This window comes from Chitinophaga hostae, from assembly GCF_018224885.1.
GTDB lineage: Bacteria > Bacteroidota > Bacteroidia > Chitinophagales > Chitinophagaceae > Chitinophaga > Chitinophaga hostae.
In genome coordinates, this window is record NZ_JAGTXB010000021.1 from 57,672 (window position 1) to 115,342 (window position 57,671).

A 57,671-nucleotide genomic window follows, 5' to 3' on the forward strand; every position below is an offset into this window, starting at 1 on the left:
TCATGGTACTGGATGCCTCCCTGCAACCCGGCACCCCCGCCAGTGAAGTGTTTAAACCGGCCAACGATTATATCTTCGAGATAGGACTTACGCCCAACCGCATGGACGCCATGAGCCATATCGGCGTGGCAAAGGATGTATGCGCCTTCCTCAACAACCTGGAACAAACACACAAATACCAGGTACAACTGCCGGAAATAAAGGCACTGCCCACCGCAGCCAGCCCTTTATCCATCAGCATTACCATCGAAAATACGGATGCCTGTCCCCGTTATTCCGGTATATCCATTACCGGTATACAGGTGGCGCCTTCTCCCGAATGGCTGAAAAGTAAGCTGACGGCCATCGGTGTTCGTCCTATTAATAATATTGTGGATATCACCAATTTCATCCTGCATGAAACCGGTCAGCCCCTGCATGCTTTCGACGCCAACGCGATCAAAGGCAACGCTGTGGTGGTAAAAAATCTGCCGCAGGGTACTCCTTTCGTAACGCTCGATGAAAAAGAAAGAAAACTGGACGCCACAGATCTCATGATCTGTAACGGCGCCGGTGAAGGCATGTGTATTGCCGGCGTATTCGGCGGTTTACATTCGGGCGTATCTGATACCACACAAAGCATTTTCCTGGAAAGTGCATTTTTCAGCGCCGGTGGTATCCGGACCACCTCCTTCCGCCACGGCCTGCGCACAGACGCGGCCTCCCGCTTTGAAAAAGGAGTGGATATCTCCAACGTAGTATTTGCCCTGCAACGTGCAGCGGATCTTATTTGTACCCTCTGCGGCGGTAAAGCCGCTTCTGGTATTATAGATGTATATCCGTCTGTAAAAGTAAAAACACAGGTAGAAACGACGTATAGCTATATCCGTAAGCTCAGCGGCAGTAACTACCCTGCCGATAAGATCAAAAATATCCTGCGCAGCCTGGGCTTTGATATCTTGTCCGAATCGGCAGAAGGTCTTCGTGTATCCGTACCATTCAGCAAACCGGATATCAGCCTGCCGGCCGACCTGGTGGAAGAAGTGATGCGGATCGATGGACTTGACAACATTGAGATTCCATCTAAAATATCCATTTCACCCGCCCTTTCCGTGCAGCCGGATGCCGAAAGCATCAAGGAAAAAATAGCCAACTACCTGGCCGGCAACGGGTTTAATGAAATTTTTACCAACTCTATCACTAACAGCAAATACTATACGCCGGAAGTACTGGAAACAGCCGTGAAAATGATGAACAGTCTCACCGTAGAACTGGATATCATGCGCCCATCGATGCTGGAAACCGGTCTGGAAAGCATTGCCCACAACCTGAACCGTAAAAACGAAGACCTGCTGTTCTTCGAATTCGGTAAAACCTACCAGGTACTGGAAAAGGGTTATGGTGAAAATAATCACCTGGTACTGTATTTGACAGGCAGACAAACGACTGAAACGTGGATGCATAAAACCAGCCCGGTAGACTTTTACTTCCTGAAAGGTTTTGTGATCAATATCCTCCGGCAGCTGGGCTATAAACAGCTTAGCTGGGCAGAAAGCACCGGAACCGGCTTAACACCATCCTGGGAAATCAAAGTAAAAAACCAGGTGGTAGTTACCCTCGGAGGCGTTGCTGCTGCGAAGCTGAAGCAGTTTGATATCAGGCAGCCGGTTTGGTTCGCCACCTTTAACTGGGATAAAATACTGGGACTATTGCAAAAAAGTGATAACTTTTACAAAGAAATCCCACGTTTCCCGGCAGTTCGCAGGGACCTGGCACTGGTACTCGACAAACAGGTGAAGTTTGCGGCAGTAGAAACAGCCGCCAGGGGTGTGAAATCCGGTCTGTTACAACAGGTAAATCTGTTTGATGTATTCGAGAGCGAAAAACTGGGTGTTAATAAGAAGTCTTACGCCGTAAGCTTTACTTTCCTGGATCCTCAGAAAACACTTACCGACAAAGAGATTGACGGGGTAATGGACAAACTCATCAAAACATTTGAAACACAGTTACAGGCAGAAATTAGAAAATAAGATACTGAAAGATGGTTCTGGAGCAATACATTCAACGCGTTGAAGAAAGATTGCAACTGCTGGTAAAAAAACTCCAGCAGCTGCAGGCGGAGAATGTATTGCTGAAAGATGAAGTCAAAATACAACAACAGGAGCTGCAACAGCAGCAACAGTCGTTACAAAGCCTGGAGGAAAGGCTGCAACTGATGAAAATTGCATCCACCGCCCAGGGAGGTACCACCATAGCAGCAGAAGATGAGGCTTTCAAAAAGGAGATCCGCGGCAAAATCAATGACTATATCAAGGAAATTGACCGCTGCATCGCCTTGCTGAACAGCTGACCTAAAATCATAGATCATGGAACAACTCATTCCTATCAACATAATAGTGGCAGACCGCTCTTACCGGATCAAGATAAAACCGGAAGAAGAAGCGGAAGTTCGTCGTATTATGAAAGAAGTGAATGAGAAGATTGTCGATTTTAAGACTTCCTATGCAGGGAAAGACCTGCAGGACTATATCGCTATGGCCCTTATTATGTACGCCACACACCCTGTAACCAGCGGCGGTAAAGCCCAGGCGAGCACTGCACCCTTTTTGCAGGAGAAGCTGGAAAAGCTGGAAGAAATTATCAACCAGGCATTGGGTTGATCACCTTACCCATTGCTAAACAATGAATTAGCTAATTGGCTAATTATCACGTATCAAAGACGCTTTAACTGCTATTTTTTTGTATTTTCGCGGGTCAGTTCTCGCCCCTGTTGTGTTTTAGCAGCAACATGGGTATGAGGATACTACATAAATCAAGTATAAATAATTCATATGGATGTTACACTTATCACGACAATAGCTGCAGTAGTGGCATTGATCATTGGGATTGTGCTAGGTAAGGTGATTTTTGCCAAAAATACGCAGCATAAAATAGATGAAGCTGAGGCACAGGCGAAGAAAATCATTGCAGATGCACAGATCAGTGCGGAAAATCTCAAGAAGGACAGGCTGCTGGAAGCAAAAGAAAAATACCTGCAACTAAAGAGCGAGTACGAGAAAGATGTACTGCAGCGTAATCAGAAACTGGGAGAGTCCGAAAATCGTATCAAACAGAAGGAGCAGGCCCTTAACCAGAAAAACGAGCAAATCCAGAAGCAATTAAATGAAAACGACGCGATCAAGGAAACCCTGAACCGTCAGATGGAACTGGTCACCATCAAGCGTACTGAACTGGAAAAACACCAGGAAGAACATATCCGCCGCCTTGAAAAAGTAGCCGGCCTCACAGCAGAAGAAGCCAAACACCAGCTGGTGGAAAGCCTGAAAGAAGAAGCCCGCTCACAGGCCCTCTCTCATATACAGGAAATCATTGAAGACGCTAAATTAAAAGCGAACAAGGAAGCCAAAAAAATCATCATACAGTCTATTCAGCGTACTGCTGCAGAGCAAACCATTGAAAACACCATTACGGTATTTACCCTGGAAAGCGATGAAATAAAAGGTCAGATCATCGGTCGTGAAGGCCGTAACATCCGTGCCATTGAAGCGGCTACCGGTGTGGATCTGATTGTAGATGATACCCCTGAGGCCATTGTACTCTCTTCCTTCGACCCGTTGCGCCGTGAAATAGCACGTTTATCCTTACAGCGCCTGGTACAGGATGGTCGTATTCACCCTGCCCGTATTGAAGAAGTAGTGGAAAAAACAAAGAAACAACTGGAAGAACAGGTAATGGATATTGGTGAAAGAACCGTGATCGAACTTGGTATCCATGGCCTGCATAAAGAACTGGTGCGTCTTGTAGGTAAAATGCGTTTCCGCTCTTCCTACGGACAAAACCTGCTCATGCACTCCAAAGAAACCGCCAATTTGTGTGCGGTAATGGCTGCTGAGCTGGGCTTAAACCCCAAACTCGCCAAACGTGCCGGTTTACTGCACGACATTGGTAAAGTACCTGATGAAGAAACTGAGCTGAGCCACGCCCTGCTGGGCGCCAAGCTCGCCGAAAAATATGGTGAACACGCTGCAGTAGTTAATGCTATCGGCGCTCACCACGATGAAATGGAAATGCAGTATGTTATTTCCCCGATCGTACAGGCCTGTGATGCTATCAGCGGCGCCCGTCCCGGCGCCCGCCGCGAAATTATGCAGAGCTACCTGCAACGTATCAAAGATCTCGAGAACCTGGCCCTGGCTCACGACGGCGTGGAAAAAGCCTATGCTATACAGGCAGGTAGAGAACTGCGTATCATCGTGGAAAGTGATAAAGTGTCTGATGGCGACGCAGATCGCTTATCATTCGAAATAGCCAATAAGATACAAACAGAAATGCAGTATCCTGGCCAGATTAAAGTAACGGTTATCCGTGAAAAGAGAGCGGTGAATATCGCCAGATAATTTTCTGATTCAAAATCCAGGAAATTGACCTTATATTGGAGTCCTCCGGTTTTACCGGGGGACTTTTTTTTCTGTAAGCTAAACTTCATTCAATAAACCGATAATCGCTAAATGCAGTGTTATGAAAAAAACCTTTGTTAAATTCCTGCTGGGATCCGCCTTGCTACTCGGCACCGGCAGCGCGTTTGCCCAAAAATCACAGTCGTTGTTCAACGGCAAGAACCTGGACGGCTGGAAAATCTACGGTACAGAAAAATGGTATGTGGAAAATGGTGAGTTAATCTGCGAAAGCGGTCCGGATAAGGAATACGGTTATCTCGGCACTGATGGTCAATACAAAGATTTTGAACTGACCGTACAATTCAAACAGGAAGCCAATGGCAACAGCGGTGTATTTTTCCATTCATCCCTGGAGGGTACCAAAATTACCGGCTGGCAGGCGGAAGTAGCGCCTCCGAACATGCATACCGGTGGTATCTACGAATCTTATGGCCGCGGATGGCTGATACAACCTGATAAGGAAAAAGAAAAATACCTGAAAATGGGTGAATGGAATACCATGAAAGTAAGGGTACAGGGAGATAACGTTACCACCTGGCTCAATGGACAGGAAATGATTACCCTGAAAGATGCTAAAATCGGCGCCGCCAATGGCCAGATTGCATTACAGATCCACTCCGGCGGTGGTATCAAGGTAAGATGGAAAAACATTAAGCTGAAACCCCTGAAATCCTAAATCAATTCAGGGAATGTACTTTACTGATAAAGTCATATTCATTACCGGCGCCAGCTCAGGGATAGGCCATGAGCTGGCGCTTTTGCTGGCAAAAGAAAAGGCCCGGCTCATACTGGCTGCCCGTAACCGGCCCGCCCTGGAAGCCGTGCGCAATGAATGCCTGCTGTACACGCCCTTTTGTGAAATATTGTTGATGGATGTTACAGATGAAACCCAGGTCAATGAAGGCGCCAAAAGCGCTTTAGAATTCTTTGGGAAGATAGATGTACTCGTGAATAATGCCGGCGTAACCCAGCGGTCCAAACTTATCGATACCTCTGTGGCCGCCGTACGGCAATTGATGGAGGTGAACTTTTTTGGCGCCGTTATGCTCACCCAGGCCCTGCTGCCTCATTTCAGGGCACAGGGAGGCGGACAAATCATCGTTATCAGCAGTATGGCTGGATTAATGGGATACCCATGGCGTTCCGGTTATAATGCGGCCAAGCATGCCCTGCAGGGCTATTTTGAAACCCTGCAAACCGAACAGCCTATTCCCCGCTTATATACCACCATCGTGTGCCCGGGCCGGGTACATACTCCCATCACCTTCGCAGCCATTACGGCCAACGGCGAGCCCTATGGAAAAATGGACCCCAAACAAACAAAAGGATTGTCTGTTACCTACTGTGCCCAACATATTCTAAAGGCAATGCGTAAACGAAAAAAACTGGTACTGATTGCCAGGGAAGAAAGAATACTGTTGTGGTTTAAAAGATATTTTCCCCCACTGTTTTATGTGATTGCGCGCAAAGGGAATTAATTTGCAGCAAATTCAACAACTATGGATCTGTTACTTCAACAAATAGCAGCAGCTACCAGCTACCTGCAATCCTTTCCCTTTGAGCAACCCCGCGTAGGTGTAGTTCTGGGAACAGGCCTGGGCGAACTCGTGAATCATATCAGGATCGCGCATACCATTCCTTATCAACAGATCCCTCATTTCCCGGAATCGACGGTAGAATCGCATAAAGGACACCTGATACTGGGACATATCGGTATCACACCGGTGGTAGCGATGCAGGGCCGCTTTCATTACTATGAGGGCTATACGATGCAACAGATCACCTTTCCTGTTCGTGTGATGAAAGCCATGGGTATTCAACAACTATTGCTCAGTAATGCCGCCGGTGGTATGAACCCTTCCTTTAAAAAAGGGGATCTCATTCTGCTGGAAGATCATATTAATATGCAACCGGAAAATCCGTTGCGTGGTCTTAATGCACCTGCCTATGGTCCCCGCTTCCCTGATATGAGCCGGCCCTATCATCCTGCGCTGGGCGAACAATTAAAAGCTACTGCGATCTCCCTGGGTACTACATTAAAAAGCGGTGTATACGTGTCCGTTATGGGACCTAACCTGGAAACAAGGGCTGAGTACCGCTTCCTCCGTATGATAGGCGCCGATCTCGTAGGCATGAGTACCGTACCCGAAGTAATTGTAGCCAACCAGCTGCAACTCCCCTGCGCGGCGGTTTCCGTGGTTACTGACGAATGTGATCCCGACAACCTGCATCCCGTTTCTATTGAAGAAATTATTGCAGTAGCGGGTAAAGCGGATAAGCTGCTGAGCAGTCTTTTTGCCGGTGTAATTGCAACGCTGTAGTATAAAAAGCAACGGCTGCACCCTCAGGGCACAGCCGTTGCTTTCTATAACCGGTATGGTACTATGTTATTTCCAGAAGCCCTCGTCTTCGTCATCCTCTTCCTTGTCATCCTCTTTATCATCCTCCTTTTTCTTATCTTCTTCTTTCTCTTCTTCGTCCTCCTCTTCATCATCATCCGCTTCCCCTCCGCCAATTACCAGTAGCTTTTCTCCCATGATGTCATCTTCCATCATATCGTCCGGATCTTCATCGCTTTGATCCTCTTCCTCCTCCTCATCATCATCATCTTCTTCATCTTCTTCTTCATCATCTTCCTCCTCATCTTCATTTTCTTCTTCTTCTTCAACGTCGGCTGTTTCAGCTTCCGTTACGCCTGTTTCTTCCGTTTTTATATCATTTCCGGAGATGCTATCTTCTACAATGCCATCCGGATCTTCATCCGTTTCTTCTTCGTTTTCATCTTTCCCATCCTCTTCTTCCTCTTCATTTTCTTCTCCCTGTTCTTCCTCCTCTTCGGTCGCGAGTTCTTCGTTTGCTTCCTCTATAATATCATCAAACCGAACAATTTCGTCATCCGGCTCCACTTCTTCGTCTTCTGATGCGGGTTGTTCTTCTTCCGGTGAGGCAAGGGTATCCAGTTGATGATCGGGATCCAGCAATTCGCCATCTTCAGACACCATGAGGGAATGTGCAGTTTCGGTTTCAGGCTCAGAGGTATGGCTGCTATGTTCACCACGGCCCAGGGTGGCTGTTTCATCGTTGATAAGGGTGGGTTGCACCATTTCTTCATCAAACAGCTCCTTAAGCTTTGGCAGGTCGGCCACAGAGCTGATCCCGAAATAGTCCATAAAGGAACGGGACACGGCATAAAGCAGTGGTTTACCGGGCAGGTCCTCACTACGGCCGGTAATAACAATCAGTTCTTTTTCCAGGAGTTTTTGTATAGAATAATCGGTGCTTACACCGCGGATATATTCTATTTCTCCTTTGGAAATAGGCTGCCGGTAAGCGATGATGGCCAGTGTTTCGAGAGCGGCTGTTGACAGGCGCTTCAGGAATTTATCACCATTGAGTTGCGCTACGGTCTGATAATAATCTTTTTTGGTAAGGAATTGATAGCCACCGCCGCTGCTACGTACTTCAAACGCATAAAACTCAGAGCTGTATTTTTCCCTGATGGCCTCCATGGCGGCTTCTACCTGATCCAGGTTGGTACGGTCTTCCAGGAAAGCCAATGCATTGTTGAGCAGATCCACTATTTCCAGCAAAGGCAATGGCCTGTCGGCCGCAAAAATTAATGCTTCCACGTGCGGGATGATCTGTGATATTTCCATACGTTAACAGGAGGTGTCGATTTACAAAAAAGGTCAAAGACCGAAAATACAGTCTTTGACCCTAATCTGAAAATATTAATTCAATTGTTGACTTCGTGCTAAAAAATTGCCTTACAGTACTTATCCGGCCAATGCTGCAGCACCGCTCACGATTTCTGTAAGCTCAGTGGTAATGGCCGCCTGGCGTGCACGGTTGTAAGAGATTTTCAGGGTACGCAGCATTTCGCTGGCGTTTTCTGTTGCCTTATCCATCGCAGTCATACGGGCGCCATGCTCAGAAGCATGAGAATCCAGGATGGCCTTGAAGAACTGTGTGTTCAGGATCTTAGGCATCAGCTCAGCAATCAGGGTTTCTTTTTCAGGCTCAAAAATGAAGTCTGCTTTCAGACCGCTTTTATCCTGGTTTTCAACCTTTGAAATTGGCAGGAACTGCTCAGAAACAAATACCTGGGTGGCTGCGTTCTTAAATTCGCTGTACACAATTTCAACGGCATCGTAGGTACCATCAATAAACCCGTTCAATGCTACGGCAGCTGCCTCTTTCACATGATCGAAGGTCAGATTTGCAAAGATCTGCCAGAATTTATCGTTTACTTTATAACCGTTCTGTACAAAATGGTCGTAACCTTTCTTACCGATCGGCAGGATTTCTACATTGCCCTGCTCAAACTGTTCAGCATACTTTTCGCGGATAACGCGTTTGGCAGTTTTAATCAGGTTAGAGTTGAAGGCGCCGCACAAACCTCTGTCTGAAGTAATTACCACAATCAGTACTTTTTCAACGGAACGTTGCGCCGCCAGCGGCGTATCAATATTGCCTTCGCTGTTGGAAACAATATTCTGCAACATTTCCTGGAGCTTTACAGCATAAGGGCGCATCAGCATGATAGCATCCTGTGCACGTCTTAATTTAGCAGCACTTACCATTTTCATGGCTTTGGTGATCTGCTGACCAGATTGAATAGACTTGATTCGGTTACGAACTTCTTTAAGCTGTCCGGACATATATAAAAATCAATTACGAATTACGAATTATCAATAGCCAATGCAGGGATAGCCTCCTGAATTTGGCTGCAAAGGTAAGCAATGACAGTTTAATTTGAAAATCCACAGAAAGATAATTTAAACTTTCTTTATATAATTCGTAATCAATTTTTTATAGATAATAAATTTCTAAAGCGTGATACTGGTTCCCAGTACCTGCAGAAAGGCTGCTATCCATTGCGGATGAGCCGGCCATGCGGGAGCTGTTACCAGCTTACCATCTACTACCGCCTCATAAACGTTTACCGAAACGTAAGTACCTCCGGCAGCTGTTACTTCCGGCGCCACAGCCGGGTAAGCTGTCAATTTTTTACCCCGTACCACATCAGCGGCAGTGAGGATCTGGATACCATGACAAACAGCGGCCACCGGCTTATCTTCCACGAAGAAATGCTTTACCAGCTCCAGCACATTCCTGTTTAAACGCAGGTATTCCGGCGCACGGCCGCCTGCAATCACCAGTGCATCGTAATCCGCACCGGCTACATCATTAAAGGTGGCGTTGAGCACAAACCCATGTCCGGGCTTTTCACTGTAAGTCTGATCGCCTTCAAAATCATGAATCGCTGTTTTGATCTTGTCGCCGGCGGCCTTATCAGGACAAACGGCATGTACTTCGTGACCAATCATTTGCAGCATCTGGAAAGGAACCATTGTTTCATAGTCTTCTGCGTAGTCACCGGTTAGTAATAATATCTTCTTCTGGGCCATAAATGCGAGGGTTATTTCCAGATAAATATAGTGCTTTTTAGCTGTTAGCCATTAGCTTTTAGCTTTTAGTAAATGCAGCGAAGACCATCAATGATCTTCGCTGCATTTACTAAAAGCTAACAGCTAAAAGCTAAGAGCTGGTTCGCTGCATTAGCTAAAAGCTAACAGCTAAAAGCTAAGAGCTGGTTCGCTGCATTAGCTAAAAGCTAAGAGCTGGTTCGCTGCATTTACTAAAAGCTAAAAGCTGGTTCGCTGCATTAGCTAAAAGCTAACAGCTAATACCTAAAAGCTGGTTTGCTGCATTAGCTAAAAGCTAACGGCTAAAAGCTAAAAGCTGGTTCGCTGCATTTACTAAAAGCTAACGGCTAAAAGCTAAAAGCTGGTTCGCTGCATTAGCTAAAAGCTAACAGCTAATGCCTAAAAGCTAAATCAGTATCCCGGGTTCTGCGGGAAGTTATTCGTACTTCTGTCGATCTGATCCTGTGGGATAGGTCGTAATACATGGGTTGGCTTGATATTATTCCGGGCGTCCTCATTATGCAGTTTAACCCTTTCCAGGAGTTTGTGGGTGCGGGTGAGGTCAAACCAGCGCATTTGTTCTCCTACCAGCTCCCTGGCTCTTTCGTCGAGGATAAAATCAATATTCATATCTGCAGCAGATACCGTCATCGCGTCGTGGTTAGCCTGCGTTTCGGCCGGGGTAGTACCAATACGGGCAGACCTCCAGCGGATCACGTTTACAAGATCGGCAGCTTCCTGTTTTTTGCCTTGCATCATCAGCGCTTCAGCTTCTATCAGGTAGGTTTCTGCCAGGCGCATGGCGATAAAAGGCCTTACACCGGAAGCCTGGTTATCAGGACGCAGCGCATCCGCAAATTTATTCAGAGAAGGATACAGCTTTTCTGTATACAGTCTTGGTGGTACCAGCATATAAGGTTTGCTGGCGATCACGGCATCTGAAACATCATATCCGGGCAGGAAAACAGCGGTATCACCGGCTTTCAGGTTGTCGATAGGCGCATTCGTTTTCCACACGACGGTATAGAATTTTTCGTAACGCACATCGTGTACCCTGTCTTTATACAATGTATCTATCAGGAATTTTGTAGGTCTGAAACGCTTCCAGGGCGTACCATTGGGCAGATCGCGCTTCATGCCTTTCAACACGTCATATTGCATCAGGAAAAAGCGGCAGGCGTTGTTGTCCGGATAACCATAAATCGCATCGGTAGTATACTGCGCAGCGAAAATGGTTTCGTCATTGTTTTCCTTACCCTGTGCCCATACCTGTCCAACATCCGTGAGTAATTTAAATCCATAGTTTTTGATCACCATGTCTGCATATTTGGCGGCATTTGCATAATCGTCCGGTTTGGCCTGGGGAGAGGAGGCACGGGTCAGGTATACTCTTGCCAGCAGGTGTTCTGCTGCAGGCTTGGTAGCGCGTCCCCATTCTGCTTGTGTGGCGGGTAATTCGGCTTCTGCGGCCAGCAGGTCGCTGATCACTGCATCGTAAATAGCGGGCACCGGATCACGATTGGCTTCTCTTACAATTTCCGTGTTTTCGTGCAGGCGTAAGGGTATAGCGCCAAATAACTGCATCAGCACAAAGTGGTAATGCGCCCTGCAAAACAGCGCCTCTGCTACTCCTTTTTTCCTGGTGGCTTCGTCCAGGTCAGCAATCTTGCCGGCCCTGTCTATCGCTACATTACAAGCGTTGATGGTTTGATAGAAGCTGTTCCACACCTCGCGGACATGGTCATAGCGGGAGTCCAGCTGTGAAGTATACTGACTCGTATATTTATAGTTTCCGTCGGAACCATTTGTAACAATATCGGTACCGGTTTCGGTAAGCGTCATGCCTCTTTCCGTGCTGTAGAAATTGCGCATAGACACATAGGAACCGTTTACGGCCGTTTGAAAACCAGCTTTAGTATTATAGAAATCATCTGTTACGTTGGTAACTATTTTTTCATCCAGCATTTTATTGCAGGAGGATGCAGCAGCAACGGTGAACAGCATGATGGCAGGAATTATATATCTCATAACGTTTTCTTTTAAAGATGTTTAATCAGGACCGGTTGATTTTAAAATTTGGCATTTATTCCGAATTGCAACATCCAGGTAGCCGGGGCGTCGATACCGATCACGTTTACGTCTTCAGGATCCACTCCTTTCCATGTTTGGCGATAAGGCGCCAGGATCATCGGGTTTTTAACGCCTACATTGACCCGCAGATCCTGCATACGCATGCGTTTCACCATTGCATCGGGGAACGAGTAGTTGAGTGTTACGCTCCTGATTTTAAAGAATGAGCCATCAAAATAGCTGAGCGACTGGTAGTTGCTGGGCCTTTCCTGGTTGGCATTGGGCCTTGGAAAATCGTTGGTAGGATTTGCCGGTGTGTTATAGTCGATGTTGAGGTTGTTATAACGTCCAAACAGGGTGTTATAGTTCTGGTAGAAATCACTTTTGATCATGCTTCCTACGCGTGCAAAGGCAACGATCGACAATTCAAATCCTTTATAAGAAAAACGCTGAGTGGTACCTGCCGACCATTTAGGCTCCGGAGATCCCAGGATCTGGCGGTCGTTTTTAGCATCGATCAGCGTATCTTTATTAACATCTTCCAGCCTGATTTCACCAGGTTTCACGTTGTAGAGCTTCGCCAGCTGGGCGTCTTTGTCCTGCCATACTCCTACCTTCTTAAAGTCGTAGTATACATAGGTAGGCTGACCAACAAACCAGGCATTTCCCACATCAGCAGTTCTACCATCACCCAGCGACAGGATTTTTGACCGGTTGAAGAACAGGTTGGCGTCCATTTTCCAGCTAAATCCATTTGGATTATCGATGATGGCGGCGCTTAATCCGAATTCAAAGCCACGGTTCTGAGAGGAGCCCAGGTTCATCAGCACTTCGTTAAATCCATTGCTGAATGGCAGTGTTTGTGGCATGAGCAGGTCGGTGGTATGTTGGTTATACCATTCCATCACACCGGTGATTCGTCCGTTCAGGAATCCGAAATCAATACCGATGTCGGTAGAGGTGGTAGATTCCCAGGTGAGGTTGGGATTACGCAGATCAAGCGGTACAAAGCCCAGCACGCCTTTATTGCCGAAGGAATAAGGAATCCTGCTGAGGTTACCTTGTGTAGCGTATGGATTGATACCGGTATTACCGATACGGCCATAGCTCGCACGCAGTTTCAGGTTATCCAGGATATGCTGACCTTTCAGCCAGTTTTCGTTGATCATGTTCCAGGCTACTGCTACAGAAGGGAAATAGCCCCATTTTTTACCCGGTGCAAAACGGGAGGATCCGTCGGCGCGCAAGGTGAGGGTAGCCAGAAACCGGTCATCATAACCATAGTTCAGGCGGCCCATGTAGGAGAGGATAGTCCAGGAACTCAGACCGCTGGTTACTCCTGTAACATTGAGTGATTGGCCCAGGTTATAATACAGCTGTGTTTCCACCGGTATACCTCTTACGTTGGTAGTAGAAAAATCGAGATTCTGGCGTTGAACGCTGTACAGGCCTGTAAAACCGATTGAATGTTTTTTGATCTGTTTATTGTACGTCAGGATGTTTTCGATGGTATACGCCATGGTCGACGCATTTCCTTTGTTAGCCGTTGCATCGCCGCCGCCGATGAGCAGGTTCGTATTGTTTTTCCCCTGGAAGAGGCCATAGTTGTAGTGCTGAATATCCGGGCCCACATTGAGGCGGTATTTCAAACCATCAATGATCTCTACTTCTGCAAACAGGCTGGTGAAAATACGGAAGCGTTTCATCAGTTCCACACGGTTGCCTGGTACATAATCCAGCAATGGATTGGGTTGCTGACTATCGCCGGTTGGGTAAGTGATCAATTTTCCATTATCGTCGTAAGGGGCGGCAATTGGCAGCATTTTCAGGGCATTGTCTATCCCGTTGTATGTTTCGCCATTGCGTTCGCTGTAAGCCCCTAAAAGGGTAGCTCCTACGTGAACCCGGTTGCCGATCAGCTGGTCGATACCGAAATTGAAATTATAGCGTTCATAACTTTGCAGTTTCAGTACGCCCTGATCTTTGAAGTAGCCCAGCCCCACGGTGTATTTTGTTTTTTCTGTACCGCCGGCTACGCTGAGGGCATGATTGGTTTGATATCCCGGGGAAATCATCAGCTTCTGCCAGTCTACATTTGTTCCTTTCTGGATATTGGCGTATTCAACGGCATTGAAGATTTTTTTATCGGATGCATCCGGGTTGGCATCATCGTATTTGCCGAGGGTGCGATTAGCTTCCCGGCGCATTTCTATGAAGCGTTTGGCGTCCATCATGTCTGATTCGCCGAGCTGTTGTACATATCCGTAGGAGCCGCTGTAGGACACCACGGGTTTTCCTTCCTTACCTCTCTGGGTGGTAATGAGCACCACACCATTGGCGCCCCTGGAGCCATAGATGGCTGTTGCGGACGCATCTTTCAAAATATCCATCGATTGTATTACTCCTGTACCGATATCGCTGAGGCTCCCTGCGTAAGGAATACCGTCTACCACATAGAGCGGGTCGTTACCGGCCCTGAGAGAGCGGCTACCACGTATACGCACAGTGGGCTCATCGCCGGGTTTGCTGCTGTTATTGAGTACTTCCACCCCTGGAGCACGGCCTTGTAAAGCCTGTTGGGGATTGGTTACCGGCACGTCCTGGATCGATTTCGTACCTACCGATGAAATGGCGCCGGTTACATCTTTTTTCTTCTGTTGGCCATATCCGACCACTACAATTTCTTCCAGTTTTTTACGGTCTTCGTCCAATACAATGGATACAACTTTGCGTCCGTTCAGTGATTCTTCATGTGTGGCAAATCCGATAAAAGTGAATACCAATACGGCATTGGATGGCTCTTTTACCTGCATGCGGTAATGCCCTTTTACATCGGTTTGGGTACCCATGTTTTTTCCTTTGATGGAAACGGTAACTCCTACAAGCGGCACTTTCTGTGCATCCAGCACATTACCTTCAACTGTAATCGGGTTACTCTGTGCCATGATAAGTTGGTGAAATAGCAAGAACGCTACCATACAGACCATACGTGAAAAAAGCATTTTCATAACGTTGTTTAATGAAATTGTGGAATAAAGGATACTTAAGTTAGATTTTTGGCTGTCTCTTCTGGTTCTTTCGGAACCAAAATAAGATAATTTTAGATTACTGCAATCGTTTGCATATTTTATTTTATTCGAAATTTACCCGGAACATAATAGTGGCCGGATTATCACAGATTTAAAAAATAAAATCTTTTGCAATCGGTTGTAAAAATGAAATTCATTGTTTATTTTGCTCGTCTTATTACGTTTCAGTTATGAAAAAGACGATCCTTTTATGTGGCACCTTTCTTTGCATGTATGGTGGCCTTTTTGCGCAGAAAGCCCAATGGCAGCAGCTTTTCAATGGTAAAGACCTGAAAGGCTGGAAACAGCTGGGCGGGGAAGCGAAATATCATGCGGAGAATGGTGAAATAGTGGGTACCACCGTGATGAACACGCCTAACTCTTTCCTGGCAACAGATAAAGACTATGGTGATTTTATCCTGGAGCTGGAATTCAAGCTGGGAAAAGAGTTTAACTCGGGCATCCAGTTCCGCAGCCAGAGCAGATCTGACTACCAGAACGGTCGTGTATTCGGCTACCAGATGGAAATAGATCCTTCCGACCGCAAATGGAGCGGTGGTGTATATGAAGAAGGCCGCAGAGGCTGGCAGTACCCGATGGAACTGAATCCTGCCGGTCAGCATGCCTTCAAAAAAGACGGCTGGAACAAATACCGTATCGAATGCCGTGGTAATGAAATGCGGACCTGGGTAAACGGTGTGCCAACCGCCCACCTTGTAGATACCGCACTGCCAAAGGGTTTTATTGCCTTGCAGGTACATGGTATCGGTAAAAATGCAGCGGATGACAACAAAAACATCTATTGGAAAAACATCCGGCTGATCGAAAACCCCGCTGCTTCCCAATATTCTCCATATGATAACATCTATGTGGTTAACAATGTGGATAACACTATTTCCGGCCAGGAAAAGAAAAATGGCTTCCAGTTACTATGGGATGGTAAAACCAGCAAAGGCTGGAGGGGCGTTTACAAGAAAAACTTCCCTGCCACCGGCTGGTCCATGCAGGACGGAGTATTGACCATTGGTCATTCTACCGGAGATGAAGAAGGCAGCGGCGGCGATATTGTCACCGAAAAACAATACGGCGCCTTTGAACTGGAATTTATGTTCAAACTCACGCCAGGCGCGAACAGTGGGGTGAAGTACTTTGTAAGCGAAACCTATGAAACAGGTGGTAAATCTGCTATCGGTCTCGAATACCAGGTATTGGACGACGAAAAGCACCCGGATGCGAAATTGGGACGCGACGGAAACCGCACGTTAGCAAGTCTTTACGACCTCATGACAAGAAAACAGGAAAAACGTGCCATCAACCCTATTGGAGAATGGAACAAAGGTCGTATTATTGTGTATCCAAATAACCACGTAGAGCACTGGTTAAATGGATTTAAAGTATTGGAATATGAGCGTGGTTCCCAGGCTTTCAAAGACCTGGTAGCCATCAGCAAGTATAAAAGCTGGAAGAATTTTGGTTTGTGGCCTGAGGGGCACATCCTGTTACAGGATCACGGAAATGAGGTTTCTTTCAAGAGTATTCGCATAAAAGTTCTTAAATAATATTTTTTATCTTTTTTTTCATTGTTCACTGTTCTAAATAAGCATTCCGATTCTTCGGAATGCTTTTTTTTTGGAGAAAACGGTAAATTACTTCTTATTCACAACCCTTCATTATGTTCAGGTTACAACAAAAAGGCTACCTCTTCCTGCTGGGAACCCTGCTTGCCGGCGCATGCCAGCAACCGGTTCAGCATAGTACGCCCCAGGCCACGCAGGACTCCCTGCATCACCTGGCGGCCCGTTACTACGACGAAAACATGGCCCTCAATCCTTTGCAGGCGACCCAAAACGGCGAGAACCAGTACAACGATCAGTTGCCAATAGATATCAGCGAAGCTTTCCGGGCAAAAGCAGACTCCTTCTATGCCAGCTACCAGCAGGCCATTAAGGGAATTGATACAGCCGCATTATCCGGTAACGACCGTATTACCTACGATATGCTGCAACGGGAATTTGATGTAAACCGGGAAGCACTCTCATTTCATGACCACCTGATGCCGGTACAGCAGTTTACCTGCCTGCCCTTAACACTGGCCCAGCTGGGATCAGGCTCCTCTGCCCAACCCTTTAAAACAGAAAAGGACTACCATAATTTCATGCACCGTATGGAACGGTTTGCTATATGGACTGATACGGCCATCGCCAATATGCGCCGGGGTATTGCCACTGGCTATGTGCTGCCTAAAAGCCTGGTGGTGAAAGTCATTCCCCAGGTAGCAGACCTGGCCAAAAAGGATACTGCCAACAACGTTTTTTACGCGCCTGTTAAAGCGATCCCCGATTCGCTGGGAGCTGCCGTAAAAGCGGCGCTGACAACCGATTACGCCGCTGCCGTTGAAAAATACATTCTTCCGTCTTACGCCAAATTGCGCGATTTCATGCAACAGGAGTACCTGCCCAAGGCCCGCAGCAGCAGCGGTATTGGCGATATTCCCGATGGGAAGGCCTATTATGCTTTCCTGATCAAAAGCTGGACGACCGCTAATCTCACCCCGGAAGAAATTTTTGCCCTGGGAGAAAAAGAAGTGGCCCGTATCCGCGGTGAAATGGAAACAGTGAAAAACAGTACCGGCTTCAAAGGTGACCTGCCTGCGTTTTTTGCCGCTGTAAGGGCCGATAAAAAGCTCCGCATCTTTAAAACACCCGCTGCCATCCTGGATTCTTTCAAGGCGATTGAAAGCAAGATCATGCCGGGCGTTAAAAAAATGTACGGTCATCTCCCGAAAACAAAATTCGAAATCCGTCAAACAGAAGCCTACCGCGCCGCCTCCGCTTCTGCCGAATATATACAGGGCAGCGCCGATGGCACCCGTCCAGGCGTATTTTACGTGCCCATCCTCGATGCCACTACGTTTCCCTACACTGGTATGGAATGCCTGTTTTTACATGAAGCCATTCCCGGTCACCACTTCCAGATATCCCTTCAACAGGAAAACGATTCACTGCCTAAATTCCGGCGCTTTTCATGGATTGGCGCCTACGGCGAAGGATATGCCCTTTACTGTGAAAGTCTTGGGAAAGAACTGGGGCTCTACACCGATCCCTATATGTACTTTGGCCGTCTCACTGACGAAATACACCGCGCTATTCGTTTAGTAGTGGATGTTGGTTTACACACCAAAGGCTGGACCCGCGAACAGGCTATCAAATACATGATGGACAATGAACCACTGTCTACACAGGAGGCGACCGCCGAAATAGAACGTTATATGGCTATTCCCGGGCAGGCACTTTCCTACAAGATCGGGGAACTTAAAATCCATGAGCTTCGAAACAAGTATACAAAGGAGCTAGGCTCCAAATTCAGCCTCTCCTCTTTTCATGATGAGCTGCTGAAAGACGGCTGTGTACCGCTTTCCGTACTGGAACAAAAGATGGCACGCTGGGCAAAAACACATTAAAGTTTAAGATAAAAGGCAAAAAGCCATTGAAGCGATACCAGTCCCCATCCGCTTCAATGGCTTTTTGCTTTAAGCTTTAAGCTTCCTACCAATGATTAAATTTTGATTAATAAAAAATATTACATTTCAACCAGAGACCGTCTGGTTGCGAAAAAGATCATTTCCTCTTACACCCGCTATCACTTTTTAACATTCAGTATTGCGTTTTATTTCCTATTTTTATAATGCAGTTTCATTCACTATTTACAGCCTAGATTTACAGTAGACACGCATACTTCATATTTTAATATGTTAGTCTGTGCATGTAAATTATTCAACGAATTGTCGTCCTAAAAAAACGGCGTTATATAATATTCTTTAAAACCTGCTGTTATGTTTGATCATACCCTCGATTTATGCCGGTCACTCCCGGCTGTCATCACTGAAGAAAAGTGGGACAATGAGCTGCGCTTCTATGTAGGCGAAAAGTTGTTTTGCATGATTTCCCTGGAGCCGCCCCATCGGGTTTCATTCAAATGCAGTCAATCGCAATTCCATCAATTGATATCAAGACCGGGGATCGTGCCTGCACCGCATCTGGCCAGGTATCACTGGGTACAATTGAAACAGGAGGACATGCTGCCGGAACCGGAACTGGAAACGTTTCTGCAAAATGCCTACGAGCTGATAGTAAGTTCGCTGCCGCCATTTGAGCAGGAAGCCATCCATAAAATGAGGGCGCACGCCTGATTACTTCCAGATAGTAAAGAAGATGTCGTATACCCCAAATACGATAAGGGTAAGTGCAAATAATTTTTCGAGGGCCGGTGTTTTCATTTTAACAGCAGTTTTAGCCCCCAGGTAAGAAGCAGGAAATGCAGTGAGCGACAGCAATAAAGCAATGTTCCAGTCTATATGCCCCAGCCACCAGTGTGTTAATGCACCGGGTACCGACAGCACCGCCGATAATATTACTGCACAGGCCAGCGCCTGTTTGATAGGCATTTTTAATTTCCTGATAAAGAAAGAGCTGAATAACACGCCCCCTGCATTTGCCAGCAGGCCCGACAAAAAGCCAATGAAAAGAGCGGCTGCCACTAGCTTACCAGCAGGCACATCTGCACTTTCCAGTCTCACTTCGCCCACCGGTTTTCCCCGCATAAATGAATACATCAGGGACAGACCTGTGGCCATAATAAACAGGGCCGTCATAATCATCAGCGACTTACCCGGCAAATAGCTACTCAGCCAGGAGCCGATAACGGTAGCGGGCACACCAAATGCCGCGCCCAGCAGGATCACCCGTTTATTGAAAAGCTTCTCTTTGCTGTATACCGCCGTAGCCGATAAAGTACTGGTTATCGATGCCGGTAAAGGCGATGCCAGGGCAAAGAAAGGATTAACACCGGCAAATATCTGCAGGGCCGGTGTGCTGATAGCACTGCCTCCTTTACCGAGTAAACCGGATAAATAGCCTACTACTAAGCCTATCAGTAATACTGACAGGTATTGAGATTGTTGTAAAAACTCCATCAATTCATCCCTCCGGGGAACGCGCAACTTCGTGGTTGGTATGGTTGGTTATAAAAAATTACAGGTAAGTCAAAAGTAGGTTAACCACATTCCTTAAACAAATAATATCAATAACAAAAAGTTATGGGAGATAACAAGATATTATATTTATTGCTAGTCTATAAACGTAATAGGAGAAAGGGTTTCAAGACAATGCGAAGATAAGGAATTTTGAGATCCGGTTATCAAAAGATGAGCGTATTTTTTTAAAAAACAGGTTCCGGTTGCCGATCACCATCACTCAAAATTCCTTTATAAAAAGATTAAAATCAGGCTTTAGGTGTCCAGCCTTTTTCATATTCCCTGTTCCACATGTTCATAGCCTCGTTATCGTTGAGGATATGCCCATTGGAAGGGTCGGTATGTAAAATACGGCCGGTGCGTTGAGCAATATTACCCAGCAAACAAAGCAGGGTGCTGCGGTAGCCAATATTGATCTCAGCATTCAGTTTAGCATTACCGCGAATGCTTTCCAGGAAATTGTTGAGATGCACAGCATCGTAAAATTCACCGGCAGGACTAACGGTATTGGTTACACTCTGATTAGGGTTTGCGGCCTGTTTCACTTCCTTGATCACTTTTCCTTTGGGATCAATGAGTTTGTAGCTATCGCCTCCGGAGTTATACAGACTGCCATTTTCGCCAAACAAGGCGAATCCGCGCCCGCTGCCTTCCAGGTTGAAAGGACTGCAGCTGCGGCCTTCCCAGGCAATCGCTTTACCGCCCTCAAATTCGAAATTGAGGGTTTGGGTATCGGGTGTTTCCCAGTCATCTTTCGGATAGGCATAACGGCCCCCGGCAGAAGTTACCCTGGTAGGAAACTCCACATCCATAAACCAGCGTAAACAATCCAGCTCATGGGTAGCATTGTTGCAGGTTTCGGAGGTACCCCAGTTCCAGCGCCAGTGCCAGTTATAGTGAACGATGTTATCGAGATAATCGCGGCGGGGTGCGGGGCCCTGCCATAAGTCCCAATCCAGTGTAGCCGGTACCGGTATCTTTTTGCCGATACCGATGGGTTCGCGGTTATTTACATACCATCCCCTTCCATAGTACACGTTACCCAATACCTTTTGCTCTTTCACTTCTTTTACTGCCTGCTGCAGGTTAGGCCAGGAACGGCGCTGGTTGCCCATTTGCACAAGGCGATTGTATTTCTTTGCAGCCTCCAGCAATATTTCTCCCTCTCCCGGTTCATGTGCGCAGGGCTTCTCTACATACACGTGTTTACCGGCTGCAGTAGCCATAATAGCCGCCGGTGCATGCCAATGATCCGGTGCAGCTACTATCAGCGCATCGAAATCCTTGCGTTCCAGTAATTTGCGGATGTCTTTAATAACCGTTGGTTTCTTTTCCTGTGCGCCTGCAACGGCTTTCAGTCCCTTGGCGATGGCGCCGTCTTCCACGTCGCATATATAGCCTATTTCGGCTCCGGGCAATTTGGCAGCACATTGCGCCAGCCAGTTACCCCTTGAATTTACCCCCATCACACCCAGCACAAGTTTATTGCTGGGGGCGTTTTTCCCGAAAACGGGGAAATTGAGGATGGTTAAACCTGCTCCCAAACCGGCCATGCTACCGGTTTTAAGAAAGTCTCTTCTCTTCATAGTGTACTGTTGTTTATGCTTGATTTTATTGGCCGATCGAGAAAAACAATCGGTTGCATAAATGTAAAAAATAAAATCAGGGAATGCCTGACTTTTTGATGAACGCGGATGTTGTTTTTGCCCAGGATTTTTCTTGCCCAGGATTAACGGTGATTATGATGATTCCAAGGATTTTTCTTTTTTGATTTTAAAAGATTCGGGAAGATCTGAGCGGATAAATTCGCTCAGATCTTCCCGAATCTTTTAAAAATCAAATTATAATCACAAGAAAAAATCCTTGGAATCATCATAATCACCGTTAATCCTGGGCAAGAAAAATCCTGGGTAACACAACATCCTAGAAGTTAAGCGCCGCCACTACCCGACCTGGTGCAAACGTAATCTGCATGGCATCAAATTTTTTATAGAGTGTTTTTCCATGGCGGTGATGGATTGTGAGATTTACGGCATCATAGAGTAACAGGAAGCCGCCCTGTAATATAATAGAAGCACCATAGCCTTTCCAACGGTCCTGTTCTTTGCCGGTTTGGTTTTTCCCGTACTCCCGGGCATAAAGTCCACCCAGGATATAGGCAACATCTAATGCACCGTTGACCAGGTAGATCTTTTCAATTTTGTTTTGTTCTTTGATACTGCCCTGCATATTATAACTGCCGGGATTGAGTTTGCGGTTACCGAAGTAGCCGGCGGTGGCGATACCCAGGTTTACCACGTTCCAGATGGCATTCATCTGGTGAAAATACTTTGCTTCCCCGCTGGTTTGTCCCATGCCTATCAGTCCTGTGGCGATGTTAGCGACCGACCAGCCACCCAGCACCACCATGGCTGTTTTGGTAGTCCCGATACGCTCCCGGTTAAATTTTTCCAGGGACAGGCTGTCCTGTGCTATCAGCCGCAGCGCTAATAACAGCAACATTGTAAGGGTAACCGCATATTTATGCATGAAGGAGTTATTTACCTGTCAACTGGTTCCATATCACCTCATATACGTCGATTGCCTGTAAACGGGTTTTACCAGCGGGATCAGGGCTGATCACTACGGGATGAAACGCCGGGTTTTCTTCCAGCCGCCCGTGGGAACCTTTAATAAGCGTAGCATCCAGTGGTATTACGTTCATGAGGTAGCGGAAGCCCAGTTTCTTTTTCAGCAGTTTGCCCGCAGCCTTTAATTTGATGAACGGATCGGCAGGGTTCATGAACATTTCAACCGGATCGTAGCCCGGTTTACGGAAAATTTCTACAATTCGGGCAAAATCAGGCGCCCTGGCATCATCGAGCCAGTAGTAGTAGGTGAACCAGCTATCGGCATCAGCTACTGCCACCAGGTCGCCGGCACGTTGATGATGAAGATGATGCTGGCGCTTGCCTTCCCTGTCCAGCACCAGTTGTACCCCTGGCACATTTTCCAGGATACTGCGTACCTGTTTGTAACAGGAAGGATCATTGATATAGATGTGCGCTATCTGGTGATCTGCTACCGCAAAAGCTTTGGAGGCCCCGGCATCCAGCAGTTCCAGTCCATTTTCCACCCGCAGGGCCAGGAGCCCTTCCTGTCTTAATACCCGGTTGAGGTGAACAGGATTATTCACATTGGTGATCCCGTATTCTGACAATACGATCGGATCACACTGTTGTTGCTGATAGTAGGTGATCAGTTGTTTACATACCGCATCAATTTCGCCCAGTTCTTTTGCATTGCGTACGGGGTCCTGCCCAAATTTTTGTAAACAGTAGTCAAGATGAGGCAGGTAAATGAAAGTCAGCGTGGGGTTGTATAATTTATCTGTTAGGATAGACGCATCGGCGATCCACTGACTGGATTTAATGCTGGCGGTTGGTCCCCAGTAGTTAAACAGCGGGAACTTACCCAGTTGTTCTGTCAGGTAATCTCTCAGGGTAGCCGGAGAGGTATAACAGTCGGGCACCTTACGGCCATCGGACAGGTAATTGGGTCTTGGAGTGAGCGAGTAATCCACATTGGCATACATATTATACCACCAGCACATCTGCGAGCAGGTAAAAGAAGGGTCCAGTTTCCTGGCGCGGTCCCAGATTTTGGGGGCGTCTACCAGTTTGTTGGATTGCTTCCAGAATTTGACCTCTGCATCTGTTCTGTCGTACCAGCCATTGCCGACAATTCCATGCTCACTGGGCCATTGGCCGGTGAGATAGGTACTTTGCACAGATGTAGTGACCGCCGGTAACATCGGCGCCACCGTTGCCAGGTGATGCTGTTCTGTATAAGCCTTTAAAAAAGGCAGGTGCTCCAGCAAAGAAGGGGAGAGCCCTACTACATCAATTACTACTGTCTTTCTCATAGATTCAATCGCCGTTACAATTCCGGCGTAAAGCTATCATTCAGGACGGAGAATTCCAAGAGTAAGCGTAAAGCTGAAAGCTAAAAGCAAAAAGCTATTGAAGCGAATAAACTAATCGAATTCCGCATTAATCATCCGCTTCAATAGCTTTTTGCTTTTAGCTTTCAACTTTACGCCTTTAGCAGTTCTTCTCTGATCCAGTTTAGTTCGCGCGAAACGGACAATCCCATTTCCTGTTTCAGTTCGGGCGGCAATACGTCCCAGGTATATGTTTCCACCTCGAGGTGGGCGGTGAATGGCTGCTGCCGTTGTAACGCCAATACCTTTTGGATATCTTCCTGCGTGGATTGCAACACGCCAAACTTGTCAAGAAATACCGGCACGTGAAAATGGGAGCGCCATTCCGTAACGGCAGGATTATTTTCATCGGCCAGCGCTTCGGGCAAATCCGGGTAGTGAAGCAAGGCTCCATCACTTTTCCGGGCAATTACCTGGTGCAGGTATACCGGTTCATTAAAGCGCCGGAATGCATCGGTCACTTCTTTTCGTGCAGCCGTGTCCGTTGGCATGTCTGCTTTCAGGGCAGCACTGATCTGTAACTTGCCTATTTTGAGACCATAGTGTCCCAGCCGTTCCAGCACCCGGTGTGGCGGTTCATACACCAATGCAAAATGGCAGACGTCGTAGCATAACTGAATATGCGACTTGATAATATCCACTGCTTCGAGGTCCGTTACGTCAAATTTCTCCATAATAAACGGGACTCCTGCCGGTAACAGTTCTTCAAAATACCAGCTGATATATTCACTGGTATTTTCCATCAATCCGTCGGGTTCGGGCTCTACATCGAGGTGTAGCAGCGGTCCTCCGCTCCGGCGGATGCGTACCAGCTGTTCCAGTACCAACAGCATATTGAGCGTAGCGCTTTCCGTAAATGAATTCTTTTCTTCCTCACAGCGGTTGCACCAGAACTTATAGGTAAGCGGATTGGTAGAAACACCTCCTTCCATGCCGGCCGGCAACAAGGCGGCCAGTATACGAAACAGGCGGATGGTATAGACTACCCGGTCGGCGCTTGTCCAGTCGGGTGCATGTACCTGGTCTTTCACCACTACATTGTGGAAGCCGCCATATGGAAATCCGTTCATGGTAAACACATAGCAATCTTCTTCCTTCAGCCATTGCTGAAATGCCTTTAAATGCTCTTCCTTACTAAGTTCCAGGCTGGCGGTATTGGCAAGGCGTAAGCCGATACCAAAGGGCTGATCCGGCGACACCTGTTGTTTGATGGCCGGGATAAATTTCTTTAGCTGCGCGAAATGATCGCCCCAGCTTTCGCCGGGATGAATATTGGTGCAGTAGGTAAGATGACCAACGGCTGTTTTCATCATTGATTATTTTTACAGATATCTACTGCTTTATACAGCAATTCCAGGTCCATTTCATGTACTTCTTCTCCTTTTCCCACTGCGCGCAGCAGGGAAATAGTCAGGCGTCCTCCGAGGTGTTCACGGAATTCTTCCAAACCTGCCACTACCGGAGATGGTTTGCCATCCTGCTTTTCCAGCAACGGATGCCAGATGGGCAACTGCATATTTTTTAATACAGTAAGCACACGGTGCATGTCTGCCTCCGGCAGCCATCCTAACAGGAACGAATAAACGCTGTCGACCGCAATACCGATAGATACCGCTTCGCCATGACGCAATTCGAAGTTGGTTAACTGCTCCAGTTTGTGTGCGCTCCAGTGCCCGAAATCCAGCGGACGGGAAGAGCCGCTTTCAAACGGATCTCCGGCGCCGCCAATATGTTGTACGTGGAGCTCCGCGCAGCGGTAAATCAGTTCCTGCATAGCGGGCATATCGCCGGCTGTCATGGCCACTGCATTTTCTTCTATCCGGTTAAAGAAAGCCGCATCCTTGATGAGGGCTACTTTTACCGCTTCTACCATACCCGAGCGCCAGTCGCGGGGATCCAGCGTTGTTAAAAACACGGGATCGTTGAATACAGCTGCCGGTGGCGCGAAGGAGCCCAGGAAATTTTTCTTCCCCTTGTAGTTTACGCCATTTTTCACGCCTACGCCGGAATCGTTTTGCGACAATACCGTAGTAGGAATCCGGATATGTTTCACACCGCGATGGGAAATAGCGGCGGCAAATCCTACGAGGTCCAGCAGGGAACCGCCACCAATGCCAATCACATAGGAATGACGATCAATCGCATATTTATCGATCGCATCTACCAGGCTGAAAAGCAGGGGAAGGTCGTTTTTAACGCCCTCGCCGCCGGCAATGGTAACAATTTCCGGGGCCAGCTGAAAACCTGGCACCTGTTGGAAATATTGTTTTATCTGTTGTGTGAGTGCCGGATGGTGTGCCGCTACACCTCCGTCAAGTATTACGAGTAACTTTTTAATGTAGGCTTCCTCCGCTTTGGTGGCTAGAAAAGAAGCTAAACATGTGTTGGCAGGATCGAATAAATTACTGCTGAAGAAAACTCCGTAAGAAAAGTTAACATTGAAATTTTGTTGAATATATTCCATGGCTTAATCCGCATCATCTGACTTAAAAAAACTATAGCCTTTAAAAGTACATAGAAAAATGAGATTTTTCACAAAGAATAAGGCTCCGGGAACGGAGCCTATTTTTTGGGGTTAGCCTGTAGAATCATTTATCGGTATGCAAAGAAACCTATTTAAGGCAGGGTGACGGACGGTACAAACCAGTATTTTATAAAATGCGTAGTTCTACTGACATACACCGTTAGTCTACAAACGCCTTACCACAAAGGGTTTCAGCACATGCACCTTCGCAGCATTGCGATGCAGGTCCCCACTCACCCCAAACCCTATTGCGTATTAAAACAGAAATAATGAACTTTATGGCACTGTAGAAATGATTGTCCATAAATACAGTGGAACAGGAAATTGTTTGACCAAAAAATGAAACACGGTAACCCCATATTGTTGACCCTGTAACATCGGAGGTAATTCACATCTTTTGTTGCATGCTGAGCATTTGTCACGCACTATGGTGGCCGGGGATAGCTATGTTATTACCTGCCGGAATCATTCATCAGGGGTTAACCGGTAAAACATTGGATTATTAACACTGCAACCAGCGGGTTGCAAAAGTATCGGAGATGCTGAGAATATTATTTCTTTCGTGCTGCCTCTTTTTATGCGGCAGTACTTTTTTACACGCGCAATATACACGGCAGCAGGATAGTATGTTGCGTGTTATTAACGGGCAACCTACAGGCAGGGAACAGGTAAATGCGTTGTATAAGTATGGTTGTATGCTGCTGCCTTACAGTTTACCGGATGCCGAAATGGCCTTCAGGCGAGGCTTGCGGGTAAGCAGGAAGCTGTTGTATCACAAGGGCGTAGCTGATTTTGCATGCTACTACATGTATATCCAGGATATGCGGGGAGAATACCAGCAGTCGCTTTTCCTGTTAAAACAAGCGGTAATTATCTATTCCTGTCTTAAAGACACCATCGGCCAGGTGAATGCCATCAGCTTCTGTGGCATGGAATACCAGCAGATGGCTGATTTTTCGGCAGCCGCCAGCGCCTACCTGGAAGCGCTGAAGCTGGCAGATGCGGCAAAGGACAGCACTACTGCGGGGATGATGATCAACAACCTGGCAACTGTTTTCAATGCGCTGGGCGATTACCGGAAAGGCTTCAGTTATGCCAGTATGGCTTATGAACATGGCATACGCCGGAAAAGCAGGATGCGGATAGCCGCCGCCCTCCTTAATATGGGAGAGAGCAAAAGCCGGCAGGGAGCATCTGCCGATGCCACCCAATATTTCAACAGGGCGTTGGCACTCGGCAGGGAAACGGGCGACAGCTTGCTGGTACTGAGCGCTTTAACAGGCATTGGCCGTACACTTTCCGATCAACAACAACACAAACTCTCATTGCATACCTACGAAAAAGCATTGTTGATTGCGGAAGATGATCCCGGTCCGGAAAACCTGATGCTATTGTATATGGGTTATGCAAACGCACTTTATAAAAGCGGGAAATACCCGCTGGCCGCCAGGTACCTCGACAAAACGATACGGCTGGCTAAAATATATCATTCCGGAGATGAACTAAGGCGGGCTTATCTTACCGCATCAGATAACATGGCAGCTCAAAAGCTTTACTCACAGGCATTTTCGTTGAGGAAAGCCTATGAAATACTAAACGATTCGCTGGTGGGCGATGCCACCCGCCGCAACGTACAACAGCTGGAAATGCAGTACCAATCGGAAAAAAAGGATCGTGACCTTGCCGAGAAAAAACTGGAGCTCGCGAAAAAAGACCTGCAGCTGCAACAAAAAAATATCTGGATAGGCATCTTTTTCAGTGGTGTTGTTTTATTGCTGATCGGATGTTTCCTCGTATGGCAAAAGTTACAGCACCGGCATCACCTGCAGGAACAGCAGCTGCAAACCATGGAAATAGAAAAGACAGTAGAGGTACTGGAAGCCATGATGCAGGGAGAAGAAAAAGAACGTACCCGTTTATCAAAGGACTTGCACGATGGCGTAGGCGGACTGTTATCCGCTGTAAAAATGCATTTCTGGGCACTCAAATATGAGCGCAGTTATTTACAGCAGGACAAAGGATTTAATCATGCGCTGGGTATGCTCGACGACGCTATTGGCGAAGTACGAAAAACTGCGCACAATCTTATGCCGGAAATACTGGTGCGTATGGGACTGGCGGCAGCGCTGGAATTTTTCTGCAACAACGTGAGTCATTCGCGGCAATTGCAGATCAGTTGTTATACTTCCGGAGAAATGCAGCGGTTCAAGGGAAATTTTGAGCTGTCAGTATATCGCATTGTGCAGGAGCTGGTAAATAACATCATCAAACATTCTCATGCCACTGAGGCGCTGGTGCAGATTACACAACATGATCAGCTACTGACTATTACTGTAGAAGACAACGGCGTAGGTTTTGAAAATGTGGCCAACAGCACAGGGGGAATGGGATTAAAAAATCTGCATACCAGGATCAAATCATTAAACGGACATCTGACGCTTACCGCCACACCGGGCTGTGGCACAACTGTATACATAGAATTTAACATTGCCATCATGCAGCTGATGGAAATGCAGCCTTTATGCTAACACTCAACAACATGCAAATCAAACTCGCCATAACAGACGATCACCTGCTGGTTATCAGCGGCCTAAAAGCAATGCTGGCGCCTTACCAGCACATTTCCGTCGTATATGAAAGTAATATGGCCGCCTCGCTGATGGCTGCCCTGCAGGTAACACAACCGGATGTATTGCTGCTGGATATTCAAATGCCCGATATAGATGGAATGGAACTTTGCAAACAGGTAAGAAAAAAGCATCCCTCTATCAAGATCATTGCGCTAAGCAGTTTTATGGAATCTCATTATATCAAGCAGATGCTGCGGAACGGCGCCTCCGGTTATCTTCTCAAAAATACCGATCCTGATAAACTGATCACGGCCATTGAAAAAGTAAACGCAGGGGAACAGTTCCTGGACGACCTCATACAACAGCAGCTGCTGCAGGAAATGATCACCGGCCAGAAACGTTCGGGTTATGATATTCCGCTCACCAGGAGAGAAAAAGAAGTACTGAAGCTGATTGCAGAAGAACATTCCAACCAGGAAATTGCTGATATGCTTTACATCAGTTTACGTACGGTAGAAACCCACCGGCTCAACCTCACGCAGAAGCTCGCAGTAAAAAACACTGCCGGCCTGGTAAAGGAAGCGATGAAAAGAGGGATTGTTGATTAAAGCTTTTAGCCATTAGCTTTTAGCTTTTAGGAAAATGCAGCGGAATTTGTCTTGCCCAGGATTAGACTGATTTTGATGATTTAAAGGATTACATTTTTACAGGATAAAAAAAGATTAGCGAAGATCAAAGCGGGTATCTGCTTCTATCTTCGCTATTCTTTTTTAAAATCAGGCAAGAAAAAATCATCAAATCATCAAAATCAGTCTAATCCTGGGCAAGACAAATTCCGCTGCATTTTCCTAAAAGCTAACAGCTAATAGCTAAAAGCTGGTATCACGTTACCGCGAAAAGCTTTCCGAGTATCAGTGAAACCGGTAAAAAGAGCAATACGATCAATGCAAAGGGCAATGTGGCGAAAGCTGCGATCCAGGCTACATTCATGGCGATCAGTGCGATGATGCCACCTTTAACGGCTTTCCCGATATTGGGCCCGGAAGGATCTTTCATGGCTTTAAACAGCGGAACATTGATCATCACGGCAAAGAGCAGGATGAACGGAAGCGCTGTCCAGATGCGGTGATGGAGCAATGCGAGTACGCCCATGGTGGTGTATACCAGGGCATAACACGCGGCGGTGAGGCGTAAACTTTTTACGCTGCCGCCGTGTACTTCTCCCCTGCTGATATTGGTAACGGCAGCGATGTAGAGGATGGGGATAAAGCCCATCCACCAATAGGCTGCCAGGGCATCGGGAACGATGCTGATACCCAGGAGCAGGTTCAGGCCGCGGCAGAGACCCATATTAAAGGGACCTAAGAGTCGTTGATGTTTTCCCCATTTGTCATAAACGAGGGCGCTCACTGCCACACCGATGGCCAGCCAGCCGGAAAAACCAGTCAGGCGTCCTACTGAAAAAGCGGCAAGAATACCTACCAGCAGCAGGTAGCTGCCGAGGATAATTGCCTGATTTTTAGTGATCACACCGCTTGGAATGGGTCTTTCGGGGCGTTCTGCGCTATCCAGTGTTGCATCAAATACGTCATTGAATACTACGCCACCACCATACAAGCCAATAGTAGCGAGGCAAAGACAAACTACAGGCAGTGTAATATCCAGGGTGAGGGTGGCGAATGAAACATTTATAAAATAGCCTGAAATAGCCACACCAGCCAATATATCTGCTATTGCAGTAATAATGTTGGCTGGTCGCATCAGGCGTAAATATCCAATCAATTTGCTAACAATATAACTCACCGTGTAATCAGGTTTTCATGGTTCATTGCCAGCAGAGACAAAGCTGTCAGGCCTTTACCGGATGATGGTCGTGTTTTTGTCGATTCGAGGTTGCTGTCCTCCGCGTAATATAGAGCTTCCGTTGAATTTTTCACTTTGATCAATATTTCGGGCAATATCAAAATCTGCTTCATTTATCTGGCCGCTCTGCGCGAAGGCTTTTACAGCATTGGTGTAAGTTACCAAATGAATGTCATTCAAGTCAATACCACTTTCGTGCATTAAAGCGGCTGTTTTAGGAACGGCGAGGGGATCGCTGATACCCCAGTCAGCAGCGGAGTTGACCATAATCCGTTCGCTTCCGTACTGTTTTACCACGGCTACCATACGTTCGTTACCCATTTTGGTGAACGGATAGATGGTAAACGCAGCCCAGAAGCCACGATCCAGCACTTCTTTCACTGTTTCTTCGTTATTATGGTCTACAATGATCATGTGAGGCTCCAGTCCGTGCTCCAGCGCTATATCCATGCTGCGTTGGGTACCTTTTTTCTTATCGCGGTGCGGGGTGTGGATCTGCACCGGTAAACCGGCTTCTTTAGCCAGTTCCAGCTGGGCCCGATAATATTTTTCTTCCAGGGCGGTTTGGTCATCGAAACCGATTTCGCCCACGCCTACCACGCCTTCTTTATAAATGAACTGTGGCAGAATTTCCATGACAGCTTCTGCCAGCTTTTCATTGTTGGCTTCTTTTGAATTAAGGCCAATAGTGCAGTAATGTTTAATGCCGAACTGCGAAGCGCGGAAACGTTCCCATCCCAACAAGCTGCTGAAATAATCGCGGAATGTGTCTACGCCGGTTCTTGGTTGTCCTAACCAGAAAGCCGGTTCAATGATCGCCACCACACCGGCATCCGCCATTGCCTGGTAATCGTCTGTCGTACGCGCCGTCATATGTACATGCGGATCAAAGAAGCGCATGCCTTTTATACTGTTAAGAAAAGCGGGTGTATAAGTGAGGGGTTGAAGATCTTTCTCTGTTAAGTCATGAATTCCGCACATATCAAATCAGTTTAAGTAGTTTATTATTTTATTATTTTTTTTGCCACGGTATCCCAGGTGAGGCTACCGGCCTGTATTTCAGCCAATAGTGATGGCGACTGACCGAGTAAATCGCGGGCAGGCGCGTAGCTGCTTTGTGCACATACCAGTGCAGCGGCTTCTTTTTCCACAGTATCCAATGAATGCCAGATCCGGGTGATATCAGGGAAGTTGGCAGTATCCACAAACTTCACCAGCAGGCGCCATTGCATGGGATCTACTGTTCTGCCGGCGGCCCAGCGTTCGTGGGCAAAATCCACGAGGATACCTGTCAGCGCGGCATTGGCCCGTTCATCGAGTCCATGTATCAGGTGAAGCGGTTTATCGGTGAAGATCGCTTTCATCACCAGCTGATTCCAGGCCGGCTCTGAAAGATATTTTGCGGGATATGGATTGCGCAACATAATAGCTTCCTGCACGATGCCGATGTTGGACCTGATGCCTTCGGAAGTACGGGCAACCCATTCTTCCGGCCATGGCAGCAGGGGCAGCGCGCTGTATAAAGCGGCCAATTCGTTCATTTCCGCGGCGTTGAATAGCTTTTCCAGGGTGTCCAGGTAAACCGATTTATCTGATACCGGCAATTGAAGGAGCCACCAAACCCTGGCAAGGCGGTCTAACGTCCAGCCATGTACGAAAAAAGACGGCAGCAGCGTCTGCAGCTGTTCATTTTCCGACGATGAAAGGGTAATGATTTCTTTACCTGTGAAACGTGGAATAGCTGTAAAAGTTTGATTGAACTGCGGGATGGCACCGGTTTGTTGCTGTAACTGCAAACGTTGTTGCAGCCAGTTGTTTCCTTTTTCGTTACCGTTGGTTCTGATGATCGTACTTAGCAGCGTGTTCACTTTATCCTGATCGTATACATATTCAGCCACTGACATATCCTGTTTAAAACAATAATGCTGATTTCACAATAAAATTAACCCCTAATAACGGGATTTTCAGAATTCAGCTGTTTTTTTATGATAGGTGGCAAAAATTGAATATTAAACCGTTCACATCGGGGGTTGAGCGATCAGGTGTATAAAATAAAAGAGAGGCATTACTGCCTCTCCTTCCGCCATTCTAAAACCTGATTATGCATCAGGATATCTTTATACCACCGGGCCATTGACGGCAGGCACAGTGCAATAAGGTATATATTGGGAAAACGTTGATCAAGAACGGTTTTACATTAAAGATCAAAAATATATGAGTGCTTTTCTCCCTTCTTTCGATCTCCTCTGAGATAATAATGTACGCAGCAATAAAAATACGGCCGTAAGATACATATTTCTCGTTTCATTCCAAATAAACAAACCATTTTTACGTTGCAATTATTGCTTTGATTTGTTCTGTAATACTATAAAGGGCTGATACTCTTTCCAGTCCGGCTTATAATGATCGAGTATGATAAACCCTTGCGCATAGTTTCCTAGTACTATATCCGGATCACCATCCTGATCATAATCTTTTACATCCATACAAATCCAGCGTCCTTCCTGTTCTATAGGTGGTGCATGTGGTGTAAATGTAAGCGGTGTATTGCCTCCTTCAAAAAAGATAAATTTCTCGGATGGATTGTGTTCAAAATCCGCGAAAAAGGCAATGGCAGCGATATCTGGCTTCCCATCCTGATTAAAATCTGCTGCTACAGCTTTTGTACATCCGTTCACCGGATAATGCCAAACCTGCTTGTAATGATTATTCCCTTCATTCAAATAGACGTATAAACCGTGGTAAGGTTTAAGCACCATAGAAAAATCTGCATTATCTCCACAGGTATATAGTATATCCGGTTGTCCATCTCCATTAAAATCGGTCAGTTGAAAACTGGTAGAACCGAACAGGGGCGGAAATCTCAGGAGATTTTTTGATGTAAACCCTCCTTTCTTATCATTTTCAAATAACCAGATACCTTCATCCCCGGCGGCGAACAAAGCCATAATATCCGTATAGCCGTCATGGTTAAAGTCGCCCGTTTCTGCGTGAATAGCGCCGGGCACTTCCTGGATGGGCCGTTGCTGATAACTGTGATCCGGCAGCTGTTTAAGCCAGTAGAGTCCTCCCTGGTTATGGCCAAAGGCGCATACCAGCAGGTCGGTGAGCCCGTCTTTATCAAAGTCTGCTTCCAGTGTTTGCACAGGACGTTTCAGGAAGGCCATGATGTCGGCCTGTTTGCGGTCCTGGTTGCGGAGATTTACGCGGGTAATGATGCCGGCAGGGGCATCCAGCGCGCGCATATTTCCTATTTCTGTGAGTATTGCCTGTTGTGTGCCGGCGCTGTCTTTTGTAAAAAGAAGATCCACTGCCGGTGAGGGCAGTTTCCTGGAGCTGACAGGCCGGAAGTTTTTATCCCAGCAGGTCAGCGTACCGGTCAGCGCATCGCTGGTCACCAAACCGCTGTCTGCCACGTTAAACGCCACCAGCGTTGTTCCAACGGGAGCGCTGGAGTCTTTTATTTCAGGATATTTTATGGAAAAAACAGACCAATCATGCTGTAAAGGTGGTGATGGTTTTCCGGGTACCAGCTGTTTGGGAGCGGCCTCCCTGTAGTAGTCCACCAGCGTTTGCCAATCTTTGATAGAAATAAGCCCTGGTTTTTCACCCGGCATAGGAGGATAGTACTCATGTTCCCCCCATACCTTGATGCCTAATTTGGGGGCCATAGCGGGCAATACGTGGTTTATCCAGGTATCCTGGTCAAGCATGGCTGGAGATACCGGCAAATGACAACCGGAACAATATTTATCTGCCAGTACTTTTCCTGTTTCTTCTTTGGTGGGTGTATGACAGCTGCTGTTGAGCGCGATGCCGGAGCTGATGATAAATAATAGTGTCAGGCAATATCGATTCATTCTTGGTTGATCTGTCATCAGGAAAATAATTTTAGCGGGCATTCTAAAGTACTAAAAATGTCCGCACAAAAAATGAATGCAGCGAAATGATCGCTGCATTCATTTTTATGGAAAGCTCAAAAGTGTTATTAGTAGTTCGGGTTCTGATCCAATACTCTTTCCCCTCCTATGATAGTCAGGTCAATCTGACGTTGGGGAACCGGGAAATATTCATTCTTCCCTTTTGTAAAATGTCCGCCTCTCAGGTCAGTGGTGATAGCTGATTCATAGGTAATGAAAGCATTCAATGCCGCATCCGCGATGCCCCAGCGTACCAGGTCGAAGAAGCGGTGGCCTTCTGTAGCCAATTCCAGTTTGCGTTCAAAATAAATGGCTTTCAACGCAAAATCTTTGCTGGCAAAAGTGGTGGCATACCTGCCAATTTTATAGTTAGCGGCCATTTTGGTGGGATCAAATCCTTGTAAAGGTTTTGTATCATCCTTGTATTTGTGCAACCAGTTTTCCGGGTGGTTGATCATACGATCGCGGATCTGGTTTACCAAAGCGGTAGCCCCTGGCAGGTCGCCGGTTTGTGCATGGCATTCGGCCGACATCAGTAATACGTCAGCGAAGCGGATCAGCAGCACATTAATAGCGGAACCTGGCGCCCAGGAGTGTGCATCTTTGTATTTATCCTGGTTAAACTGCCAGTACACCATTTTTTTAGGAGCATAAGGACCTGCATAAGCCTGGTCTCTTATCCAGCTGGCGCCCGGGTGATTTCCCCAGTCGTGGTACGGTAGTCCGCGACGACCTACGGTCCAGTCGAGACGAGGATCCAGTGTGCCTGTTTCCGGTACAAATGCAGTGGAAGATAAAATTCCCTGGTCATTTTTCACCGGGGTGGTATTATAATTATCCAGGTCAGGCAAACCGGTGGTGGCGTTGGTACGATAAGAATTGACCAGGTCTTGCGTAGGCTGATAAAATCCGCAGCAGCCGAAAGGGCTGTTGTAAGGGAAGTTCAGCATTTCGCCCTGGTTAGCATTGGCAATGGTATTGGTACCATCGTTGGCGGTCATTTGAATAGCGAATACTGACTCAGAATTATTCTTCTTGGCAGCATCAAAATTATCCTCAAACGCATCGGTTAATTTATACTTAATGCCGTTGGAAGTAACACCGGAAGTAATAGCCTGATCAAACAGCGGCATTGCTTCGGTATATTTTTTCTGATAGAGATAGGTTTTAGCCAGGTAGATCTGCGCTGCCCATTTATTTGCGCGCGCCACATCGCTTTGTGTAGGAGGCAGATTATCTGTAGCAAATTTGAAATCTGCTTCAATGAATGGCCAGATCTCCTTGTCATTTTTGATACGTGGATTTAGCGTAGTGTCGGAGATATAAGGCACTTTATTGAACATCTTTCTCAGTTCGAAATAGTAGTGACCGCGCAGGAAACGGGCTTCTGCTTCCACCTGTGTTTTTTCAGCGGCGCTCATATCAGTTGCCTCTTTCAATTTTGACAGCACTGTATTGGAACGGGTTACCCCTTCATACACAGCTCTCCATTTGGTATTAAAAAAACCGTTGCTGGCATCTACTGTAAATTTCGCGATAGGGTCGATACCTGGCTGGTCGCCACTGAAGCTTCCTTTATGCGCATCGCCACCGGCCACGCTGCCATAGATCCAGTTGGTAGGAGATGCTTCCCAGGGCCCACCGCCGCCAAGGGCAGCCTGCGCCGTTTGCTGACCATCGAGGGCCGCGTAAGCACCTATCAGTAAATAATTAATACCGGCTTTATTTGCCACAATTTCATCACTGAGTGATCCGATAGGATCCCTTTCCAGGAAGCTTTTCTTACAAGCACTTATTCCTACTGTTGCCAGGGCAAGAACTACACTTAAATATCGTAATGTTTTCATTTTTCTCAATTTTGCTTTTCAGGAAAAAATTATCAGAAGGTAACGTTCACACCAAGCAGGTATTGACGCTGGTTAGGATAAGCTCCTTCATCCACGCCGAAATTGCTGGTACCGCCGGTAATTTCAGGATCTATACCTGAGTACTTGGTAATGGTGAACAGGTTTGCCGCCTGTACATATACCCTGAACTTGGTAATACCTGCTCTCTGCAGTACATGGCCTGGAATAGTATAACCCAGCATCATATTCTTTGCTCTGAGATAACTACCGTTTTCAACAAAATAGGAGTTAGGCACATTGGAGGTACTGAAAGAAGGAGATGTTTCCTGGATAGGCGCTTTGGCGTTCTGACGGGTTGGCAGCCAGGAATCGTAGAGGGCTGTTTTGCTCTTTGCACCTTCGAAAGAAGGATAGAAATCAGTCCACCATTTTACCTGGTTCCAGATCTTGTTACCCTGCACACCGTACAGGAACATGGTGAAGTCCCATCCTTTATAAGTAAGACCGATATTCAGGCCATAACTGAATTTAGGATTGGGATTACCCAGGTAGGTACGGTCAGCTTCTGTGATCCTGCCATCATTATTCACGTCGGCATATTTAAAGCGGCCGGGTTTTGTATCTGTCTGGTAAACGAGGGTATTGTCTTTATACTGGTCCCTGGTTTTCGCATTGGCAGCATCAATTTCTGCCTGGCTGTTCCAGAATCCATCCACTTTGTAGCCGTAGAATTCACTGATGGACTGGCCGATGGCATTACGGATAATAAAAGTACCGTTGAAACGGCGGGCTTCCATGTCGAAATAAGGAGCAGCGTCAGATATTTTAACGATCTCATTTTTATAGGTCGTCAGGTTACCATTCAGCTCCAGCTTCAGATCTTTGGTGATATCTATTTTGGAGGTTGCAGAGAAATCAAATCCTTTGTTCTTCATTTGTGCTACGTTCACATATGGCACGGTAGCGATACCATACACTGCCGGCAAATCAACGTTGAACAACAGGTCTTTCACCACTTTGTGGTAATAGTCTGCCGTTACTTCCAGGGCGCCTTTGAACAAGGTGGCGTCAATACCGATATTGGCATTTACGTTACTTTCCCATTTCGCATCCGGGTTACCAATACGTGTACGATAAAAACCCTGTACAATGCTGTTACCGGTACCTTTCATGTCATAAAAAGAGTTACCCCTCTGAAATCCATAGGCCGTAAAAGCATTCAGCGGATCTACGTTGATCTGGTTACCCATGATACCCCAGCCTCCACGGATCTTCAGATCGGAGATCCAGCTGATATTTTTCATGAAAGATTCCTGTGAAATACGCCATGCAGCACTTACTGCAGGGAAGTTACCATACCTGTTATTGGAACCAAATCTTGAGGAACCATCACGACGGATCAGTGCACCCAGCAGGTAGCGGTCTTTGAAGGAATAATCCACTCTTGCGAAGAGGGAGAACAATCCATCAGTGAAACTGCCGCTGTAGTTGGTAGGCGTACCGCTACCTGTGCTGAGGTTGGTAAAGTCCGGATTAAAAGAGAAGTAATCCAGGGAAGTACCACCAACAGTACGTCCGTTGTTGTTGAATGCTTCTGTACCTATCAATACTTTCAGATCGTGTACCTGGTTGAAGTTCTGATGATAGGTCAGGGTGTTTGTCCAGGTCCAGTCGTAACCGCTACCTGCGTTTTCTGTATACGAGTTTACTTTATTATTTTCTGCGTTTTCGTATTCAGGCAGCGTGAAGCTGTGGTTGTTGAAGGAATAAACTTCACCACCGAAGCTGGTACGGAGAGTGAAATGCCTGAGGATATCTGCTTCTGCAAACACGTTACCCAGCAAGCGGTTGGCCAGTGTTTTGGTGGTACCGAAACGGTCCTGGATCGCTACCGGGTTACGGGCATTTCCCAAACCTTTACCAAAGCTGCCGGCATAATTACCTTTGATATCATATACCGGGATGATAGGCATTTCACGGAACGCCATACCAATACCACTGCCTTCAGTGAGTGCGCCGATCTGTGGGTTGTTGATGAGCGAGTACTCTATATTTTCGCCTACACGTATATGATCTGTTATGTTATAGCTGCTGTTGGCGCGAACTGCATAACGTTTGTTATACGTATTGGTTAATGTACCCTGTTGATTGAAATAATAGAAAGAGAAGAAATAACTTCCTATATCTCCGCCACCGGCTACTGAAATATTGTGACTGGTAATAGGTGCTGGTTTGAATATTTCGTGGAACCAGTCTGTACCTGATTTATTAGCTTTTACGATGCGGTGAAAGGCATCCACATCGCTGGCCACTTTATATTCAGGATTTACAAAATAGGTAGATGGATCTGTTCCAGGATCACCTTCCATAGCGCCCACTGGTGCAATATAATCAGGCAGGCGCGGTGTGGCGCCGGAGCCATATTGTTCATCCGCATAAGTAGGGTTAGGCGTAGTGTTGGCGATGGCCATCCACTTCAGGTTAGCCTGTTCCTGCGGGTTCAGGATATTCCACACATTACCCCCTTTGGGGCGTTGTGTTCCATAATAGCCGTCGTAAGAAACTTTTACTTTACCAGTACCTCTTTTGGTGGTAATGATAATTACGCCGTTGGCGGCACGTGCTCCATAGATGGAGGCGGCGCCGGCATCTTTTAACACCTGCATGGTTTGCACATCATTGGGATTTACATCCGTCAGGTTAGAAACAGGTACTCCATCTACCACATACAGTGGCGTATTGTTTCCAAAGGTGTTAACACCGCGGATTTTTACCTGCGGTTCCTGTCCCGGTTGTCCGGAACCAAGAATAGTAACACCGGATACTTGTCCCTGCAGCTGGTTGGCGATCTGCGAAGTCGGTTGCCTGGTCAGGTTTTCCACTTTAACAATGGATACCGCGCCGGTCAGGTCTTTCTTTTTCTGACTGGCATAACCGGTTACTACTACTTCTTCGAGGGATCCTACTTTTTCAGTGAGGGAAACATTCACGGGACCTGATCCTACTACTACTTCCTGTGGATCGTACCCGACAAAAGAAAAGACCAGGATTTCTCCTGATTTGGCCTGGAGGGTAAAGACGCCCGAGGGATCTGTAGCGGTACCGCGGTTGGATCCTTTTACAGATACGGTAACGCCCGGCAGCGCATTGCCTGATGCCTTGTCAGACACTTTTCCCGTAATTTTCGTTTGTGCGTAAACGTTGCTTGTGGCCAATAGCAACAGAATACCGCAGAATGCGGTTAGGGCCTGGTAAAAATGCTTTTTCATAACGTGATTTAAGAGTAACGTTTAAGAAAAATTGTTACAAAATAAGTGTACCTGTCGTATATATTTCCGCCGTTGCACAGACACGTTTTAGCATACAGTTCCCTATCCCGCTATGACGAGGTCAAAGCAGGCTAACTATACAAGCTGTATATAAAAGCATTAGTTACTCATCAACCGTGCATGATGCGCTACACAGAGAGAATAAGAAATAAATGTCCGTTCAACAGTTAAATTATAACCATCAAAAACAAATAAGGCTATGGACTAATATTTATACTCAAACAAATAATTACCTCATACCGGTGTACTTTAAAGTGTTTACTGTTATGGATTCCAGTTAAAAAATGGTGTGAGAAACAGATTGCGCTTTTAACAAGACTTTCTTAACTCAGATTTTGGTTCTCACGTGGAATTGTGCTTATGATTTCGAATATATAACATTATTTTAGCCCAGACAAATGCTCTTTTAACATTTTTTTCAAAAGTGCCAAATTTGCAGTCCGTTCTTCCACTATTCCACACTGCCGGGATAAAATAATACAAGGAATATGCTTTTGAAATAGTTTTATGTATGTTTAAGCTCTAATTGTTTTGTCATGAAAATATTGAATATTGTTCTTTGCCTAATGTTCGTTTTGTTTGCAGGCTTACAGTACAATGATCCTGATCCATATGTTTGGGTCCCTATTTACCTTTATTCCGCCGTGCTTTGCTGGCTGGCATCGCGAAACAGGTTTTACCCGAAATGGTATATTGCCGGCATATTGGTGTACCTGGCTTATGCCATCTATAAATTTTTTGATCAGAACGGGGTGGAAGATTGGTTTACCAAGCACAATGCTGAAAATCTTGCTGAAACCATGAAAGCTACCAAACCATGGATAGAAGAAACACGTGAATTCTTTGGTTTGTTCATTTGTATTGGTGCTTTGGGTATAAATTATTTCTACGCAAAAAAGAAAAGAGCCTGACGCCGGGGTTTTCTTGCCGGGGATTTTTTTCTTGCCCAGGATTAACAGTGATTATGATGATTTTCAGGATTTTTTTCTTGTGATTATAATCTGATTTTAAAAGATTCGGGAAGATCTAAGCGAATTTATCAGCTTTAGATCTTCCCGAATCTTTTAAAATCAAAAAAGGAAAAATCCTGAAAATCATCATAATCACTGTTAATCCTGGGCAAGAAAAAAATCCCCGGCAAGAAAACATCCGTTTTACAGGTTAATTTCCTGGGCGCCTCCATTCAGCGTAAGTTCCCGGCCTCTCCAGCGGAACTTGCCAGTAACCCCAAAGGGGAGTCTAACGGTACCGGACACACGATTATTACTGAATGAAAGATCTGTTTCTATCAGGCCGCCATCCGGATGCGCCATTACCGCTTTTACATGCGGCGCCGGCCCGGGATCAGGTGCGATCAGTACGGTTTTGAAATTCCACGAAGTAGATTGAATACCGGCGGTAATACCGAGTAAAAACAGGTTGGTTACTGCTGCCGCCGACTGGTACATCATAGCGTTGTTCTGCTCTTTCATTGTCAGCAACCGTTGCAGTTCTGCCGGGAAAGCGCCAGTAACGCCGGTTTCCTGCATGGCTTTGAAGACGTAATATTTTTCGCGGAGTGATTCATCCGGATGCGGACTTTCATTTAACAGGCGCTGCATTACATTTTTCACCTGTCGCGGCGGTATCGCATCTGCCAATACAGCCATCGCATTGGTATAACGGGAAAATGTTTTCTTTGCAGGCGTTTCTGCGTACAGTCCTTTATCTCCATCAAAACATTGCTGGTACCATACCTCCCGCAGTTTGTCGGCAGTACGGCTCCACGCCAGTGAATCTGCCGGCTTATCGCAATAGGCCGCGATGGCGGAGGCTTGTCGTAATGTATACAGGTATTGCCCCGTAAGTGGTCCCAAAGCGGTGCTATCCCGGTAAGGCATATTTCCGGGCAGGCCGGTGGCCGGGTCCTGGTGACGGTCTACCCAATCGAGGATACTGCGTACACCCGGGAATAATTGTTTTGCCAGGGCCTTATCTCCTTTGTACAACAGGTAGTCCTGCAGGGTGCTGATCCACGACAAAGCATCGCTGATGTTCAGCACCCGATCGTCGGACGGGTAACGGGAGCGAACAAGCCCCTCGGGAATGCGCGACTGGTCAGTTTGTATCAGTGCATTCCTCAGCAGTTGATCATCTCCGGAAAAAAATGCGATAGCGAGCCCGTGTATATGTGCATCCTGGATGTATTGCAGTTGTTCCTGCAGGGGATCATTATAGAGATTATCCTGGGCGCCCAGCATGGCGGCATGTTTGCCGGTATTCCACAATGAATCTGTTAATGCGTTGGCGGTAAAGGAAGATTTGTCTTTCAGTGCGTACTGCGTGTATACGTTATAGTAATCGACCAGCGTGAGCGGCGCCTTATCCGTTTCTATATCCAGTTGCACATAGCGGAAGGTGCGGTATCCGGATGGTGTAAACCTGCGGCGGGTTCCACCATCGGGTTTGATTACATCATATACGCGTGTACTGTTTTGCCAGGCCGCCTGGTAAGTGATTTTGACGGTGGCGTCTAATCCGCCGCTGAGGAGCATTTCGGGAAAACCGGTAGTTTGCTGGCCGCAGTCCAGCTGCAATCTTATTTTTCGTTTAGCCGGTATGGTGAGAGGCGCTGTTCCTTTCAGCCATGCAGCGTCTGCGTTAATACCCTGCTGCGAAACAATCGTTGCAAAATTCTGCCGTTCCTGGCTCAATGGTCCTATTGGCCGGGGTGTGAGCAAGCGCCAGTCGTTCGCACTGTTACCCTGTAAAGCCACGCTCGCCGTTGTCACCGCGGGGTTCCAGCAGCTATCTTTGAAATTGGGCTGTTCCCATCCCCAGGGGTGGTATTGTGCGGTGATACTATCGCCGGCGTATGCGCCATAGAAAGTATTTGCAGTAACGGGCAGGGTGTTAAAAGCTTCATCTTCCATTGCCTGCCAGGTGGTGGTGCCTGTATTGACGATGGCTGCTTCGCGCGGCGTATGCCCCTGCAGCAACAGGCCGGCAGCTGCGGTGAATTGCCCGCGGGGTTTGCTGCTGCCATAGTTCACCACTTCTGCTGCGATTATATTATGACCATATTTCAGGTAAGGGCTGATGTCTGTTGTTTCGTAATACCAGTTGGCCAGGTCGCCGCGTGCGGGCCCGGTACCAGCCAGGCGGCCATTTACATACAAACGGTAATAGTTATCAGCAGAAATATGGATAATAAACGGACCTGAATAATTCAGCAGGTCGAACTGTTTGCGGAAAAGATACACCCCGTATGCGGCTGAAGTGGCGGCTCCGGCGCTGATCCAGCGGGCATCCCATTGCATGGGCGTATTGCGGGGCGTTTCCGGCGCCTGGGCCTTTACAGCTATGCTCAATCCTATGAGTGCCGGCACCAGGATACATCGTTGCAGATATTTCATAGAAGGATGGTTGTAGATCAATAGGTAGTCAGGATATATTACCTGCAAATATATTAAATATTGTAATAAGATGATTATCCCGTCTTTGGCGCCCGGGGAGCGAGAAAAAATGTTCGTATATTCATCTCCCTTAAACTCACCATATGAAAAAAGAAGCCATCCATCCCGATCCCGGGTATTACTCCCGTTATATCAGCTACGTACCTGACCTGGACATGAAAACAGTGCTGGAACAGACATTGCAGGAGCTGCAGGCATTGGATATTGCGAAGCTGGAGTCATTGGGCAACTACGCTTATGCACCCGGCAAATGGACGTTAAAAGGCGTTTTCCAGCATATCACAGATACGGAAAGGGTATTTGCCTACCGTGCCATGATGTTTGCGCGGCAGGACAGGCAGGTGCCGCCAAGTATGGATCAGGATCTTTATGCCGATCATGCGGAGGTAGACCACCGGAGTATGGCAGATATACTGGAAGAGCTGATCCTGTTGCGTAAGGCTACTATTGCCCAGTTTAACAGTTATACGGATACCGCGTTGTTGAGAACAGGTATGTGCTGGCAAACGGAGATGTCGGTACTGGCGCTTGGATTTACAATTGCCGGTCACCAGCTGCATCATATGGATATCATCCGCCAGAGATACCTGTCGGCGCATACTAACATGGAGGTTAGTAGTTAACAATTAACGCACCTCTTCTTTAAACCAGGCGGCGGTTCTAGCTTTGCAGGCATAAAATCAATTTATATGAAACGTCTGGAAAACAAGATAGCCCTGGTTACAGGAGGAAGTCGCGGTATGGGAGCAGCCATCGTAAAACGTTTAGCCGGAGAAGGCGCCACAGTAGTTTTCACTTATGTAAAAGGCGCCACACAGGCAGCGGCCCTGGTGGAAGAATTAACAGCCCAAGGTCAGCAGGCAGCAGCCATTGCGGCCGACAGCGCAGATGCGCAGGCAGTGATCGGCGCAGTAGATCATACAGTGAATACCTATGGCCGCATTGATATCCTGGTTAACAACGCCGGTACAGCCGTAATGAAAGAATTTTCCGAATATACACTGGAAGATTATGAGCATACCATGGCAGTAAACACCCGCGCCGTATTTGTGGGCACGCAGGCAGCCACCAAACATATGGGTAACGGCGGCAGGATCATTACTATCGGCAGCTGCATGGCTGATCGTGTAGTAGGACCATACGGCACACTGTACAGCATGAGTAAATCGGCGCTGACCGCCTTTAATAAAGGGCTTGCACGTGACCTGGGTAACCGTGGTATTACCACCAACCTGGTACAACCCGGCCCGGTAGATACTGATATGAACCCAGCCGATGGCCCGCATGCTGATTTTCAACGGCAGCACATCGCCCTGGGACATTATGGGAAGGCCACTGATGTAGCCGACCTGGTAAGCTTCCTGGCAGGCCCGGAAAGCAGTTTTATTAATGGTTCGGCCCTGACTATTGATGGAGGACTGAATAGTTGATGAAACAGCTTTTAGCTGTTAGCTTTTAGCAAAATGCAGCGAGCCAGCTTTTAGCTTTTAGCAAAAATGCAGCGAGCCAGCCGTTAGCTTTTAGCAAAAATGCAGCGAAGGTCATCACATGATCTTCGCTGCATTTTTGCTAAAAGCTAACGGCTAATGGCTAAAAGCCGGTTCGCTCCCTTTCCCGATTTACCTAACGATTAAATTCCAGTACATATAATCCGTCATCGGCGCATCGGTAAACCCCACGCTGCGGCCAATAGTAACCACCTGTCCGCGATGGTAAGCGCTGTGATTAGCCACATGCTGCATCATTTCAAAACGGGGAATATCAAAATCACCGGTAAAGGGGATGTTTACGCTGCAGGTATCCGCCATTTCTGCTGCTGATAATGATTCAAAATAGCTATTGAGGCGCCTGGAAGAGGCAGCCAATCCTTCCATGGCTTCCTGTACGGTGCCGGTATAAACTTCTCCATAGGTAAATTCAGGTTTTTCACCGGCCATGTTGGCCAGCCACCAATCCTGCACAGTCCAGAGGTGACGAAGGGTTTTGCGGATAGAGGAAAAGCTGGAAGCTACCTCTGTATCCAGTAATTCAGGCGTTTTGGTTTCCAGCCATGCCAGCAGGGTATTATTGGCCCAGAGATTCCAGGCGGCGTTTGCCCGGGCAATAGCAGAAAAAGAGGTTTGGGGTGCAGTGGTAGCGTGTATCATAGTTGTTCGTGTTTTGTAATACAAAGGAACTACCGGCAAGTGACAACTGTTTGTCAGCAGGTTTTAAAAAAAGTAAAAAATATTTTTCAACCCCTGTTTTTGCTGAAAATTTGGAAAAATGAAAAATACACCTACCTTTGTTGTATAAACAACAGTTGTAGATGTAATTATGAAACTGGAAGAAGAACTGAAGCAGACCAGGTTCAAGGACGAATACCAACGTGCCATGCTGAACATAATATTTACCGGTAACTGGCTGGAAGTGGGTGCTTCTCATGTGCTGAAACAATATGATTTATCGAGTCAGCAATTCAATGTATTAAGGATACTTCGTGGAAGCTATCCCAAACCATTAAATCTGCTGGATATACAGGAGCGCATGATGGACAGGATGAGCAATGCTACCAGGCTGGTAGAGAAGCTCCGTCAGAAAGCACTGCTTACCCGCAAACAATGCGATGCTAATCGTCGTAAGGTAGAAATCGAAATCACGGAGAAGGGGCTGGCTTTATTAAAGGAGCTCGATCCGGTAATGGAGAAAAATCACAGGGAACTCACAAAAAAACTGACTAAAGACGAAGCGATGATCTTAAACGAATTGTTGGACAAACTTCGCGATTGATTTTTTTTGCTCCAACAATTGTATATACAATAAAAGTACACACATTATTAAACCTACAGTATCATGTTCAAACGATTACTTCAAACAGACAACAGTCTTACCGCTTTCATAGTGCGCATCACCGTAGCACTGGTAATATTACCACATGGCGCCCAGAAATTACTCGGCATGTTTGGCGGGTATGGATTTAAAGCCACCATGAATTATTTCACTTCTTCCGGTACGCCGGCCATACTTGCTTTCCTCGTAATACTCACGGAAAGCATTGGTGCACTGCTGATCCTTTTTGGATTTACCACCAGGTTATGGGCAGCGATGCTCACCGTTATTATGCTGGTAGCTATGAACATGCACAAAGCCAACGGGTTCTTTATGAACTGGGGCGGTACGCAGGCAGGAGAAGGATTTGAGTACCATTTGCTGGTAATCGGTATCTGTATAGCGCTGATCATAAAAGGAGCCGGACGTTGGTCCGTTGACGGTCAGCTTTCAAATAAATAATTAACTAAATTCAATAAAAAAAACATGAAAAAAGGTTTCTTTTTCACCGCCCTCCTGGTATTAGCCAGCATCGTTTCTTTTGCCCAGGTAAAATGGAATGCTGATCCTGCTCACTCCAGCATCATCTTTGGTGTAAAGCACTTGGGGCTGAGTTATGTACAGGGTCATTTCACCAAATTCAATGGTACTATCGAAACTGCCGACAGCACTAATTTCCAGAATGCGAAAGTTGATTTCACGGTAGATGCTTCCAGCATTTCCACCGGTGTAGATCAACGCGATGGCCACCTGAAAACAGATGACTTCTTTAACGTTGCAACATATCCTTCTATCACACTGAAAAGTGTTTCCCTGAAGAAATTAACAGGCAACAAATACGTATTGCTCGCAGATCTTACCATCCGCAGCACCACAAAACGTGTAGCCTTCGACGTTACTTACAACGGTGTTATTAAAGATCCATGGGGATTAAGAAGAGCAGGTTTCACGGCAAAAGCTACGATCAACCGTCTTGATTTTGGCGTGAAGTACGCAGACAAATTACCTTCCGGCGTATATGCGGTAGCGCCTACTGTTGATATTACCGTGAATGTGGAAGCAGTAAAGCAATAGTTAGTTACTGATTATAGTGTTTTGAATGTATGGTCCCGGTGTAAGCCGGGATCGTTTTTTACATAAAAAAATGGCCGCTCCTACCGGAACGGCCACCTCCTATCTTTTACCAACGGCTTACTTCTTCTTCGCTTTTTTCTTCACATTTGCCGCGGCTCTTTTCTTTACTTTTTTCTGCACTTCTGCCAGTTCCTTGTTATGCTCATCCAGCAGCAGTTGCCAGTTGTCGTTAGGAATATCTTCGGAGAAACTGATGGTTTCACGGTAATCATCTTTATTGATCTTCATCTCCGTAATATTCTTTCCCAGGAATTTCTGTATTTCATCCAGTATGGGTTTTTCCTCCGTACTGCAGAAAGAAACGGCTTGTCCTTTCTGTACGCCACGGCCGGTACGGCCTACGCGGTGTACATAGTTCTCAGGCACATCCGGTAAATCGTAGTTGACCACGTAGTCAACATTCGGAATATCGATACCACGCGCGTTTACGTCTGTAGTGACCAGCACTTTGATGTCTCCTTTTTTGAATACATCCATTACACCAAGGCGATCGTCCTGTTCCTTGCCGCCGTGCATGGTGAGTGATTTGACGCCAATACGCGCCATTGCCGCCATTACACGCTCTGCCCGCACTTTAGTCCGTACAAATACCAGGATTTTACTTTCAGGAAATTCCTTGATCAGTCTTTCCAGGAAAAAACGTTTATCATCCATTTCCACATAGGCCACAGCATGGCTTACATTTTTAGCCACCGGATCTTTGGGAGATATTTGTATGCGGATAGGGTTATTTACCACGGAATAAGCCAGGTCCTTGATATCCTTGTTCAGCGTAGCAGAAAAGAAGAGGGTCTGGTGTTCGCGGGGAATATGTTTGATCACATCGCGGATATCGCGGATAAAGCCCAGATCGAGCATGTGATCGGCCTCATCGAGTACGAGGGTTTTCACCTGGCTCAGATCTATATGTCCCTGGTTAATCTGGTCAAACATACGACCAGGCGTGGCAATGAGTACATCCACTCCTTTTTCCAGTACTTTGATCTGCGGTCCCTGGTCTACGCCACCTACCAGTGCCAGGATACTCAGGTCAGTGTATTGTGCTATAGATTGAAATACTTCGGCAATCTGGATGGCCAGCTCACGGGTAGGCACCATCACGAGACATTTCACCTCGTACTTTGCTTTACGGTACTTACGGTCCTGCTGCTGTAAGCGATGCAGTATAGGAATAGCAAAAGCCGCTGTTTTACCGGTTCCTGTTTGTGCAATCGCCATTACATCATCTCCGTTGAGGATAGATGGGATGGCTTTGAACTGTATATCTGTAGGCTTTTTAAAGCCCATTTCTGCCAAACTGTCCTTTATTTCGGGGGAGATATTGTATTGTTCAAATTTCATGAGCACAAAGATAGGATAAAGCTGAAAGCAAAAAGCATAAAGCTTCCCGAGCGAGTGACCTGAGCGGAGAAACTTCCGCATTAACCATTCGCTCAGGGAGCTTTATGCTTTTTGCTTTCAGCTTTATCCTATTGTTTAATCAGTTGTATTTCCATGTTGAGTTTCACCTCGTCGCTGAGCACAATACCGCCGGCTTCCGTGGTGGCATTCCAGCGCAAACCGTAGTCGGCGCGGTGTAAACGACCCTTCAATGCAAATCCTGCTTTGGTTTGTCCGTATGGATCTACTGTCACACCGGCATGCAGCACATCCAGTTCAATAGGATGTGTTTCGCCTTTAATCGTCAGGTCGCCCAGTAATTTGTATTGTTCGTCATCTATCTTTTTTACTTTTTTGGAGACGAAGCTGATTTTGGGATGGTTGGAGGAATCAAAAAAGTCGCCATTCTTCAGATGTTCATCCCTTTGCCTGTTCTGTGTATCAATACTATCTGCCGCCGCTTCGAAGGAGATAGTTGCATCATGAAAATCCTCGCTGTCGGTTTGAATACTTCCGGTAAACCGTGTAAAAAATCCACTCACATTCGTAATCATGAGATGTTTAACTTTGAATCCGATTTCGCTGTGTGATTCATCAATTATCCAATTTGTCATAGCACATTGTTTTTTTATGTTTTCAAAGACCTAATAAAAATACATGTTATCACACGAATAGCGTTGGATATTTTACCGGAAATGATGGACGATTATAACATTAACATTTCTTTACAACAACCCTGGTATTTATTAGAAATAATTTAAATTTATAGCCAATACCCGTAGCAAAATGCCATTTACTATATCACATGCAGCGATAGTTGTTCCCTTTTATAATACCTCCCGCCAATACCTGTCTGCCACCGGTTTAATTATTGGCAGCATGGTGCCTGATTTCCTGTACTTTATTTTCCTGAATCCTTATTTTAATGCGGGGCACCAGTGGTGGGGAATTTTCGTATATGATATACCGTTAGCCCTGCTGCTGGCCTGGCTTTATCATAGCATTATAAAACCGGTATTACTGCCATACCTCCCCGGGTGGGCAGGTAGCAGGTTACAGCTATTCCGTTCCTTCAACTGGACCAGCTATTTCCGGCAGCATTACCCGGTGGTGATCACGTCCATTATCATCGGTATCCTGACACATTTTTTTCTCGATGCATTTACGCATGGAGAAGGCCGCTTTGTTACCTGGATGCCTTTCCTGCAAAGGGACATACAGGTATGGCGGCATCCTATGAAAATGTGGTACCTGATGCAATATCTCAGTTCAGTAGCAGGGTTGCTGTTGCTATTCTACTTCTTCCTGAAAATCCCAATGGTAAAAAACAGTCCGGCGGTGAGCATTGCAGGCAAGGCCGGCTTCTGGCTTATCACCGCTATACTGAGCAGCGCCATACTATTGATCAACGAACACTTTCATCATATCGACTGTAAAGGCATGGACTACCTGGCTACCGCGCTGGGCGGCATTTTCTATGGGTTAATCATTACCGTGTTGTGGGCAGGCTATTCATCACGATCGGTCCGGTAACACCATTCCATGTTCAGCGTTTGCAACATGAAATTAAACCGGGCTTCGTTGTTGGTGCCGATATATACGCCATTCACCTGTGCATCCTGCTCAGTGGTGAGTACAAGAATATCTTCATAGTCGTTGGTAAAGAACCGTAGCAACTGGTTAGAAATTCCTTTCTGTTCCTCCCAGTTGCCGGTAACCGCAGCGATATGTGTTGCAGTCAGGTCTTCTTCCAGGTCAGTAAATGCTGTGTGGGTAAGCCCTCCAAGCGCACCATTCCACCACGCCATCGACAGCAGGAAATGTTCTGTCGTATCTGCATCGGTAAACCATTCCGCCCTGCCGCTATCGTAGGTACCATATACGGGTGGATTATCCAGCTGCAGGGCTGCTTTCTCGATACCCCATAAAACTACCGCCTGGTTTTCCTCATAAAATACCAGGTGTTCATCTTCCGAAAAACCTATTTCTCCCAGGGAAGTTAAACGGTTAAAACTGTCGTTCACCACTTTATTATTACCCAGCGAAAGATAATACTGCCGGAGAGATGCCGGTATTTTAACCTGTAAACGGTCTTCCAGTGCGTCGATAGCTGCTTCCGGATAGCCATGATTGGCATCTTCCGTTAAGTTGTATAATTTGCGAATGATTTGTAGATAGTGCATGATAAAACAAACTTACAAAGTAAAGTTGAAACCCTTATGACCAAATACGTTGCTTTTCTGCGGGCAGTGAATGTAGGCAAACGAATCGTTAAAATGGAAGACCTGCGACAACAGCTGGGTGAGGCTGGATTTAAAAATGTGAAGACTTATATCCAGAGTGGCAATGTGATGTTTGAATCCGGCAGTACCCATGTTGCCGCGCTGGCTACCAAAATAGAAAAGCTGTTGCTTAAAAACTATGGATTTGAGGTCCCCGCTATTATCCGGTCGGTACCTGAACTGGAGCTGGTAGTGAAACACACGCCATTTCCCGGCGTTACGCCCGACAAATCATTGCAGGTATACGTATCCTTCCTGTCGGCCCCGGCGGGTCCGCATGCGGCCGGAGTGATCGCTGCGCTGCAGTCGCCCGCAGAAACCCTGCATATGAAAGGTTGCGAAGTATATACCATGATCCGGAAAGACCTGGAAACCAAGCCGCTTGATGTAGTGGCGCAACTCGAAAGAAAACTGGGCATCCCCTGCACTACCCGCAACTGGGCTACCGTCAACAAAGTGATCTGGTAAATATTTTGAAACAATTGTAAGTTTTTGGGGCCCTGCTGCAACTAACCTGCTAAATAAATCATTCATGGATCAACAGGCATTTCTCGTTAGCATACAGCAGCACCAGGGCATATTGCATAAGCTCTGCCGTTTGTACCGGGATAGCCCGGAAGACCGGGAGGATCTTTTCCAGGAGATGATTTACCAGCTGTGGAAATCGTATCCCACTTTCAGCGGAAATGCCAAAATCAGCACCTGGATGTACCGGATAGCGCTTAACACCGCGCTGGCAGGCTTTCGTAAGCGCAGCATCCCGGTAACCTATACTGATACGCTCCCGGATTTGCCCGCCACTACCGACCATAATACCACCATACAGCAGGACCGGCTTTTTGCCGCGCTCAGTCAACTCAGTGACGCCGAGAAAGCTATTATTGCGCTGTACCTGGAAGACATGAGCTACCAGGAAATCGCCGGCATCATTGGTATAGAGGAAAACTATGTAGGGGTGAAGATTAACCGGATAAAAAACAAGCTTAAAAACATTTTAAACTTATAAACAATGGATCCTTTAAAAGCAGCATGGGACAATATCCCCACACCTTCCCGCAGTACCGCCGACATTCAGGCCATGGCCGTTAAACAAACATCGCCTGTGATCAAACAGATCAGGAAACAACTCATCATAGAAGCCATAGGATATACCCTGTTTTTAGTGGTATACTATGATTTTTTTGATGGCGATAAGAAACCTTTTTATCTCAATGCACTGCTGGTAATATCTGTCATATTTATGCTGGTGTATAACGTTGCCGGCTATATGATGGCAAAGCAACCATCCACGGGTAGCAATTTACTGCAAACCATGCAGCAGCAATTACGGCAACTGAAGCGCTATGCGGCTGTAGCAGTCACTTCCAGGGTATTGGCCTTTGCAGGAATATTTGCGTTCTTCCTCGCAAATATTCACTGGAACAATCATAAATACCTGGCAGTGGTATTGATTGCCGCAGCGGTTTTCATACAGCAGTTTTATCTGCGGAAAATATGGGCCGGCCGGCTTAACAGGTTTAGTAATATTATTACTGAATTGAAGGGATAAATGTTTGTTACAGTTGATAATTAATACGCCCCCACTATCTGTTTCAGATGATGCTCCATATGATGAAGATAATCTTCAATTAAAAACTGCAAGGGCAATACGGTACCATCTCCATACTTGCAGCATTTCAACAGATCATCGTCGCTGATCACTTTAACAATAGCTGCAATGTGCCGGTTGTAGGTTTCCCATAGTTGCAGGATCAGTTCCCGGTCCTGCTCCTGGTATTGCTGAACGCTTACCCAGGCATCGCCATCATAGGCAATGGTAGGCACATTTTCCACTCTTCCGCGAACAAACCGCTGGTGGTTGTTGGAAGCAGAATCGACCAGGTGCCCCAGGATTTCTTTCTTGGACCATTTGCCGGGCGCCCGCTTAAATGTAAAATCAAAATCAGGTATACGCCGGACACTATCAGGAATAATATCGCACAGGTGCAATAGTTGCTGCGCTACGTGCTGCACTGCCATAGTCTTCTCTTTTGATTCAAAAATAGATTTTTATCGGCAGAAAATACCTGCCTTTTCAATAGCTTTATGAATAGTTAAAACAGGCCTATGCACCATGTTGGGAAAATTTGTTTTGTTTTATGGGTGTTGGTGATCGTTGTAAATAACATTTTCGCTACCGGCCATCCGATTAAATACCTGGGTATTGAGGATGGCTTATCCAATAATGCGGTAACCAGTGTATACCAGGACCACAAAGGGTTTATGTGGTTTGGTACTTATGATGGTCTGAACCGGTATGATGGCTATAAATTTAAAATCTACCGTAACAAAATTGGTGACAGCAGCTCACTGATAGATAACGGTATTTATACCCTGGCAGACGACGCCCGGGAGCAGCTCTGGGTAGGTGGCCGCAAGGGCGTATGCGTATTTAACCCGGTGAATGAAAAATTTACCATGCCGGTATACCTGCCGGTAAACGGTAAAACACCACGCAAAGCAGATGGTAATATACATATTATCAAATCTGATGATAACGGCATTCTTTTAGTCGGTACCGAAAAAAACGGGTTGTTGTTGTTTAATAACAGTAGCAGTACCGGCAAACAAATACCGCTCAATAATTTACATACCACCATTACCAGCTACGAGGTAACCGGTATTGAGTTTACCGGGAAATATGCCTGGATATTTGTGCAGAACATTGGTTTGTGCAGGTATGATATCGCGCGCGGGCAACTGGATATTATCTCCAGAGATATCCCACGCGGTAATTGTTTAACCGCCGACAGATCAGGCCATATCTGGCTTGGCACAGATACCGGCTTTTTCCGTTATATCCCTGCCACCGGGAAATACACCGGCAGTGCCCTGGCGGAAAGCAGCAAAATTGTAAATCTTTTTACCGACAGGGAAGGCATCATCTGGGCCGCTTCCGATGGTAATGGCATTTTCCTGTTGACGCCTGCTGATTCCGTGGCAACTGCTTTTACCACCAGGGGTAATATGCCCCAACTCAGCAGTAATGCAGTATACGCCGTATTCGAAGACCGGGAAAGCCGGAAATGGATAGGTACCCTGCGTGGCGGCGTTAATATCGTGGAAGCCAAACGCAATCCTTTTGAGTTGAATGTGCTCAACAAAAATCCCGATGCCAGGGCGATCGACAACTTCACTTTTTCTTTTTGTGAAGATGAAAAACATAATGTCTGGATAGGAACCGATGGCGGGGGATTAAAATACTGGAACCGGGAAAATAACACCCTGACTTCCTACCGTCACGAAGCAGCCGGTCAACCCGGCATCAGCAGTAATTTTATTACATCTATTATCCGCGACAGGCAACAAAACCTGTGGATGTCGACCTGGTTCGGCGGCGTTAACCGATACTCCGCTGCCAGCAACACTTTTGTACATTATGTTTGCTACAATCCCTATACGCATGCCGCGGAAAATAATGTATGGACCGTGTATGAAGACGGCCGGCAGGACATCTGGGCCAGCACTACCAACAACGGTACCTTGTACCGCCTGAACCGGCAGCAACAACAATTTGAGCTTTTTGACAGCAGCCTGGTAAACATGCAATGCCTGGCAGAAGACAAAGCAGGTAATTTCTGGGGCGGTAACTATTCTTCCCTGATCAAAATAGACAGGGACCTGCGGCAGCACCAGCGATTTGATATAGGGTATACGGTGCGGTCTATTCATGAAGACCGGCAAGGCAGTTTCTGGGTGGGCACAGACGGCGGAGGTTTACTGCGCTTCGACCGGAACACTGGTCAGTATAAGCGTTTCACGACTTCAGAAGGATTACCCAGCAATACTATTCTCCGAATCCTGGAAGACAATACCGGCACCCTGTGGCTCAGCACCTTCAACGGGCTGTCGCGGTTTGACCCCGCTAAAAACAGCTTCCGCAACTACTCTGCCTCCGATGGTTTGCAGAGTAACCAGTTTAGCTTTAACGCAGCACTGAAACTAAGTTCCGGAGAATTTATGTTTGGCGGCATCAAAGGCTTTAATATTTTTTACCCGGATAGCGTATATGCCCGCACCGCTATTCCGCCCGTATTGCTGACAGCTATCCGTGTCAACAATGTATCCATCACGCAGCTGGACAATTACGTATCCGGCAGAACCAGGGAAGAAGTAAAGGAAATTACGGTTCCTTACGATAAGGCTACCGTTGCCTTTGACTTTGTAGCACTGGAATATACCCTGCCGGATAAGATCAGCTACGCCTACCGCCTGCGGGGATGGGACAACAACTGGAACTATGTAGGACAAACCCGTACGGCCAATTACACCCATTTACGGGAAGGCACTTACGTTTTCGACCTCAAGGCCAGCAATGCCGACGGGTTGTGGAGCGATGATATTCATACCATTACCCTGATCGTATTACCACCCTGGTACCGGACCTGGTGGGCATATCTTATTTATATTACCAGCATTATTGCCGCGGTGTACCTGTACACCAGCTACAAAGCCAGGGAGGAAAGATTGAAATACGAGATCAAACTGGCCCACCTGGAAAATGAAAAGGAAAAGGAACTGAACGAAAAAAAGCTCTCGTTCTTTACCAATATTTCCCATGAATTCAGAACACCGCTTACACTGATCATTAACCCGCTAAAAGAGCTGTTGCAAAATAAAGATAACCGGGACCTCAGCATCGTATACCGCAATGCCAGGCGCCTGCTTAGCCTGGTAGACCAGCTGTTACTGTTTCGTAAAGCGGACCGGGATGGCGATCAGCTCAAAATATCCCGGCTGGACATTGTAAATCTTTGCCATGAAGTATACCTGTGCTTCTCCCAGCAGGCCATCATCAAAAATATTGACTACCAGTTTCACAGCCAGGAAGCGGCCATTGACATATATGGCGACAGTGAGAAACTCGAAATCGCCATCTTCAACCTCTTGTCTAATGCCTTTAAGTTTACCCCCGATCAGGGCAGTATCATTTTTGAACTAACCGACGATGAGCATGAGGTGACCATCACCATCAAAGACAGCGGTTGTGGTATTGAAGGCAGTGTAGGCAATCGGATCTTTGAAAAATTCCAACGGGCACAGGACCAGCAGGAATCCCTGCAAACCGGTTTTGGAATCGGGCTTTATCTCGTAAAACATTTTATTGACAGGCATCATGGCGAAATCACCTACCACAGCGAGGTAAATCAAGGCACCGCCTTCCTGGTTACCCTGAAAAAGGGAAATGGGCATTTTGCCGGCGCCCCCCTGCTGGAAAACATCGCCCCTAAATCGGCTTTCCTGGAAGAATTATCAGCAGCCAGTACGCTGGGAAATGCCCCTGTTGTTCCTGCCGCCAGGGAAATAGAAGGCACCGGCACCGTGATCACCGAGAAAAAATCCATACTGCTGATCGACGATGACGATGAAATCAGGCAATACCTGCAACAGCTGTTTAAAGATACCTTCCTGGTATATGAAGCCGACAATGGCAACAGTGGCTTTGCTGCCGTACAACAGTATATGCCCGACCTGGTGATCAGCGATATACAAATGCAGGGCATGGACGGGGTGGCCTTATGCGCCAAAATCAAGCAAACGGCCTCCATCAGCCATATCCCGGTGATATTGCTAACCGGTTCTTCTGCCTCCGACACCCGGATCAGGGGAGTGGAAGGCGGCGCCGATGATTATATTACCAAGCCCTTTGAAAAGGACTTTCTACTGGCCAAAGTCCACAACATTATTAAGAACAGGAACCTGCTGCAACAGTACTTCTTTGATCGCATTACACTCAAAAACAGCAATATCAAAGTACCCGCCGAATACCAGGATTTCCTGAAAAGGTGCATTGAAATTATCGAAGACAATCTTGACAATGAGGATTTTTCCATCAAAAAGTTCACCCTGGAAATCGGCATGAGCCATTCCAGTCTTTATAAAAAAGTCAAATCCATCTCCGGGCAAACCATCAACTCCTTTATACGGTCAATCCGTTTACGAAAGGCAGCCGTTTTGCTGCTCAAAGAAAATTACACCATTACCCAGGCTTCCATGCAGGTGGGGATTGGTGATATTAAGTACTTCCGGGAGCAATTTGTAAAGTTGTTTGGGATGAACCCTTCCGATTATGTAAAAAAATACCGGCATTCGTTCAACCAGGACTTCAATGTAACAGAAGGATGACATTTCCGCACTGGCATTGATTTACAGCGAAATAACACCTGAAATACCCCCTGCCGTTTTTTACGATTTTACCCCCTTTTTTAAATGATTTACCCCCTCTACGGTTGTCGTACTACAACGTACATTGCAATCATCAGAGGGGCTGGGCATAAGTAATTCCTGCAACCAAGATTACATTCCACCATTTCCAATTCTTTTAAATTAATGCGTTATGAAAAGATTTCTATCCGGAACGGACTTCCTGTCGTTTGTCCTTTTACGGAACCAACTTACCATGATCGGTTTTGGCTTTCTTTTATTACTGCTGTTTGCCGGCAGCGCTCAGGCACAGCAAACGGTGGTTACCGGTAAAGTAACCGGGGATGGAGAGGCTGTTC

General features: G+C 46.6%; 47 protein-coding genes (2 of these 47 cut by a window edge). 24 read left to right on the top strand and 23 right to left on the bottom strand.

The window, feature by feature from the left end; translation table 11 throughout:
* From pheT to KE626_RS28470, 7 genes are all read left to right on the top strand, one after another.
* Positions 1–2,009, top strand: the 3' portion of a protein-coding gene (gene pheT, locus KE626_RS28440) for a phenylalanine--tRNA ligase subunit beta (protein ID WP_211976458.1). The gene continues 421 nt to the left of window position 1, outside the view; only the last 2,009 of its 2,430 coding nucleotides appear in the window; the start codon falls outside the window, past its left edge; it ends in the stop codon at positions 2,007–2,009.
* Positions 2,010–2,020: 11 nt separating this feature from the next.
* Entirely contained in the window at positions 2,021–2,329 is a 309-nt protein-coding gene (locus KE626_RS28445; protein WP_211976459.1) for a hypothetical protein, read from the top strand.
* A 16-nt stretch (positions 2,330–2,345) separates the two neighbouring features.
* Positions 2,346–2,639: a cell division protein ZapA gene (locus tag KE626_RS28450; RefSeq protein WP_133807230.1), complete on the top strand. Its 294-nt coding sequence runs from the start codon at positions 2,346–2,348 to the stop codon at positions 2,637–2,639.
* Positions 2,640–2,810: 171 nt separating this feature from the next.
* Positions 2,811–4,376, top strand: coding sequence for a ribonuclease Y (gene rny / locus KE626_RS28455; protein WP_211976460.1), 1,566 nt, complete (start codon positions 2,811–2,813; stop codon positions 4,374–4,376).
* 121 nt (positions 4,377–4,497) lie between these two features.
* Complete coding sequence (locus KE626_RS28460; protein ID WP_211976461.1) at positions 4,498–5,112, top strand: 3-keto-disaccharide hydrolase; 615 nt, start codon at positions 4,498–4,500, stop codon at positions 5,110–5,112.
* A 13-nt stretch (positions 5,113–5,125) separates the two neighbouring features.
* Positions 5,126–5,914 carry an SDR family oxidoreductase gene (locus KE626_RS28465; protein ID WP_211976462.1) on the top strand — a complete coding sequence of 263 codons (789 nt, stop codon included), beginning with the start codon at positions 5,126–5,128 and terminating at the stop codon, positions 5,912–5,914.
* A 21-nt stretch (positions 5,915–5,935) separates the two neighbouring features.
* Entirely contained in the window at positions 5,936–6,757 is an 822-nt protein-coding gene (locus tag KE626_RS28470) for a purine-nucleoside phosphorylase (RefSeq protein ID WP_211976463.1), read from the top strand.
* 66 nt (positions 6,758–6,823) lie between these two features.
* Here the strand turns inward: KE626_RS28470 and scpB are convergent, their stop codons facing one another.
* The 5 genes from scpB to KE626_RS28495 all read right to left on the bottom strand — a co-directional run bounded on the left by scpB (position 6,824) and on the right by KE626_RS28495 (position 14,880).
* Entirely contained in the window at positions 6,824–8,092 is a 1,269-nt protein-coding gene (scpB, locus tag KE626_RS28475; RefSeq protein ID WP_211976464.1) for an SMC-Scp complex subunit ScpB, read from the bottom strand.
* Between the two features lie 120 nt (positions 8,093–8,212).
* The gene (atpG, locus tag KE626_RS28480) at positions 8,213–9,097 is read right to left on the bottom strand and encodes an ATP synthase F1 subunit gamma (RefSeq protein WP_211976465.1); all 885 of its coding nucleotides are present in this window, start codon (positions 9,095–9,097) and stop codon (positions 8,213–8,215) included.
* Between the two features lie 168 nt (positions 9,098–9,265).
* On the bottom strand, positions 9,266–9,847 hold the full coding sequence (locus KE626_RS28485; RefSeq protein WP_211976466.1) for a DJ-1/PfpI family protein: 582 nt from the start codon (positions 9,845–9,847) through the stop codon (positions 9,266–9,268).
* A gap of 429 nt (positions 9,848–10,276) precedes the next feature.
* The gene (locus KE626_RS28490; RefSeq protein WP_211976467.1) at positions 10,277–11,893 is read right to left on the bottom strand and encodes a RagB/SusD family nutrient uptake outer membrane protein; all 1,617 of its coding nucleotides are present in this window, start codon (positions 11,891–11,893) and stop codon (positions 10,277–10,279) included.
* Between the two features lie 41 nt (positions 11,894–11,934).
* A complete protein-coding gene (locus KE626_RS28495) occupies positions 11,935–14,880 on the bottom strand; it encodes a SusC/RagA family TonB-linked outer membrane protein (protein ID WP_211976468.1) in 2,946 nt (981 codons plus the stop codon).
* Between the two features lie 314 nt (positions 14,881–15,194).
* On the opposite strand from KE626_RS28495, the gene KE626_RS28500 reads away from it, so the two are divergent.
* The 3 genes from KE626_RS28500 to KE626_RS28510 all read left to right on the top strand — a co-directional run bounded on the left by KE626_RS28500 (position 15,195) and on the right by KE626_RS28510 (position 19,192).
* Positions 15,195–16,562 (top strand): 3-keto-disaccharide hydrolase, encoded by a 1,368-nt coding sequence (locus KE626_RS28500; RefSeq protein ID WP_211976469.1) that lies wholly within the window; start codon positions 15,195–15,197, stop codon positions 16,560–16,562.
* A 113-nt stretch (positions 16,563–16,675) separates the two neighbouring features.
* Positions 16,676–18,463, top strand: coding sequence for a DUF885 domain-containing protein (locus tag KE626_RS28505; protein WP_211976470.1), 1,788 nt, complete (start codon positions 16,676–16,678; stop codon positions 18,461–18,463).
* Positions 18,464–18,835: 372 nt separating this feature from the next.
* Positions 18,836–19,192: an MmcQ/YjbR family DNA-binding protein gene (locus KE626_RS28510; RefSeq protein ID WP_211976471.1), complete on the top strand. Its 357-nt coding sequence runs from the start codon at positions 18,836–18,838 to the stop codon at positions 19,190–19,192.
* Here the strand turns inward: KE626_RS28510 and KE626_RS28515 are convergent, their stop codons facing one another.
* The 6 genes from KE626_RS28515 to KE626_RS28540 all read right to left on the bottom strand — a co-directional run bounded on the left by KE626_RS28515 (position 19,193) and on the right by KE626_RS28540 (position 26,481).
* Complete coding sequence (locus KE626_RS28515) at positions 19,193–20,002, bottom strand: sulfite exporter TauE/SafE family protein (protein ID WP_249207756.1); 810 nt, start codon at positions 20,000–20,002, stop codon at positions 19,193–19,195. It lies immediately after the preceding gene.
* 281 nt (positions 20,003–20,283) lie between these two features.
* A complete protein-coding gene (locus KE626_RS28520; protein ID WP_211976472.1) occupies positions 20,284–21,621 on the bottom strand; it encodes a Gfo/Idh/MocA family protein in 1,338 nt (445 codons plus the stop codon).
* Positions 21,622–21,958: 337 nt separating this feature from the next.
* A complete protein-coding gene (locus KE626_RS28525) occupies positions 21,959–22,564 on the bottom strand; it encodes a DUF6992 family protein (RefSeq protein ID WP_211976473.1) in 606 nt (201 codons plus the stop codon).
* Positions 22,565–22,571: 7 nt separating this feature from the next.
* A complete protein-coding gene (locus tag KE626_RS28530; protein WP_211976474.1) occupies positions 22,572–23,939 on the bottom strand; it encodes an alkaline phosphatase family protein in 1,368 nt (455 codons plus the stop codon).
* A 170-nt stretch (positions 23,940–24,109) separates the two neighbouring features.
* Entirely contained in the window at positions 24,110–25,330 is a 1,221-nt protein-coding gene (gene eboE, locus KE626_RS28535) for a metabolite traffic protein EboE (protein WP_249207758.1), read from the bottom strand.
* A complete protein-coding gene (locus tag KE626_RS28540) occupies positions 25,327–26,481 on the bottom strand; it encodes a 3-dehydroquinate synthase (RefSeq protein ID WP_211976475.1) in 1,155 nt (384 codons plus the stop codon). Before KE626_RS28540 ends, eboE begins: the two co-directional genes overlap by 4 nt.
* 599 nt (positions 26,482–27,080) lie before the next feature.
* On the opposite strand from KE626_RS28540, the gene KE626_RS28545 reads away from it, so the two are divergent.
* Together KE626_RS28545 and KE626_RS28550 are read left to right on the top strand one after the other, a co-directional pair.
* The gene (locus KE626_RS28545) at positions 27,081–29,069 is read left to right on the top strand and encodes a tetratricopeptide repeat-containing sensor histidine kinase (protein ID WP_211976476.1); all 1,989 of its coding nucleotides are present in this window, start codon (positions 27,081–27,083) and stop codon (positions 29,067–29,069) included.
* Positions 29,070–29,080: 11 nt separating this feature from the next.
* A complete protein-coding gene (locus KE626_RS28550; RefSeq protein ID WP_211976477.1) occupies positions 29,081–29,719 on the top strand; it encodes a response regulator in 639 nt (212 codons plus the stop codon).
* 274 nt (positions 29,720–29,993) lie between these two features.
* On the opposite strand, the gene eboC is transcribed toward KE626_RS28550, so the two are convergent.
* The 6 genes from eboC to KE626_RS28580 form a co-directional block, all read right to left on the bottom strand.
* Positions 29,994–30,914: a UbiA-like protein EboC gene (eboC, locus tag KE626_RS28555; protein ID WP_211976478.1), complete on the bottom strand. Its 921-nt coding sequence runs from the start codon at positions 30,912–30,914 to the stop codon at positions 29,994–29,996.
* Positions 30,915–30,968: 54 nt separating this feature from the next.
* The gene (locus KE626_RS28560; RefSeq protein ID WP_211976479.1) at positions 30,969–31,955 is read right to left on the bottom strand and encodes a TatD family hydrolase; all 987 of its coding nucleotides are present in this window, start codon (positions 31,953–31,955) and stop codon (positions 30,969–30,971) included.
* Between the two features lie 23 nt (positions 31,956–31,978).
* Positions 31,979–32,872 carry an EboA domain-containing protein gene (locus KE626_RS28565; RefSeq protein ID WP_428845045.1) on the bottom strand — a complete coding sequence of 298 codons (894 nt, stop codon included), beginning with the start codon at positions 32,870–32,872 and terminating at the stop codon, positions 31,979–31,981.
* 441 nt (positions 32,873–33,313) lie between these two features.
* On the bottom strand, positions 33,314–34,852 hold the full coding sequence (locus KE626_RS28570; protein WP_211976481.1) for an FG-GAP repeat domain-containing protein: 1,539 nt from the start codon (positions 34,850–34,852) through the stop codon (positions 33,314–33,316).
* A 110-nt stretch (positions 34,853–34,962) separates the two neighbouring features.
* On the bottom strand, positions 34,963–36,741 hold the full coding sequence (locus KE626_RS28575) for a RagB/SusD family nutrient uptake outer membrane protein (RefSeq protein WP_211976482.1): 1,779 nt from the start codon (positions 36,739–36,741) through the stop codon (positions 34,963–34,965).
* A gap of 32 nt (positions 36,742–36,773) precedes the next feature.
* The gene (locus tag KE626_RS28580) at positions 36,774–40,010 is read right to left on the bottom strand and encodes a SusC/RagA family TonB-linked outer membrane protein (RefSeq protein ID WP_211976483.1); all 3,237 of its coding nucleotides are present in this window, start codon (positions 40,008–40,010) and stop codon (positions 36,774–36,776) included.
* Positions 40,011–40,606: 596 nt separating this feature from the next.
* On the opposite strand from KE626_RS28580, the gene KE626_RS28585 reads away from it, so the two are divergent.
* Entirely contained in the window at positions 40,607–40,981 is a 375-nt protein-coding gene (locus KE626_RS28585) for a transmembrane 220 family protein (RefSeq protein ID WP_211976484.1), read from the top strand.
* A 243-nt stretch (positions 40,982–41,224) separates the two neighbouring features.
* Here KE626_RS28585 and KE626_RS28590 read toward each other — a convergent pair whose 3' ends face one another.
* A complete protein-coding gene (locus KE626_RS28590) occupies positions 41,225–43,465 on the bottom strand; it encodes an alpha-L-rhamnosidase N-terminal domain-containing protein (RefSeq protein WP_211976485.1) in 2,241 nt (746 codons plus the stop codon).
* Between the two features lie 143 nt (positions 43,466–43,608).
* On the opposite strand from KE626_RS28590, the gene KE626_RS28595 reads away from it, so the two are divergent.
* Complete coding sequence (locus tag KE626_RS28595) at positions 43,609–44,148, top strand: DinB family protein (RefSeq protein ID WP_211976486.1); 540 nt, start codon at positions 43,609–43,611, stop codon at positions 44,146–44,148.
* A gap of 66 nt (positions 44,149–44,214) precedes the next feature.
* Positions 44,215–44,955, top strand: coding sequence for an SDR family NAD(P)-dependent oxidoreductase (locus KE626_RS28600; protein WP_211976487.1), 741 nt, complete (start codon positions 44,215–44,217; stop codon positions 44,953–44,955).
* Positions 44,956–45,144: 189 nt separating this feature from the next.
* Here the strand turns inward: KE626_RS28600 and KE626_RS28605 are convergent, their stop codons facing one another.
* A complete protein-coding gene (locus KE626_RS28605) occupies positions 45,145–45,672 on the bottom strand; it encodes a DinB family protein (protein ID WP_211976488.1) in 528 nt (175 codons plus the stop codon).
* 169 nt (positions 45,673–45,841) lie between these two features.
* Here KE626_RS28605 and KE626_RS28610 point away from each other — a divergent pair, with 169 nt between their 5' ends.
* From KE626_RS28610 to KE626_RS28620, 3 genes are all read left to right on the top strand, one after another.
* A complete protein-coding gene (locus KE626_RS28610) occupies positions 45,842–46,294 on the top strand; it encodes a MarR family winged helix-turn-helix transcriptional regulator (RefSeq protein WP_211976489.1) in 453 nt (150 codons plus the stop codon).
* A gap of 63 nt (positions 46,295–46,357) precedes the next feature.
* Positions 46,358–46,795, top strand: coding sequence for a DoxX family protein (locus tag KE626_RS28615; RefSeq protein ID WP_211976490.1), 438 nt, complete (start codon positions 46,358–46,360; stop codon positions 46,793–46,795).
* 24 nt (positions 46,796–46,819) lie between these two features.
* Entirely contained in the window at positions 46,820–47,407 is a 588-nt protein-coding gene (locus KE626_RS28620) for a YceI family protein (protein WP_211976491.1), read from the top strand.
* Between the two features lie 117 nt (positions 47,408–47,524).
* Here the strand turns inward: KE626_RS28620 and KE626_RS28625 are convergent, their stop codons facing one another.
* Both KE626_RS28625 and KE626_RS28630 read right to left on the bottom strand, forming a co-directional pair.
* Entirely contained in the window at positions 47,525–48,808 is a 1,284-nt protein-coding gene (locus KE626_RS28625) for a DEAD/DEAH box helicase (protein ID WP_211976492.1), read from the bottom strand.
* 128 nt (positions 48,809–48,936) lie between these two features.
* A complete protein-coding gene (locus tag KE626_RS28630; protein WP_211976493.1) occupies positions 48,937–49,461 on the bottom strand; it encodes a YceI family protein in 525 nt (174 codons plus the stop codon).
* 172 nt (positions 49,462–49,633) lie between these two features.
* Between KE626_RS28630 and KE626_RS28635 the strand changes: the two genes are divergently transcribed.
* Entirely contained in the window at positions 49,634–50,380 is a 747-nt protein-coding gene (locus KE626_RS28635) for a DUF4184 family protein (RefSeq protein WP_211976494.1), read from the top strand.
* Here KE626_RS28635 and KE626_RS28640 read toward each other — a convergent pair.
* A complete protein-coding gene (locus KE626_RS28640; RefSeq protein ID WP_211976495.1) occupies positions 50,356–51,030 on the bottom strand; it encodes a hypothetical protein in 675 nt (224 codons plus the stop codon). The two genes, KE626_RS28635 and KE626_RS28640, sit on opposite strands and share 25 nt — an antisense overlap.
* 36 nt (positions 51,031–51,066) lie before the next feature.
* Between KE626_RS28640 and KE626_RS28645 the strand changes: the two genes are divergently transcribed.
* The 3 genes from KE626_RS28645 to KE626_RS28655 all read left to right on the top strand — a co-directional run bounded on the left by KE626_RS28645 (position 51,067) and on the right by KE626_RS28655 (position 52,678).
* Positions 51,067–51,597 (top strand): DUF1697 domain-containing protein, encoded by a 531-nt coding sequence (locus KE626_RS28645; RefSeq protein WP_211976496.1) that lies wholly within the window; start codon positions 51,067–51,069, stop codon positions 51,595–51,597.
* A gap of 64 nt (positions 51,598–51,661) precedes the next feature.
* A complete protein-coding gene (locus KE626_RS28650; RefSeq protein ID WP_211976497.1) occupies positions 51,662–52,135 on the top strand; it encodes an RNA polymerase sigma factor in 474 nt (157 codons plus the stop codon).
* A 3-nt stretch (positions 52,136–52,138) separates the two neighbouring features.
* On the top strand, positions 52,139–52,678 hold the full coding sequence (locus KE626_RS28655) for a hypothetical protein (protein ID WP_211976498.1): 540 nt from the start codon (positions 52,139–52,141) through the stop codon (positions 52,676–52,678).
* Positions 52,679–52,698: 20 nt separating this feature from the next.
* Here the strand turns inward: KE626_RS28655 and KE626_RS28660 are convergent, their stop codons facing one another.
* Positions 52,699–53,148: a DinB family protein gene (locus tag KE626_RS28660; RefSeq protein WP_211976499.1), complete on the bottom strand. Its 450-nt coding sequence runs from the start codon at positions 53,146–53,148 to the stop codon at positions 52,699–52,701.
* Positions 53,149–53,235: 87 nt separating this feature from the next.
* On the opposite strand from KE626_RS28660, the gene KE626_RS28665 reads away from it, so the two are divergent.
* Both KE626_RS28665 and KE626_RS28670 read left to right on the top strand, forming a co-directional pair.
* Positions 53,236–57,294, top strand: a complete 4,059-nt coding sequence (locus tag KE626_RS28665) for a hybrid sensor histidine kinase/response regulator (protein ID WP_211976500.1) — start codon at positions 53,236–53,238, stop codon at positions 57,292–57,294.
* 211 nt (positions 57,295–57,505) lie between these two features.
* Positions 57,506–57,671, top strand: the start of a protein-coding gene (locus KE626_RS28670; protein WP_249207761.1) for a SusC/RagA family TonB-linked outer membrane protein. The gene runs 2,957 nt beyond the window's last position; the window shows 166 of its 3,123 coding nt (coding positions 1–166); it begins with the start codon at positions 57,506–57,508; its stop codon lies off the right edge, out of view.

Excerpts from the sequence above, each read along its gene's own strand:
- KE626_RS28510 (WP_211976471.1), top strand. The coding sequence starts at position 18,836 with ATGTTTGATCATACCCTCGATTTATGCCGGTCACTCCCGGCTGTCATC.
- KE626_RS28525 (WP_211976473.1), bottom strand. The coding sequence starts at position 22,564 with ATGCATAAATATGCGGTTACCCTTACAATGTTGCTGTTATTAGCGCTG.
- atpG (WP_211976465.1), bottom strand. The coding sequence starts at position 9,097 with ATGTCCGGACAGCTTAAAGAAGTTCGTAACCGAATCAAGTCTATTCAA.
- KE626_RS28445 (WP_211976459.1), top strand. The coding sequence starts at position 2,021 with ATGGTTCTGGAGCAATACATTCAACGCGTTGAAGAAAGATTGCAACTG.
- KE626_RS28640 (WP_211976495.1), bottom strand. The coding sequence starts at position 51,030 with ATGCACTATCTACAAATCATTCGCAAATTATACAACTTAACGGAAGAT.
- KE626_RS28465 (WP_211976462.1), top strand. The coding sequence starts at position 5,126 with ATGTACTTTACTGATAAAGTCATATTCATTACCGGCGCCAGCTCAGGG.
- KE626_RS28605 (WP_211976488.1), bottom strand. The coding sequence starts at position 45,672 with ATGATACACGCTACCACTGCACCCCAAACCTCTTTTTCTGCTATTGCC.
- KE626_RS28570 (WP_211976481.1), bottom strand. The coding sequence starts at position 34,852 with ATGACAGATCAACCAAGAATGAATCGATATTGCCTGACACTATTATTT.
- KE626_RS28645 (WP_211976496.1), top strand. The coding sequence starts at position 51,067 with ATGACCAAATACGTTGCTTTTCTGCGGGCAGTGAATGTAGGCAAACGA.
- scpB (WP_211976464.1), bottom strand. The coding sequence starts at position 8,092 with ATGGAAATATCACAGATCATCCCGCACGTGGAAGCATTAATTTTTGCG.
- KE626_RS28460 (WP_211976461.1), top strand. The coding sequence starts at position 4,498 with ATGAAAAAAACCTTTGTTAAATTCCTGCTGGGATCCGCCTTGCTACTC.
- KE626_RS28620 (WP_211976491.1), top strand. The coding sequence starts at position 46,820 with ATGAAAAAAGGTTTCTTTTTCACCGCCCTCCTGGTATTAGCCAGCATC.
- KE626_RS28590 (WP_211976485.1), bottom strand. The coding sequence starts at position 43,465 with ATGAAATATCTGCAACGATGTATCCTGGTGCCGGCACTCATAGGATTG.
- KE626_RS28550 (WP_211976477.1), top strand. The coding sequence starts at position 29,081 with ATGCAAATCAAACTCGCCATAACAGACGATCACCTGCTGGTTATCAGC.
- KE626_RS28575 (WP_211976482.1), bottom strand. The coding sequence starts at position 36,741 with ATGAAAACATTACGATATTTAAGTGTAGTTCTTGCCCTGGCAACAGTA.
- KE626_RS28625 (WP_211976492.1), bottom strand. The coding sequence starts at position 48,808 with ATGAAATTTGAACAATACAATATCTCCCCCGAAATAAAGGACAGTTTG.
- KE626_RS28635 (WP_211976494.1), top strand. The coding sequence starts at position 49,634 with ATGCCATTTACTATATCACATGCAGCGATAGTTGTTCCCTTTTATAAT.
- KE626_RS28655 (WP_211976498.1), top strand. The coding sequence starts at position 52,139 with ATGGATCCTTTAAAAGCAGCATGGGACAATATCCCCACACCTTCCCGC.
- KE626_RS28545 (WP_211976476.1), top strand. The coding sequence starts at position 27,081 with ATGCTGAGAATATTATTTCTTTCGTGCTGCCTCTTTTTATGCGGCAGT.
- KE626_RS28490 (WP_211976467.1), bottom strand. The coding sequence starts at position 11,893 with ATGAGATATATAATTCCTGCCATCATGCTGTTCACCGTTGCTGCTGCA.
- KE626_RS28495 (WP_211976468.1), bottom strand. The coding sequence starts at position 14,880 with ATGGCACAGAGTAACCCGATTACAGTTGAAGGTAATGTGCTGGATGCA.
- KE626_RS28470 (WP_211976463.1), top strand. The coding sequence starts at position 5,936 with ATGGATCTGTTACTTCAACAAATAGCAGCAGCTACCAGCTACCTGCAA.
- KE626_RS28660 (WP_211976499.1), bottom strand. The coding sequence starts at position 53,148 with ATGGCAGTGCAGCACGTAGCGCAGCAACTATTGCACCTGTGCGATATT.
- KE626_RS28585 (WP_211976484.1), top strand. The coding sequence starts at position 40,607 with ATGAAAATATTGAATATTGTTCTTTGCCTAATGTTCGTTTTGTTTGCA.
- KE626_RS28650 (WP_211976497.1), top strand. The coding sequence starts at position 51,662 with ATGGATCAACAGGCATTTCTCGTTAGCATACAGCAGCACCAGGGCATA.
- KE626_RS28520 (WP_211976472.1), bottom strand. The coding sequence starts at position 21,621 with ATGAAGAGAAGAGACTTTCTTAAAACCGGTAGCATGGCCGGTTTGGGA.
- KE626_RS28600 (WP_211976487.1), top strand. The coding sequence starts at position 44,215 with ATGAAACGTCTGGAAAACAAGATAGCCCTGGTTACAGGAGGAAGTCGC.
- KE626_RS28560 (WP_211976479.1), bottom strand. The coding sequence starts at position 31,955 with ATGTGCGGAATTCATGACTTAACAGAGAAAGATCTTCAACCCCTCACT.
- KE626_RS28615 (WP_211976490.1), top strand. The coding sequence starts at position 46,358 with ATGTTCAAACGATTACTTCAAACAGACAACAGTCTTACCGCTTTCATA.
- KE626_RS28630 (WP_211976493.1), bottom strand. The coding sequence starts at position 49,461 with ATGACAAATTGGATAATTGATGAATCACACAGCGAAATCGGATTCAAA.
- KE626_RS28595 (WP_211976486.1), top strand. The coding sequence starts at position 43,609 with ATGAAAAAAGAAGCCATCCATCCCGATCCCGGGTATTACTCCCGTTAT.
- KE626_RS28485 (WP_211976466.1), bottom strand. The coding sequence starts at position 9,847 with ATGGCCCAGAAGAAGATATTATTACTAACCGGTGACTACGCAGAAGAC.
- KE626_RS28540 (WP_211976475.1), bottom strand. The coding sequence starts at position 26,481 with ATGGAATATATTCAACAAAATTTCAATGTTAACTTTTCTTACGGAGTT.
- KE626_RS28505 (WP_211976470.1), top strand. The coding sequence starts at position 16,676 with ATGTTCAGGTTACAACAAAAAGGCTACCTCTTCCTGCTGGGAACCCTG.
- KE626_RS28450 (WP_133807230.1), top strand. The coding sequence starts at position 2,346 with ATGGAACAACTCATTCCTATCAACATAATAGTGGCAGACCGCTCTTAC.
- KE626_RS28530 (WP_211976474.1), bottom strand. The coding sequence starts at position 23,939 with ATGAGAAAGACAGTAGTAATTGATGTAGTAGGGCTCTCCCCTTCTTTG.
- rny (WP_211976460.1), top strand. The coding sequence starts at position 2,811 with ATGGATGTTACACTTATCACGACAATAGCTGCAGTAGTGGCATTGATC.
- KE626_RS28500 (WP_211976469.1), top strand. The coding sequence starts at position 15,195 with ATGAAAAAGACGATCCTTTTATGTGGCACCTTTCTTTGCATGTATGGT.
- KE626_RS28580 (WP_211976483.1), bottom strand. The coding sequence starts at position 40,010 with ATGAAAAAGCATTTTTACCAGGCCCTAACCGCATTCTGCGGTATTCTG.
- eboE (WP_249207758.1), bottom strand. The coding sequence starts at position 25,330 with ATGATGAAAACAGCCGTTGGTCATCTTACCTACTGCACCAATATTCAT.
- KE626_RS28610 (WP_211976489.1), top strand. The coding sequence starts at position 45,842 with ATGAAACTGGAAGAAGAACTGAAGCAGACCAGGTTCAAGGACGAATAC.
- KE626_RS28665 (WP_211976500.1), top strand. The coding sequence starts at position 53,236 with ATGCACCATGTTGGGAAAATTTGTTTTGTTTTATGGGTGTTGGTGATC.